Genomic DNA, 57,671 nt, shown 5'->3' with positions numbered 1-57,671 from the left:
CCCCTTGGATTGGTTCATCACAATTAAAAATAGCTCCTCCTACTGTGTTGCTTAATGATAAATAAAAAAATCTTTTTTGAAATTCCTTATTAATCCCTTCCGCATATGCTCCTGCGTTAGCATCATTAAGAAAACAGCATGGATAAGAAAAGAATTGGCTTACTTCTGTGAATGATAATGCTTGTAACCCTAACATATGGGAATATGAAATAATCTCTTTCTCTAAGTTTACAATCCCAGGAAAAGAAATTCCAATTCCAAGAATTGTTTCCCTATCTCTAAGATTCTTTCCTAAAAACTCTTCTATCTTTTTGTCTATCTCACAATAATAGAATTCTTCATTGCTATATTGATAATCGAAACGATCATATTTCAAAATTTCCCCTTTAAGATTTGTCAACAACAACCCAAAATGATTTTTTGTAATATCTAGCCCAACTGCTAATCTAGAATCAGAAATAACAGAAAATGCTTTTGCTCTTCTTCCTCCAGTAGACTGAAACTCTCCTATTTCTTCAATCAAGCCACGCTCCATTAACTCTTTAGTATTCTGTGCTACTGTAGGCAAACTCATCTTAAGTTCATAAGCAATTTCAGAATTTGAAGTCTTATCACATTTACAAAGATATCTGAAGATACGATTTCTATTATTCTTTTTTACTTCCATATTATTAACTTGTTTTTTAATCATCACACACCTCTATACTTTATAAAAGTAGTTTCTTTAGTATAGCATTTATGTCTTTAAAGTGCAATTTATATTAACTAATGTTCTTTTTTCATACCATCATATCCTTAAAAAGGAAGACTTTAATGCCACCTCCAAATTTCTAATTTTGAAAAATGGAAATGGCGGTTTTAAATCAAGTCATATCATCCCGAAGCGCGTCAATAATATTTTCTTTTTTTATCTTGCTAATGGCATACAGCATTGTAATGAACACGATAAAGAACACACTGAACACGCTGATTGCCATACTGCCCCACGGGAACACAAAATCGATATTGTCCGTCCCGCCGACCATCCATTTGTAAATCAGCCAAGAAGAGATTGCCGCTATGGGAAGCCCGAAGAGCAACGCCCTCATGCCATAAAAGGCACACTCGAAATTCATCATCTTTTGGAAATCGCGGTCAGACATCCCCACAGAGCGAAGCATGGCAAGCTCCCGTCTACGTAGTTTGATATTCGTGGAAATTGTATTGAACACATTGGCAACTGCAATTAGCGAAATCATGATGATAAAAGTATAAGCGAACACGTTCGCAATGAATACGTAATTGCGGCTCTCATCAAGCATTTTATGAAAATTGTACAGGGTATACTTGGATTTAATTTCCGCACCCTTAATCATCGCTTCCATTTTAGCCGCCGACTGTGTGGGATTCTTTGACCGAAATGTCAAGCCCTTAATAGCCACATGGGTATCGGAGGTTTCAAACTTCTCTTTGAGCGAATAGGGGACCATCACCCTAAAAAAGAACGGATTCTTCGACCCGGAGTTTTCTGGGATCGGGGGTCCATCAGGCGGCACGGTATTAACAAACTTAATGCTTACGTTTCGCCCCTGTTCCATCTTCGGATTGCCATTTGTTTCGGGAGCGATGGTAAAATTCATGGAAGAACTCTTGAACAGATCACTAATATTCTCAACCTCTTCCTCCCGATTATCTTTCATGTGGTTTGTCATTTTGGCAACGGCGATCATTTTCGCATTTTGCCCGGTATATTCCTCTGCGGGCAAGCCCAAGCCTTTGATAATATTAAGATAGGCGCTGTCATCAAGAAACTGGATTTCCATTGGCAGATTAACCGTTTCATCCGGTGAATGTAAACCTGCGTCTTCCCAGTAATAGTCTGAAAGATCGCTTGCTTTGGCAGCGCATGAATACTTCATAAGCGCTTGATACGAGCCTTCGTAAACACCGTCGGCGGTTTTTAGTTTGTCGTAAAGCTGCAACATTTTGCTATCGTCCATGTCCTGCGTGGCCAAAACGATGTCAAAGTTAGTAACCACTACTGCCCGCTCCGACACCTGCTTAAAATGCGTTACAAAAGCACTGGTCGATATAAACAGCACAACGCTTAAAACAAGGGATAGCACAATGCTGCGATAGCGTTTCTTGTTTCTTTTAAAATTCTTTAGTGCAAGAGTTCCCTCCAAACCGTAAATGCGCTGTGCCAGTTTTGACATTTTTACGGCTTTGGATTCAACCTTGACCTCGTTAGTCTGGCGGATACACTCCATCACTGGCGTGTTTGCAGCCTTTCTTGCCGGGATATAGGCCGAAATCAAAATCGTAACCATGCTGACCGCTGCCGCAACGACAATTACGGGGATAGACACTGTCAAGGTTAAAGGTACGTTGCTATACATAACGTTCCCGAAATTCCTGGCGACAACGGAAATCACAAGTTCGATGCTGCCTATGCCAACGATAACGCCAATCGGTATGCCGACCGCACCTATACAAAGGCCCTCAAACAGCACTGAATTTCGCAGTTGCTTTGCTGTGGCTCCCACAGATGAAAGAATCCCGAACTGGTGTGTGCGTTCGTTCAGCGATATGTTGAACGAATTATAAATCAGAAAAATCGAGCCTATCATAATAACGGCAACCAAAATGCCACCAACCGAGTACAGAAACACGTTGAACACATTATCGTCCGAAAGACCCATGAAGCGCAACACATTATCGTTAAAGACATAGCTATGGCTTCCGGCTATGCTGCTTGCGTAAGCATGTACTTGTCGCGGATTTTTAAGCGTGACAAATAGGTTTAAGCTGTCCGCTTTGTCTTGTGCATCTGCTTTCGTTATCAATGTATATCCCGGCGCGGAATGTTCCTCAAAGCTGGGTCTTTGGCAGATACCAACAACCGTGTAAGTTCTCTCGTCTTGTGGCACAAGAGTTTCGCCCCCAGAAGTGTACGGGTCGTGTTGACCAAGACTCTTGTTGCCATTCATGCGGCTTCCGACAGCAAGTGAAAGCTTGTCACCCTCCGCGAATTTAACACCACCGTTTGCTTCAACGCTCATCGAAACAAGAATCTCCCCACTGTTTTTCGGCAATCTACCTGAAACCAGGGTTATGGGCAAGGTACCAAAAGCCTCCTTGCTAAATCCGGCTATAGAAAGATATGGCTTGTTGGGGTTTTTCCCTCCGTCAAGTTTTGCGTAGCCGATATTTTCAAATGTTACAGTGTTTGCAACTCGATTGTCGAGAGTTCGTTCCTGTGCGAAAGAGGAATCAACGTTCAAAAACTCGACGTGCCAACCGCCGTATTTCTTGGCCGCTCCGTTTGCCAAATAGTTCAGCAGGGAAACGCCAAAGGTAGCGACTGCAGTAATCATGGCGGCGGACAGAATAACTCCGATAACCGTTACAATTGTTCTGGTGCGGCTTTTTTTCATTCCTTGCAAGGCAACTTTATTTAAAATATTCATGTTCTCACCCTCTCATCCCGAACTACTTTTCCGTCTGCAATACAGATAATGCGGTCTGCTTGCAAGGCTATGTTTTCATCATGTGTAACTATTATAAGAGTCTGGTGATATTTGTTATGACTTTCTTTCAGTAGCTGAATAATCTCATGTCCATTACGGCTATCTAAACTACCAGTTGGTTCGTCTGCAAGCATGACCGCTGGTGCATTCATCAATGCGCGACCGATTGCAACACGTTGCTGCTGGCCACCCGAAAGCTGATTCGGCAAATGTATTTTTCGTTCTTTTAATCCAAGCAGCTCCAACAGGTCATTCAGTCTCTCCTTGTTGACCTTCCGCTTGTCCATCAGTATAGGTAATGTGATGTTTTCCACCACATTCAGAGTAGGAATAAGGTTGTGAAACTGATAAATCAGTCCTACCTGACGTCTACGAAAAATAGCAAGTTTTTCATTACTCTGGGCATATACATCCTGACCCTCTAAGTATATCTTTCCGCTTGTCGGTACATCCACACCAGCTATGGTGTGCAGCAAAGTTGATTTACCAGAACCAGAGGAACCGATAATTGCGGTAAATTCACCCTTTTCGATTGTAAGCGAAACATGATCAAGGGCAGTAACTTGGTTTTCGCAATTGCCGTAGACCTTACATAGATTTTCAACTTTTAAAAATTCCATTATGTGAGTCTCCTTTCTTATGGTTTATCTATATAATATAACCTTCAACTTACATCTGTGTGACTTTCAGGTGAGAGATTCGTCACTTTGGGAAACGAATGGAAAATATCGCACCACCATGCGGGTGATTTTTTGTGGTAATCGTCCCACCCTGCTGTGTTATAATCATCTTACAAAGAGCCAATCCAATCCCATATCCTGTAGCATTTGGTACTTTCCCTCGATAAAATCTGTCAAACAGGAATGGTAAATCTTCTTTTTCAAAACCCGCACCGCTGTCGTGGATGGCAATCTCGGTAAACAATGAATTGTCCGTGCAGACAATCTCAATCTTCCCATTCTCTCCTGCGCTTTCCATGCAATTTTTTAGAATGTTTTGAATTGCTTCCGAAAGCCAAGCAGAATCACCCTGAATAATTATCTTTTTCGGCACATCTATTTGCACAACAATATCGTGCAACTCCATTCGGATTAGAAACGGACGAAGTGCAGCGCATATCAAGTTATTTACATCTATCTGCTCACTTTGGAACACCACAATGCCAGCATCCAGGCGGGATAATTTCAACAATGAAGTAAGCAGCCAATCCATCTGTACAAACAATTCCTTTGTTTCCCGTATCAATGCTTTTCGTTCATTTTCGTCAGAGTTATTCTCTAACAATGACAGAATAAGGCTTACGGATGTAAGAGGGGTGCGGAGTTGGTGGGCTATGTCAGCCAGCGAATCGGCAAGATGTTCTTTTTCTTTTTTCAATGCGTCATTTTGTTCCCGAATACGCAACATCATTTTTGTTATCTCGCTTTGCAGAATGGAAAGTTCACCCTCGTCTGATTCACCAATATACAGATGATCAGCGTTATGAAGCACAAGATCAATTTGATCTGAAATCTTCGCAATACTTTTATATCTAGCTTTGGTAAAAGCAAAAAATACTGTTCCAAAGGTAACTGAAGAAGCAATGGCAAGGATTCCAGCCAACCTATTGATTGCAAATCCCAGCGTTACAGTGGCAACAACTATTAAGAAGAACAAAATGGCAAGCTGCCTAAACTCTCTATTCCGAAGCATACCCGTCCCCCAATCTATATCCTGTCCCACGAACTGTTATAATGATTTGCGGGCTTGCTGGATCATTCTCTATCTTCTCCCGTAAGCGTTTGATGTATACTGTCAATGTATTGTCATTGACAAACTCGCCCGCTGCGTCCCACAATTCGTCAAGCAGCCTGACCCTCGTGATAATACTTTTAGGGTTACTAATAAATATCAACAACAAACGATATTCTAAGGCTGAAAGAAAAACTTCACTGCCATCCTTTTTCACAACTCCACTTGCCATATCAACATGAAGCCCGCAGATTTCAAAAGCCGATGGAGAACGTCCGCTTTTTCGCAAGGCTGTTCTGATTCGTGCAATCAGTTCACGCGGACGAAAAGGCTTAGTGATATAGTCGTCTGCTCCAATGTTCAGCCCAGTAACAACACTTGATTCATCGCCGGAAGCTGTCAAAAAGATGACTGGGATATCTTGCTTTTCTTTGATTTCCGTACAAACCGTAAAGCCATTTCCATCAGGTAAAGAAATATCAATCAACGCCAAGTCAAATTTATTCCCAGCAAGCGTTGTAATGGCTTCACTCCTCGTAGTGGCGTGAGTAACTGTAAATCCCTCCGAGCGGAGCAGAAGCACAAGGTTTCTGGCAATTGCCTTATCATCCTCAACTAAAAATATCTGTTTCATTTATTTTCACCACCTTTACTTTACTGCTCTTGTATCGTCCGTCAGCCGGTTTTTCAGTGTCAATCAGAACAATCCATGTATTTCCTATTTTTTTATCTCCATTAATACGTCCAGCAGAACAATGGTACACTACCATTCTGTCTGTGATTCCCCAATTTTTCGCTGCTTCTTTTGTAGTTATATAATCCACGCATAACACCTCTATAATTTTATTATATTTCTTTCGACGGAAATATACAAACCGAGGTATAAAAATAGCAAGAAAAAAGACGCTCATTTCTGAACATCTAAACAAGAGAAGAATAGGTATCATTTTAACGGTACCCCTTTGATTCTTGACCTTTATTTTATTGTATCCCCACACTCTATATCAACTACCACAGAAACATTGATATAGTTCTTAATGACCTTATTTCTGATTTTATCCCATCACCAGTGAAAATAATATATTTGAAAAAGTTCCTAAAACAAAGGATTTCTACGTATCTGCTCGTTGTAACAACACACAGCACTCCACATGACTAGTTTGTGGGAACATATCTACCGGCTGAATTTCAATAATCTTGTATCCTTTTTCATCTAAGATTTTTAAATCTCTAGATAATGTACTTGGATCACATGAAACATAAACCACTCTTTCTGGTTTAACTTCTCCAATTGCCTCTAATAATTTAATGTCACAACCCTTTCTTGGTGGATCTACAACTATTATATCAGCTTTTATTCCTTCATTTATAAGATTTGGAATTACTTCCTCAGACTTACCCACAAAAAATTCTGCATTATCCACATTATTAAGTTTAGCATTTTCTTTAGCGTTAATAATTGCAGGTTCTATTATCTCAACACCGTACACTTTTTTTGCTTTTTTAGATAAAAATAAAGTTATTGTTCCAGTTCCACAATATGCATCAAAAACAGTTTCATTGCCTGTTAACCCTGCATATTCTAATGCTTTATTATACAATATCTCAGTTTGAATTGGGTTAACCTGAAAAAATGATAATGGAGATATATTAAATTTAAATTCTCCTATGTAATCTTTAATAGTATCTTCACCATATAATGTTATACATTCTTCACCTAAAATAACATTTGTATTTTTAGAGTTTATACTTAATATTATACTTTTTATTCCTTTTATATTTTCTAATATTATATTTTTAAATTCATCTAATTTAGGAATGTTTGAAGTAGTAGCAACAAGAACAACCATTACTTCATCTGTTTTAAATCCTCTTCTTATCATTAAATGTTTTAAAATTCCGTTAGGATTAAATTCACCATCAATTGTTGAAGGTTCAATGTTATTTCTTTTAATCCATTCTTTAGTAAGCTTTGCCACTTCATCTGCAACTTTATCTTGAATTAAACAATAATCTAAATCTATTATGTTATGGCTTCTTGGAGCATAAAATCCAATTACAACTTCACCATTTACTTTTCCAATTGGAAGTTGAACTTTATTTCTATATCTATACGGATCAGCTTCCATTCCAATAGGATACTTAACTAAATCTTTAGATAATCCACCAATCTTCTCTATACAGTCTTTTACTCTTTCCCATTTAAAATCTAATTGTTTTTTATAAGTCATATGTTGAATTGAACATCCACCACATCTTTTATAATTTGAACATTTAGGTTCTTCTCTATCTTCTGATGAATTAAGTATTTTTTCTATCTTACCATATGCATAATTTTTCTTAACTTTTATAATTTTTGTTTTAACTTTTTCACCTTGTAAGGCTCCTTGAATAAATACAGGATACCCCTCTATTTTAGCTACTCCTTCGCCTTCATATCCTTGTGATAATATATCTAAAATGTATTCTTTATTTTTTTCTATCAACTTAAAATCCACCTTTATTTAATTATAACTTCTATAAATTATATCACATTATAAGTTTTATATAATAGCTTAATTAACAAACCTTTGAGTTTTATATTTCCTTACTAATTATATATTTAATTATTCATCCATAGTAAACAAATATTCATTAGTAGAAAAATCTCTAAGGCTAATATGAATTAGTAGATTTATATATAATCATATATATGCTAGAAAAAACTTTATAAAAAATATTATTTTACAAAAGTTTCACACATAGCCTTAAACTGATCATTTTTATCAACAGAAATAGCTACATTTCTTGATTCACATTTTCCTGAAGAATTAAAAAAACAATTTACTGCCTGACAATTAATTTGAGGATTCATCTTTACTTCATCCATAGAAGAAAATAATTGCATTACTTCTCCAACATAATTAGTATTAGCAAGTGCCTTTACTTGGTTAATGAATTTATTTGATTTATAACTGGAACATTTTGTTTCTAAAGTCGTTGTTGAATCATTTCCTTCAATTAATATATATCCTGCTTGACACATTCCTGCTTCATTATGTACGCAACTCATGGCTGCACAATTTAACATAGTCATAATTATCACTCTTTCTTATATTTTCCTTATGACTTATTTTGCTCCATTATAATAAAACTTATTCTTTGCTCAGTCCACTTTACTTATTCACATGTCAACACACTAAAAAACCATAAAAAAAGGCACCCCTAAGGGTGCAAATAGAGAATCAGTTGCCAATTAATTCCTTATTATAATTATTGTCTAATACAATAAATAATATACATTCTATCATAGCATAATATAATTATTTTGTAAATTATTTGTAAATGATTTTTACATTTAATTATTTAACTAAAATTATTTGTAAAATAATTAATAAAAAGAATAAAAAAGCTCTCGAATAAAATCGAAAGCTTTTTTATTATAAATTTATTATTCGCCTACTACGCTAACTTTTAATAGGTTAGTTGTTCCTGTTTTATCAACTGGAACTCCAGCAGCTAAAACTACTGTATCACCATTTTTAACATAGTTATGTTCTTTTGCTATTTCAACTGATTTTACCATCATTTCGTCAGTTGAAGACATTTTATCAGCAACTATTGGATAAACTCCCCATGAGAATGCTAATTGTTTTGCTACTACTTCATCTGGAGTAACAGCTATGATTGTACAATCTGGTCTAGATTTAGATATTCTCTTAGCAGTAGCTCCTGTTTGAGTTGAAGAAATTATAGCAGTTGCTTCTAATTCATTAGCTGCATTACATGCTGCTCTTGAAATTACTTCTGACATAGAAGATTTGTTGTTAGAGTAAGCAACTTTATGAGCTAATTGTTTTTCAGTTTCTTCAGCAATTTTAGCCATAGTTCTAACAGCTTCTACTGGGTAAGTTCCGTTAGCACTTTCTCCTGATAACATTATAGCATCTGTACCATCTAAGATAGCATTAGCTACGTCTGAAACTTCAGCTCTTGTTGGTCTTGGATTTCTGATCATAGAATCTAACATTTGAGTTGCAGTAACAACTGGCTTTCCAGCTGCATTACATTTTTGGATGATCATTTTTTGAACTGCTGGTACTTGTTCTATTGGAATTTCAACACCAAGATCTCCTCTAGCTACCATTACAGCATCAGAGATTTCTAAGATTGAATCGATGTTATCAACACCTTCTTGGTTTTCAATTTTAGGGCAGATTAAGATGTTCTTTCCACCATTTTCATCAAGAACTTTTCTTATAGCTACTACGTCAGCTGCTTTTCTTACGAATGAAGCTGCTATCATAGTAACTCCCATTTCACAACCAAATATTAAATCTGATTTATCTTTTTCTGTAAGAGCTGGTAATTGAATTGAAACTCCTGGTACATTTACACCTTTATGAGTTCCAACTAATCCAGTATTTTGAACTTCACAGATAACTGCGTTTCCTTTTACTGATTTAACAGTTAATCCTACTAAACCGTCATCTATTAAGATTGTGTTTCCTGGCTTAACATCATTAGCTAATCCTTCATAAGTAACTGCACATTTTGTAGTGTCTCCAACTACTGACATGTCTCCTGCATATACTGTAAATTCTGTACCCTTAACTAATTCAACTTTGTTTGGTTCGAATTTTCCAGTTCTTATTTCTGGTCCTTTTGTATCAAGAATGATAGCTATTTCTTTATCAAGTTTCTTTGATAATTCTTTAACTTTTTCTATTCTTCCTCTATGTTCTTCGTGATCACCATGTGAAAAGTTATGTCTTGAAGCATTCATTCCTGCTAACATTACTTGTTCTAATATTTCTCTGTCTTCACTTGCTGGTCCAATAGTACAAATCATTTTAGTCTTTCTCATGTAAGTACACTCCTCTTTATTCTAATTAGTTTATAAAAATTTATATAAATAAAAATTTATTAGCGTGATAATACTTCTGCTACATTATATAGATCTATATCGAATTTGCTTTCCATAGCTAATGCTTCATCTATATCTTGGTCTATAATTTGATTATCTCTAATTCCTATTACTCTTGAAGTTTCTCCTTGTAGAAGAACATCTACTGCTCTAGCTCCTAATCTTGAAGCTAAAACTCTATCGGAAGCTGATGGTGCTCCACCTCTTTGAATATGACCTAAAATTGTAGCTCTTGCTTCTATTCCTGTTAATTCTTGAACATATTTTGATAGTTCTTCTGCTCCACCAATTCCTTCTGCAAGAATAACTATACTATGAGTTTTTCCATGGTTTTTACCTTCTAATATAGTTCTGCAAAGAGCATCTCTATCGAAGTCACCCATTTCTGGAACTATTATAGCTTCTGCTCCACTTGATATACCAGCATGAAGAGCTAAATCTCCACAATCTCTTCCCATAACTTCAATTATTGAAACTCTTTCATGAGAAGTTGATGTATCTCTTATTTTATTTATTGCATCAACAATAGTATTTAATGCTGTATCAAATCCTATTGTGAAATCAGTATAAGCTAAATCATTATCTATTGTTCCTGGTAATCCTATAGTCTTGATTCCTAGTTTTGATAGTAACTTGGCTCCCATGAAAGATCCATCTCCACCAATAACAACTAAAGCATCTACACCATAAGCATTTAGTATTTTAACTGCTCTTTTTCTTACCTCTTCATCTTTGAACTCTGGGCATCTAGCAGTTCTTAGGATTGTTCCACCTCTTTGAATAATATCAGATACTGATGTTCTATTCATTGCAAATAGCTCACCATTAAGTAATCCACTGTAGCCTCTTTGAACTCCCATAACTTCAAGTCCTTTATCAATGGCTGTTCTTACTACTGCTCTTATAGCGGCATTCATTCCTGGGGCATCTCCACCACTTGTTAAAATAGCTATTTTCTTCATAATATATTCCTCCTTAAAAAACAACTAGGACACCCAAAGTCCTACCTGCGCATAGTTTATGCATATCTTATTAACCACTAACAATTGTACATAAAAATGTAATATTTATCAATCATATTTAGATAAGTTTTGATATTAATATATTTTTATCTAAAAAATCCATAACATATTTAGTGATTTTTTAGACAATATTATATATAATTCTTTATTTATCATGATAATTATTAAATAAAATAGTGTTAACATATTAGATTATATACTAATTTTATATATTTTTAAATAACACTCAACTTATATTATAACCAAGTAAAATTAAAATCATATACTATTATGATTATTTTTTATTTTACACTATTAGATATTATACCCTTAATAACTATAATTCTATCACTTTTACATTTTCATCTCCAACAAATTTTCTTAGTAAATCTAAAGATTCTTCATTCATATCTATCCATCTATCTCTTGGAACTCTAAACTGCTGTCTTTGCTCTGCTGCAAAAATATAAATAGGTGTATCACCTTTATAATTTTTTATTAAGTCCTTTAAATTTAAACTTAATTCTTTTGCTTTAATAGTATTTTGTACTCTTAAATATATTTTAGAAGCATTTATTTTTTCCAAAGGTTCTATACTTTCACATATTAATTTAGGCAACTCATCTGTTTTTAGACTTATTCTACCTTTAATTATTACTAGATCGTCCTCATTGCATAGTTCTCTAACTCTATCTAATACTTTTGGAAAAACTATAACCTCTATGGTTCCAGTTAAATCTTCTAATTGTAAAAATGCCATAATTGTGTTATTTCTTGTAACTTTTTTATTCACTTGTGTTAATATTCCACCAAGAATCACTCTATCATTATCATTAATTCCAGATTCATTATTAATAATAACATCATCTAGCATTGGAATTTCTAAAGTATCATCTAATAACTCATGATGTGAAAATATTTTTCCTATTTCATTTGAAGTTTGAAATTTTAAACTTTGTGCATAATCATCTAATGGATGACCTGATATATATAATCCCGTCATCTCTTTTTCCATTGTTAATAATGAACGTTTATCAAATTCATTTATATTTGGATATTCTATTTCTGGTACATAAATATCATCTGATGCAAACAAACTTATTTGTCCATCTATATTTCTTTTTCTATCACTTGAAATACTATCAACCATTTTTTCATATACAGCCAATAATTTTGATCTATATATCTTAAAGCTATCAAATGTTCCTGATTTTATTAAACTTTCAATAGTTCTTTTGTTTATAGCAGATAAATCTATCTTACTAATGAAATCAAATAATGAATCAAATTTACCTTTATTCTCTCTTGTTTTCACAACACTATTTATTAAATTCATACCAACATTTTTTATAGCTGCCAAACCGAATCTGATAGTTTCTCCTTTAACAGTAAATTTAGCAAAACTTTCATTTATATCTGGTGGAAGTACTTGTATACCCAATTCTTCAGCTTTCGAAATATAATATACTACTTTTTCACTACTTCCCATAAATGAATTTAACATGGCTGCTATCATTTCTACAGGATAATATTTCATTAAATATGCAGTTTGATATCCAACTACTGCATATGCTGCTGCATGGGATTTATTAAATGCATACGAAGCAAAATCCATCATATTATCAAAGATCTTATTTGCTGCTTCTTCACTAATTCCATTTCTAATACATCCTGGAACTACCACTTCATCATTTTCTATAATTCCATGAATGAAATTCTTTCTTTCTTCTTCCATGACTTTATGTTTCTTCTTTGACATGGCTCTTCTAACCATATCACTTCGTCCCATAGAATATCCTGCTAGCTTTCTAACTATCTCCATAACTTGCTCTTGATATACCATTACTCCATACGTTACATCTAGTATTTCCTCTAGTTCTGGTGCATCATATTTGACTTTCTCAGGATTTCTCTTACATTCTATATATCTTGGTATTTCAGCCATTGGACCTGGTCTATATAATGAAATTCCGGCAATTATATCTTCTAAAGAATCAGGCTTTAATTCTTTCATGAATGATACCATTCCAGGAGATTCTAATTGGAATACTCCCGCAGTCTTCCCTTCCCCTATCATCTTATAAACTTCTTTATCGTCAAAATCGATTTTATCTAAATCTATATCTATATTTCTATTTTCTTTTATAATTTTAAGTGCCTCATTCATTACAGTTAATGTTCTAAGACCTAAGAAATCCATTTTCAATAATCCTAGTTCTTCTAATGTAGTCATTCCAAATTGAGTTACTATCATTTCATCATTTTTTTGTAAAGGTACGTATTGAACCAATGGCGTTGATGCAATAACTACACCAGCTGCATGAGTTGATGAATGTCTTGGAAGTCCTTCTAAGTCCTTTGACATATCTATTAATGACTTAACTCTTTCGTCTTTATCATATATCTCTTTAAGTTCAGGATTAAAATCAAGTGCCTTTTCTATAGTTATACCAAGCATTGTAGGTATCATTTTACATATCTTATCAACTTCACTATAGCTATAATTCATAGCTCTACCTACATCCCTAATACATGCTCTAGCTGCCATTGTTCCAAAGGTTATAATTTGAGATACATTATCTTCTCCATACTTTTCTACTACATAATCTATTACTTCCTGTCTTCTCTCATAGCAAAAGTCACTATCTATATCAGGCATAGATACTCTTTCGGGATTTAAGAATCTTTCAAATATTAGACTATACTTTATTGGATCTATCTTCGTTATTCCTAATGTATATGCAATTATTGAGCCAGCGGCGCTACCACGCCCAGGTCCTGTTGGTATTCCATTATCATTAGCAAATTTAATAAAATCCCAAACAATTAGGAAATAATCAATATATCCCATTTGTTTTATTATCTGAAGCTCATATTCAAGCCTATCTATAAGATCTTTTGCAGAATCATTTTTAGATTTTAAGTCATCTAATTTAGCATAATCTAGATCCTTCCCCCTAAACTCTTTAAATTCCTCATATCTCTCTATTAATCCCATATAACAAGTATTCTTCAAATAATTATAAGGTTCTTCACCTTCTGGTAATGGAAATTTAGGTAACTTAGATTCATGGAATTTATATTCATAATTACACTGCTTAGAAATTTTCACAGTATTCTCTAATGCTTCAGGTATGTAAGAAAACATTTCCCACATTTCTTCAGGAGATTTTAAATAGAACTGGTCTGAAGGATATCTTCTTCTATTAACATCATCCACAGTTTTTCCTGTTTGAATACACATTAATATGTCATGTGATTTATAACCATCTTTTTTTATGTAATGAACATCATTAGTTGCTACTAATGGTATTCCTAATTCTTTAGATAACTTTATATTTTCTTCATTTACTTTTCTTTGTTCATCCATGCCATGATTTTGAATTTCTAAATAGAAATCCTCTTTAAATATTTCTTTATATAAAAGTGCTGTTTCTTTAGCCTTTTCATAGTTACCTTTCAACTCATAAGATTGCACTTCTCCGCCTAAACAAGCGCTAAGAGCTATTAGCCCTTCACTATGTGCCTTTAAATACTCGTGATCCACTCTAGGCTTATAATAGAACCCTTCTATTGATGCTGTAGATACTATCTTCATTAAATTTCTATAGCCAATCTCATTTTTTACTAACAAAACCAAATGATATGTTGAATTATCTTTATCAGGTTGCTTTATTTTCATAGATTTTCCTGCAACATATACTTCACATCCAAGTATTGGTTTAATCCCATATTCAATGGCTGCTTTATAAAAATCTACAAGTCCATATAAAACTCCATGATCAGTTATAGCTATACTATTCATTCCAAGTTCTTTTGTTTTTGCCATGATTTCTTTTATTTTTCCCGATCCATCTAATAAACTATATCCAGTGTGAAGATGAAGATGAACAAAGTCTTTTCTTTCCTTATCAGCTATCCCTATTTCTTTCTCATTTTTAGTTGACATCATCTCAGTAATGTACCTCCTTTCCATAAAAATTAAATATATCTAATTATTTTTACTATTATCCTTATATTTTAATATCACATGCTCTTTACTTTCCTCTAAAAATATTTCTAAGTAAGCTAATTTTTGAAAGCAAAAATCTTCAATTTGCTTTTCACTAGATTCTCTCTGATAATAATCATGAGTGTATCTATTTCTTAACTTCACTGCCATAGATAAACAGTTCTTTAGATTTTTATCAAAAAATCCCTCATTAAAAGCTTGTTCTATTAATTTTAATGAAGTTGTAGTACTATTCACTCTTCCATCGTTAATGATTATATAACTTTCGCACATATCAATAATATATTCACAGAAATCTTGAAAAAATGCAAACATAGCTCTTCTAATTATTTTACTATTAGTGTTTTTATATTGATTAATAGATTCCTTTAAATCACTTAAGTTATTATAAGCAGCCTTATATTTTTCTAAGAACTTTTCTTTTTTATACTTATAGTAAGGACTCATCTATCACACCTCCAAAATAACTATACTGTTCATCTATCTTTAAAATCTTCTCCAATCGTTCATTATTTCTAACAAATTTTAAAACATAGTGTTGAAAATCATACCATGCTTCTTCATCAACTATATATTTATTATTACTATCTACTGCAATCCTTGCATACTTGCTTTCGAATTCCTTAAATAATATAAATGTAAGATGAATTTTATCATAATTATAGTATTCCATTGCTAATTCTACAAGTTCCTCTTCAATATCTAATGTATCAAGAAAACTAATGTTTGATTTTACAATCACAGCTAAATCAATATCACTTCTATCCCTTATCCAATATTCAGTTCCGTAACTACCAAATTGAGCTATACACACAATACTATTAAATTCTCTAAGCTTATTTAAAAATTCAACTTTTTCCAAAAAGTAATCACCACCTATATATAATTATAGACTAACAATATTAATTCTTAAACCAAAACACTAACTTTAGTAAAATTCTTTTATAATACAATATGCGTAAAATAAGTGTATTGTATAATTAATTTAAGAGGTGTTAAATATGCGTAAATTAATTCCTATTAGTATTATAGCCATACTACTAATTTCATATATCAATTATAACAATATTAATAGATTTCCTAACGAAATTCCTACCGTAAAATTAATTATAAATGAAAAAAACTACAATACTAAGATGGAGAAAGCTACGTTAGATACAAAGCATCTAACGTAGCTTTTATTAAATTCATTCTAAAAATCTAATGACTTACTACATTCTACATAAGGTCCAACAACCTTTTTAACTTTTTCCACATGATATTCATTAATATCATAAGCTAAACAGTCTTCCTTAGAGTCGAATCTAGTTATAATTCCAATATCAAAGCTTCTTTCACTTCTTATAACATCAACACCAACTTCTAATTCCTTAAGTTCTTCAATCTTTCCATTCATACTTAATAAAGCTTCCTCAACAAACTTTATATTTTCCTTAGTTGGGTCCTTTAATTTAAAAAATACTATATGTGTAAACATAAATTCACCATCCCTTTTAGTATATATTTTTATATTTAGCTATATTTTAAGTGAATTTGATATTTTAGCATAATGGCGTAGTGGCATTGGAATTTGCTTTTTAGAACTCTTAATAGATATTTGTTGAATTAATTGCTTGTCACAATTTTACATTGGGAGCATGCATTAATTGGACTAGTATCTATTTTAGAGTTCTTAAAGTAAATTCCTCAGTCCACGAGCTTTATACTAAAATATCAGCACCCCTTTAAAACATAGCATTTCTTTTAGTTTCCGGTTCTTAATTCTTCTGCTATTTTCTCAATTTTTCTTAGTCTATGATTTATTCCAGACTTCCCAACTTTTGGATCAAGCATTTGTCCTAATTCCTTTAATGACTCATCTGGATAATTTAATCTTAATTCTGCTACTTCTCTAAGATTTTGTGGTAATCTTTGTAATCCTATTTTATTTTGAATTAATCTAATACTTTCAACTTGTCTAACTGCAGCGTTAACTGTTTTAGATAAATTAGCAGTTTCACAATTAACGAGTCTATTGACATTATTTCTCATTTCCTTCATTATACGTATATTTTCAAGTTCTAATAGAGATGCATGAGCACCAATTATATTAAGTAAGTCTACAATTTGTTCTCCTTCTTTAATATAAATTATATGACTACTTTTTCTTTGGATAACTTTAGAATTCAATCCAAAAGTATTTATAATATCCTTTAAATCTATAGCATATTCTTCACTATGAGTAACAAATTCTAAGTGATATGTTCTTTCTGGATTACTTATACTTCCACCACCAATAAAAGCACCTCTTATATAGGCTCTTCTGTTCTCTTCTGTTTCAATCATACTCTTATTAATTCGGTAATTTAAGTTCATTATGCCATCAATATCTTGTAGTATTCCAGTCTCGTATAATAGCTCTCTAACACCCATATCTTCTGAAATAACAACCATATAAATATTATTCTTTTTTAGAGAATTACTTTTTTTAACCATAAGCTTTGAGTGTATATTAAAATGTTCTTTTAAGAGAGTAAATATTAGTCTTGCACTTGCTGGATTTTCTGTGGTCATTTTGAAGCTTAAACCACTTCCACTAAAAGCTATGGTTCCACTCACTTTCATTATTGCAGATATTTCTGCTAATGCATCTTCTTTACACATATCCACATATCTACATATTTCGCCTTTAACTTTAGATGAAAATGACATCCTATTTCCCCTTATCTATAATTTTTTTAGAATTGATTTAGTTTTCTCTTCTTTTACTCTTTCTTTAATACGCTGAGATAAATACATATATTCTATTATCTTTTTCTTATCATATAGCAATTTCTTTTCCATAATAGTATCAACTAAAACTTGAGCTAATTTATCAGCATCATGCTTTATAAATCCCTTACTTATTTTAACTAAATTGTCACCAATTATTTTTATTCCTAAGTTATCTACAGCTTCACTATCTAGTTTAACTAATTCAGCATCTTCTAATTTATACTTTTCTTTTAATTCATTTTCCACTTCACCAACATTAGCAATAACATAATTCACTATATCTTTACCACCATATTTTTGTAACACCTTTAAGTGATCTGATACTTTAAACTTTGTAGTTTCACCTGGCTGTGTCATTATATTAGATATATAAAACTTTAATGCCTCGCTTTTTCTTACTTCTTTTGCTATATCTTTTACTAATAAATTAGGTATTATACTTGTATAAAGGCTTCCTGGTCCCATAACGATGGCATCAGCTTCTCTTATAGCTTCTATAGCTTCTTTTAATGGCTTTGCATTTTCAGGTATAATTCTAAAATTTCTTATTTTTGAATTTTGTTTTATAGCTTCTTCCGGTATTTGAGATTCTCCCCTAATCACTTTTCCATTTTTAAGGGTTGCTTCAAGTTCCATATTATCTAAAGTTACTGGAACAACTTTTCCTGTAACTGCTAATACAGAACTCATTTTTTGTACCGCTTCTTCAAAATTATCAGAAATTCCATCCATTGCTGCTAAAAATAAATTACCAAAGCTTTGGTTTTTCAGTTTTCCTTCTTTAAATCTATATTGAAGTAAATTCTCCATTATAGGCTCTGTATCTGCTAAAGCTAATATACAGTTTCTTATATCTCCTGGTGGAAGCATTCCTAAGTCTTCTCTTAAATCTCCGGATCCACCACCATCATCAGCAACTGTTACTATTGCAGTTATATTAGATGTATAGTACTTAAGTCCCCTAAGCATAGTAGAAAGGCCTGTTCCGCCTCCTATAACTACTATCTTAGGTCCCTTTATTAATAATCTCTTTTCCTCTATAAAACTTTCTATCTTTTTACTGTCAAAAGATACTTTTATATATCCTCTATTTACTAATGCTATTATTGATTTCATACTTTCAGTTACCGAAATATACAAAACAAAAATTCCTGTAATATTTAAAAATACATAAAATATTTTATAATATAAATCATATACTCTATGAGTTACTAATTCTGTAAATCCAAATGCAATTAATAATATCCCAAATATACCAAAGAAGAGCCACCTCTTAACTTTGATTCCCGGTTTAATTAATTCCTTTATCCTCATAGTTTCTTTTCTCCTCTATGAAGATCTTCACCAACATCTCTATGCTCTATCTTTGCTTTGTAATTTCCTTTATTTAATCTTTCATGAATCTCATTAGCAATTGCTACAGAACGATGTCTTCCCCCTGTGCATCCTATAGAGATTATAAGTTGTCTTTTTCCTTCTTTTATATAATTAGGTACTAAATATTCAAGCATATCTTGTAACTTTTCTATAAAAGTAATAGTTTCTTCCTGCTTTAATACATAGTCCTTTACTGATTTATCATTGCCTGAATATTGTTTAAGTTCAGGTATATAAAATGGATTTGGTATAAACCTTACATCAAATACTAAATCTGAATCCACTGGTATACCATATTTGAATCCAAAGCTTAATACAGTAATTGATAATTGCTTTTCTGATTCAATATTATCCCCATAATGTTCATTCATCTTTTCTCTTAAATCTCTTATAGCATATTTTGATGTATCAATTATTATATCTGCTCTGTCTTTAATTTCTCTTAATTTGCTTCTTTCTTGAATTATTCCATTTAAAACTCTACCATCTGGTGATAATGGATGACTTCTTCTTGATTCTTTAAACCTCTTTATAAGAACTTCATCTGAGGCATCTAAAAATAATATTTCATATTTAAATTCATTTTCCTTTAAGTAATTTAAAGTTTCAAATAAATCATCAAAGAAGACTCCTCCTCTTATATCAATTACTAATGCAACTTTATCAATTTTCCCATCGCTTTGAGAACATAACTCTGCAAATTTATTTATTAATTTAGGTGGCAAATTATCAACACAAAAATATCCTAAGTCTTCTAAACTTCTAGTTGCTTGTGTTTTACCTGCACCTGATAATCCTGTAACTATCACAAATCTCATCTAATAAGACCTCCTTATCTATAAACGATAACTTATTTAATAACTATCATCTTAAAATTATAACATATTATAGAGTATACATTGTAATAAAAAAAGTTCTATGACTATTTTTAATTAAATGTTTTATCAATATTATAAGAACAAAGTAGTTGTATCACGCCTTTTAGTTTAAAATAAAAAGATTAGAATTGAAAACTTGGGTTTAAAATCCTAAAAATTTTCTACTAAATATCTACTTTAAAAATTCCAATATAGAGTTTTTTTAGGCTCTGTTTTAAATGCATGTTGATATATGCAATAGGTAAAGTGGCATATATCAACACTCTGCTAAAACATAGCCTTTTTTAAAAATAAAGAACTCAAAAGNNNNCTTTTGAGTTCTTTATTTTTTTAAATATTATATGATTAATCTTCACCTATTATTCTAACTTCTGGATATAAATCTACATCAAATTGTTTCTTTACTTCTTTTTGAACATATTCTATTAAATCTAGAATATCCTTAGCTGTAGCATTCCCTTTGTTTATTATAAAACCACAATGTTTGCCTGATACAGCAGCTCCACCTAAAGTAAAACCTTTTAATCCTGCATCTTGAATTAACTTACCAGCAAAATGACCTTCAGGTCTTTTAAATGTGCTACCTGCAGATGGGAATTCTAAAGGTTGCTTTTCTTCTCTTTTGTTTGTTAATTCAGATACTCGTCCTTCAATCTTGTCTTTTTCTCCAGATTCAAAGCAGAAAGTCGCACTTATTACTATATAATTTTTTTTCATTATTATTGATGTTCTATAGCCTAATTTTAATTCCTCTTTTGACAGAGTTATTATATTTCCCTCTTCATCCATAACTTCTGCTTCTTTAATTACAAAAGAAACCTCTCCATCGTAAGCACCTGCATTCATAAATACAGCTCCACCTACACTACCTGGGATTCCACATGCAAATTCAAATCCAGTTAATGATGCTTTCAAAGCTTCAGCTGATACATCTTTTAATAACGCACCACTTTCTGCTTTTATTATATTTCCATCTCTAACTATATTATTAAATTCAGATAACTTTATAACAACTCCTCTTATTCCAGAATCTTTAACTAAAACATTAGATCCATTTCCTAGAACATAAAAAGGTATCTTATTTTCTTTACATATCTTTATTGTTTCTACTATTTGTTCTTTAGTATTTGGAGTTAAAAGTATATCTACTGGTCCCCCAACTCTAAAATTTATATGCTCACTCATTTTTGCATTTTCTTGCATTTGTGTATCTCTGTATAAATTGCTAAATAAAACTCTATAGTTTTTATTTTGATTCATGATAAAACTCCTCAAATACTTATATTGATTTTTTAAGTAAATATTATTATTTCCGTATTATTATAGCATAAATTATGAATTATGTTCATGTTTTTTAAAATAAGATATAATACTATCTGCAGCCTTATTATCTATTGATTCTGTAGATAATAATTCTTCTAATTTAGCATTTTTTATATTCTCAACACTTCCAAATTTCATAAGTAACGCTCTTCTTCTTTTTGCACCAATATTAGGTATATCTTCTAATATTGAATGTAGTGTTCTCTTATCTCTCAAACTTCTATGATATGTTATTGCGAATCTATGAACTTCATCTTGTACTCTTCTTATAAATTGCATAAGATTTGAGCTTCTATTTATAATAATCTCTTCGTTATTATAAATAATCCCTCTAGTTGAATGGTGATCATCTTTAACTAATCCGCATACAGGTATCTTTATATCCAACTTATTTAATACCTCTTTAGCTACATTAACTTGACCTTTTCCACCATCCATCATAATTAGATCTGGAAAATTAGAGAACTTTCCATTTGAAAACTTAAGATTTCTCTCTTGTATTTCTTTTACTTCTTTTAATCCATGAGTAAATCTTCTTTCTAAAATTTCTCTCATGCTATCATATTCATTACCATTTTTAACATATTTTATACTAAACCTTCTATAATCACTATTCTTGGCTTTTCCATTTTCAAAGACTATCATAGAACCAACTGAATCTACGCCTTGTATATTAGATATATCAAAAGACTCTATTCTATTTGGTATATCATCTAAATTCAAAAGTTCCTTCAGTTCTTCTAAACACCCTCTATTTATTTCCTTGTCCATTAATAACTTTTCTTTAAATTGTTCTAAAGTAAGCTTTGCATTATTTTTTACTAATTCTAACATTTCTTTTTTACTTCCCTTTTTAGGCACTTTAACATTAACTTTAGAACCTCTTTTTATTTTTAAAAATTCTTCTAAAATTTCAGTATCTTGTTCTTTAGGGATATAAATATGTTTAGGTACTTTAGGCGTTCCCCCATAAAAGGAAATCATAAACTGAGATAGAATACTACTTTCCTCTTGATATGTACTATTTTCCAATATAAAATGTTCTCTGCCAGTAACTTTTCCACCTCTAAGAAAGAATACTTGAACACAACAATCTTTTTCATCTTTATATAAATTAATAAAATCTTCGTCTCCTTCTTGAGATTTAAAGATTTTTTGTTTTTCTACTATATTATCTATAGCTATTATTTTATCCCTCAATGAAGCTGCCTTTTCAAATTCTAAGTTTTGTGAAGCATTCTCCATATCTTTTTGAAGTTTATTCACTAAATCTTTATTCTTTCCACTTAAAAGTTCCATTACTTCACTTATCATATTTCTATATTCTTCTTTAGATATGTATCCTGCACAAGGTGCATTGCATTTTTTTATATGATAATTTAAACATGGTCTAGTTGGATTACCACCTTCTGTTATAGCTTTCTTACATGTTCTTATTGGAAATATTTTTTTTATTAAGTTCATAGTTTCATAAACAGAAGCTATATTAGTGTATGGTCCAAAATATTTATTACCATCTTTTGCATATTTTCTAGTAATAAAAATTTTAGGAAATTCTTCGTTTATAGTAACTTTTATAAACGGGTAAAACTTATCATCCTTTAAAAGTATGTTATATCTTGGACTATATTTTTTTATTAGATTACATTCTAATATTAATGCTTCCATTTCTGAGTCAGTGATTATATATTCAAATTCTGCAATATTCTTTACCATAGCTTTTACTTTTTCAGAATGATTTTTTGAATTTTGAAAGTATTGTCTTACTCTATTTTTAAGTATTTTTGCTTTTCCAACATAAATAACTTCACCAAGAGAATTCTTCATTAAATATACCCCAGGCTTATCTGGTAAAATTTTAAGTTGATTTTTAAAGTCAAATATTATCATCACCTCCGCAAATTATATTTTTCTGTATTCTAATAATGTTGATATTATAATATACTATCGATATTACAATATCAACATTTAGTTAACGCTATGTCTAGATAGTGTTACATTATACACACCATCTAGACATAGCGTTAGTTAAATATATTTAATTTTAGCTTTGTTTTAAATATGTGTTAATTATGTAATAGATAAAATTGGACTATACTTATTCATATATAAACATAAATTTAAAACAGAACTTATTCTTTTATTTTTGATTTGATAATGCAGATTGTATAACTTCACCTGCAACTTGGGCTGCGACTCCTGATCCATATCCACCATTTTCAACAATAACAGCTATTGCAACTTTAGGATTATTCTCTGGTGCAAAACCTATGAACCATGAATGAGGTTTAGCATCTTGGCCATTTGGTAATTGATAATCTGCTGTTCCTGTTTTACCACAAGTTTCTGTACCTCTAAATATACTCCAACTACTATTTAATTTAGAATCAACTAAATTTTTCATATAATCTGTTATTATAGCAGCTTCATTTGCATCCATAACTTGTTTTAATTTTTCAGGATTTACTGTTTTTACTGTATTTCCATCCTTATCAATAACTTTATTAACTAATTTAGGTTTCATCATAGCTCCATCATTAGCTATTGTGCTAGATACTAAAGCCATTTGCATAGGCGTAGATAATATACTACTTTGACCTATTCCTGTTTGTGCTATACTTCCAACTTCATAACTTTTTAGTGTTGGAAATTGACTTTTTTGTATTGTAAATCCATCAGCTTCTATAGAATTATTAAATCCAAATTTTTCTGCTGTAGATTTCAATTTATCATTGCCTAATTCCATTGCTAAACCACCAAAGACAACGTTACTTGACACTCTAAATGCATTTTTTAAATCCAAGCTTCCATAAGCTGCTCCACCTGCATTGCTTAATGAATGACTATCATTGAATACAAGCTTACCATCATCTTGGAATTGTCTATTAGTTATTCCTGCTATATTTTCTAAAGCACTTGTAAGAGTCACTGTTTTAAATGTTGAGCCTGGTGGATATAATCCCCCAGTCGCTCTATTTATAAGTGGACTATCATCCGCACTTCCTTCATTAGCTGCTTTCATTGCTGCCTCTAAATTATTGGGATCATATGTTGGCTTTGATACCATTGCAAGAACTTCCCCTGTTTTAGGGTCTAATGCAACTACTGCACCTTTATTCTTTCCAAGAGCATCATAAGCTACCTTTTGAATATTGGTATTTAAAGTAGTTATTATACTATTACCTATTTTATTTTCTTCTTTTTTTCTCTGCTTAAAAGCATCCTTTAAATTATCCATTGAAAAATCTTTAGTTAAGTTTAAAAATGTATTACCAATAGAGCTATACTCTGATAATTCTTTATCATATGCTGCTTCTAGGCCTGTAGCTCTATATATTGGATCTACGTATCCTAAAGCATGAGTATATAAATCACCATATATATATTCTCTTTTCTGAGTAAGAGCATTATTCTTTTCACTTTTAGTTAAAGCATTGTCATTTCTATCATATATAGTTCCTCTAAGTACTTCATTTCTTCTTGCACTTAATCTTTTATTTCCTTGTTGCTCTGCTATTTTCGGAGCATTAAAAACTTGAAAATATGCTATATAAGAAATAAGAGCTACGAAACAAAATAGAAAAACTATCATCACTTTTTTTACACTATCTGAAATATCCTTCATAGTTAGTCCTCCTCTGATATTTTTTGCAGTATTGAAAGCGCAAAAAACATGGTTATAACTGAGGAACCACCATAACTAACAAGGGGTAAGGTTATACCTGTTAATGGTATTACCGCAAAAACCCCACCTATGATAACTAATACTTGACAAGCTATCATGGCACTAAAACCAACTGCAGTTAATTGAGAAAATCTATCTTTTATAAAAACAGCACTTCTCATTCCTCTATAGAACATTAAGAAATATATAATCATAACTCCAAGACCTATTATTATTCCAAGTTCTTCACAAATTACTGCAAATATAAAATCCGAAGTATTAACTGGAACAAATCCTGGATATCCTTGACCAAGACCACTGCCAAATAATCCTCCTGATGCTATAGCATACATTCCTTCAACTATCTGATATCCTTGACCAGTTGTATCACTCCAAGGATCTCTCCAAATTTCTACTCTTTGTCTCACATGACCAAATAACTTATAAGCAATAAAAGCACCTACTAAAAATAGAATTAAACTTATTATTACATATTTCTTTTTTCCTGTTCCAACATAAAGCATTGTAATTGCTATTCCAAAGAATATTAAAGCTGATCCTAAATCTTTTTGAAGAACCATACACCCTAATGAAAACATAACTACCAAAGCCGGTTCCCAAAGTTGTTTAAAATCCTCTTTTATATTATTTTTATCTTCATAGTTTTGAAGTGCTGCAGCAAGATACAGTACAAATGCTACCTTTCCAAATTCCGACGGTTGAAAGCCCATTCCTCCAATAAATACCCAGTTAGTAGCTCCATATATTTTCGAACCAAACATTAATGCTAATGGCATTAACATTAATGTTATAATTAAGAATACATTTTTATATTTTACAAACTCCCGTATATCAGGTATTGAAAGTACTATAAACATATATATTACAATCCCTGCTATAACCCATATTAATTGTTTTATAGCCACTGTAACATCTAATCTATATAATACAGCTATACCTATAACTGACAATATACATGAAAATATAAATAAAAATTTATCTCCATTAGGATAAAACTTATTCATTAAAATCTTAGCTACTGTTATTAACACACATATTATTGCACCCATATATATGGCACCCTTATCTATAGGATCTTTTAAAATTGCTAAATTCACAAAAAGAGCCATGCACAATATATAAGTTAATATCATTAACTTAGTATCACCTTTTCGTCTCACTATCTCACCTCATCCGCTAAATCTCTAGCTTAGAACTTTAAATGTAGAAGTACCTATTCTTATTTCATCTTTGTTAGATAACTTTTGTTTACCTTTTATTTTATTTCCGTTAACATAAGTCCCATTTGTACTATTTAAATCTTCAATAAACAATCCAGTATTTCTTACAAATACTCTCGCATGATTACCTGAAACGTGCTGATCCGAAAGGGAAATAGAATTTTCTTCTTTTCTTCCAACAGTTAAATCGTTTCTTATTGGAATTACCGAACCTTCTTTTAAATCAGTAGACTCGCCCGGTTTTAATACCTCTAAACCAAAATTACCTCTAGAATTAGTCGGTCTTCTTCTTCTTCCTCCACCTTTTATATCTTTATACATTATTTTTAATGCATAATAAATTATAAAATATAAAACCACAATGAAAATTGCTGCAAATATTCCTGCGGATATTTTTGAAAAATCCATAACTTCACCTCAATACATATTTACTACATCATAATAATGATTATACAACAAAAAGAGTAATTATGACATTATAAACATATCATTTTGTTTTTATCAGTAAAACGTACTATTTTATAATATTCCTATGTTTTCTATAATTATCAATTTATTTTCACATTATATTTAATATCATATTTATATTGTAAAATTTATCGTATACAAATGTCTATATTATAAAAGCTCGTAGATGATATCTTAATAAAAAATTAATAACTTAAAACCAAATTACAATAATTTCTTTAAATACTTACCAGTATATGATTTATCACATTTACTTATTTGTTCTGGAGTTCCTGTTTTTACAATAGTTCCTCCTTTATCTCCACCCTCTGGACCTAAATCTATTAGATAATCAGCACATTTTATCATATCTATATTATGTTCAATAACAACAACTGTATTACCCGCATCAACTAATCTTTGTAATATTTCTATAAGTCTGTTAACATCATCTATATGTAAACCAGTTGTTGGTTCATCTAGAATATATAATGTTTTTCCTGTGCTTCTTTTTGAAAGTTCTGATGCAAGTTTAATTCTTTGCGCTTCTCCACCTGATAATTGAGTAGATGGTTGACCTAATCTAATATATCCTAATCCAACATCATTTAATGTTTTTAATTTATTTTTTATTCTTGGTATATTTTCAAAGAACTCTAATGCTTCTTCTACAGTCATATTTAAAACGTCATCTATATTTTTACCTTTGTATTTTACCTCTAAAGTTTCTCTATTATATCTTTTTCCTTTACATACTTCACAAGGTACATAAACATCTGATAAAAATTGCATTTCAATTTTTATTATTCCATCACCAGAACAAGCTTCACATCTTCCACCTTTAACATTAAAACTAAATCTTCCTTGCTTATAACCTCTCATTTTAGCTTCATTAGTTTGAGAAAATAATTCTCTTATTACATCAAAAGTTCCTGTATAAGTTGCAGGATTTGATCTTGGAGTTCTCCCTATTGGGCTTTGATCTATATCTATGATTTTATCTATATTTTCATAACCTAATATCTCTTTGTGGTTTCCTATTGGATTTTTGCTTTTATTTATTAATCTGTTTAATCCTTTATATAAGATTTCATTAACAAATGTACTTTTTCCTGACCCTGAAACTCCAGTTACTATTGTTAAAGTTTCTAAAGGAATTGATGCAGTTATATTCTTTAAATTATTTTCCTTTGCACCTATTACCTTTATTTCTTTTCCATTTCCTTTTCTTCTTTCCTTAGGAATTTCAACATACTTTTCACCTCTTAAATATTGACCTGTTATTGATTCTTTACATGATTTAATTTCATCTACAGTTCCTACTGCAACGACTTCTCCACCATGTTCTCCTGCTCTTGGTCCAATATCAACAATACAATCAGCTTCTATTATTGTATCTTCATCATGTTCAACTACAATAACTGTATTTCCTACATCTCTTAAATTTTTCAAGGTACTTATAAGTCTATCATTGTCTCTTTGATGCAAACCGATACTTGGTTCATCTAATATATATAAAACGCCCATAAGTGATGATCCAATTTGTGTTGCTAATCTTATTCTTTGAGATTCTCCGCCTGATAAAGTACCAGCTTTTCTTGATAAATTTAAATAATCTAATCCTACATCAAGTAAAAACTGAAGTCTATTTCTAATTTCTTTTACGACTTGTTCACTTATTATCTTATTTTTAGGTGAAAATTCTAAACTATTTAAAAATTCCAACTCTTCATTTATTGGCATTGTAGTAAATTCATATATATTTTTTTCACCTACCTTAACAGATAAGGCTTCTTTCTTCAACCTTGCTCCCTTACATTTAGGACAATAACTATCACTCATGTATTGTTCTATTTCATTCTTTATGTAATCTGAGTTAGTCTCTCTATATCTTCTTTTTAAAGAATTTATCTCTCCATCATAAGAATAATTATAAGTAGCTTTTACACCTTCTTTTACATAATCAACTTTGATTCTCTTTCCATCTGTACCATACAATAATAAATTCAATTCTTCTTTACTTAAATCTTTTATTGGTACATTAAGTCGTAAATCATATTCTCTTTCTAATGCCTTTAATATAGCAAATGTCCACGATTCTTCTTTTAGTCTACCTGCACCCCAACTTGCTACTGCGCCATCCATAATACTTAACTCTTTATTAGGTATAACTAAATCTTCATCAAATTCAAATAAAGTTCCTAAACCATCACAACAATCACATTTTCCAAAAGGTGAGTTAAAAGAAAATAGTCTTGGTGCTAATTCATCTATACTAATACTACAATCTGGACAAGCAAAATTTTCACTAAATAATATATCCTCTTTACCAACTACATTAGCTATAACTAAACCATCAGCAAGCTTTAATGCCATTTCTATAGAATCAGTAATTCTTTTTTCAATATCTTCCTTTATTACTATTCTATCTATAATAGCTTCGATATTATGTTTTTTATTTTTATCTAGTTTAACCTCTTCTTCAGTTAAATCATACATTTCTCCATCAATTCTAGCTCTTATAAAACCATTCTTTTTAATATTTTCTAATATCTTTTCATGAGTTCCTTTTCTTCCACGAACTATTGGAGCTAAAATTTGAATTTTAGTTTTATCCCCATAAGATATTATTTTATCCACTATTTGATCCACAGATTGTTTAGAAATTTCCTTACCACACTTAGGACAATGCGGAATGCCTACTCTTGCATATAGTAATCTTAAATAGTCATATATTTCTGTTATAGTTCCAACAGTAGATCTTGGATTTTTACTTGTAGTTTTTTGATCTATTGATATAGCTGGAGATAATCCTTCTATATATTCAACATCTGGCTTATCCATCTGTCCTAAAAATTGCCTAGCATAAGAAGATAGTGATTCAACATACCTTCTTTGCCCTTCTGCATATAATGTATCAAAAGCTAAAGAGGATTTCCCAGAGCCTGATAATCCTGTAAATACTATTAATTTATCTCTTGGTATCTCTAAACTCACATTTTTTAAATTATTAACTTTTGCACCTTTAATTATTATCTTATCATTCATCTTATCCCTCTTTTCTTTTTAATTCTTCTATCTTATCTCTTAACTGTGCTGCTCTTTCAAATTGAAGATTTTTAGCTGCAAGCTTCATTTCGTCTGTATATTCTTTTATAAGTTTCTTTATTTCTTTCTTAGTTAAAGATTTTGTTTCTTCAACGCCATATTCTGTTGATTCTTCTGCTACTTTAGTAGCCTCTATTACATCTCTAACCTCTTTATTAATTGTTTGTGGTATTATTCCGTGCTCTTCATTATACTGTGTTTGTATTTTTCTTCTTCTTTCAGTTTCACTAATGGCCTTTTTCATTGATTTTGTAATATTGTCTGCATACATTATTACTTTACTTTCTGAGTTTCTAGCGGCTCTTCCTATTGTTTGAATTAAAGAAGTTTCAGATCTTAAAAATCCTTCTTTATCGGCATCTAAAATTGCAACTAGTGCAACTTCTGGTATATCTAATCCTTCTCTTAAAAGATTTATTCCAACTAAAACATCGTATTCACCAAGTCTTAAGTCTCTAATAATTTTCATTCTTTCAATAGTGTCAATATCTGAATGCATATAAGTGGCTTTTACACCTAGTTCAATCATATATTTAGTTAAATCTTCTGCCATTCTTTTAGTTAATGTTGTAATTAATATTCTATATCCTCTTGATATTGTTTCCTGAATTTCTGTATATAAATCATCAATTTGACCTTTTACTGGTTTTATAACAATTTCAGGATCTAACAATCCAGTTGGTCTTATAACTTGCTCCGCTATAGACTGTGAATGATCTAACTCATATTGTGCTGGTGTTGCACTAACAAACATGACTTGATTTATCTTTTTTTCAAATTCTTCAAACTTTAGTGGTCTATTATCATAAGCGCATGGTAATCTAAATCCATAATCAACTAACGTATTTTTTCTTGACCTATCTCCAGCATACATTGCTCTTACCTGAGGTAATGTAACATGACTTTCATCTATAAATAATAAAAAATCTTCTGGAAAATAATCTATTAATGTCTTTGGCGGTGTACCTGGTGCTCTTCCATCTAAAATTCTAGAATAATTTTCTATTCCGCTACAATAACCCATTTCTCTTATCATTTCTATATCAAAGTTTGTTCTTTGTCTTAATCTTTGAGCTTCTAATAACTTTTCTTGTGAATTCAATTCTCTAAGTCTATTTTCTAATTCATTCTCTATTTCACCTAATGATCTCTCTACAGTTTCTTTTGAAGTTGCAAAGTGAGATGCTGGGAAAATCGAAACATGATTTCTTTCCCCTATTATTGTTCCCGTTAACACATCAAATTCTCTTATCCTATCAATTTCATCACCAAAAAATTCTATTCTTATACCTTTACTAGAAGTTGATGATGGAATGATATCCAATAAGTCTCCTCTTACTCTAAATGTTCCTCTTGAAAAATCTATATCATTTCTTTCATATTGAATCTCTATGAGTTTTTTTATTATCTCATCTCTTTCTTTTTGCATTCCTTTTCTTAAACTTATAGTTAATTTTTTATATTCATCAGGATTACCAAGTCCATATATACAAGAAACTGATGCCACTATAATTACATCTCTTCTTTCAAAAAGTGCTGATGTAGCTGAATGCCTAAGCTTATCTATCTCATCATTTATAGATGCATCTTTTTCAATGAAAGTATCAGTTTGTGGTACATATGCTTCTGGTTGATAGTAGTCATAATAAGATACAAAGTACTCAACTATGTTTTCTGGAAAAAACTCTTTAAATTCAGAACATAATTGAGCTGCAAGAGTCTTATTATGAGCCAAAATTAGAGTTGGTCTTTGTAAATTTTCTATTATATTAGCCATAGTAAATGTCTTACCAGATCCAGTTACTCCTAATAAAGTTTGAAACTCATTACCTTGCTTTATTGACTTTAATATAGTATCAATAGCTTGTGGCTGATCCCCCATAGGTTTAAATTTTGAATGTATTTTAAATTCTCCCATAATTAACACCTCTTTTTTGCGAACAAACATTCGTATGCATTTTATTATATTTTACTTTTCATTATAACCTAAGTCAACATAAACTCATTCAATAATTCATCAACAAAGTTAATTCTCTACTTCTAATACTTGATTTTTAATTCTAAATTAAAGTATTCTAAATTATTAGTTTTTTCAATTTTCAAAGATTTTATAAATTATTAGGCTATGTTTTAAATATGTGTTGATATATGCAATAGGTAAAGTGGTATATATCAACACACTGCTAAAATACAGCCAATTATTAAAGAAAAAAGCCAGTAAATTCAATAAGAATTACTGACTTTATATTATATAGTTGCTATTTTACATTAATGTTGATATTTTAATATAATTGCGATCTGACATTGGAATTACACTAAAATATCAACTGTTTTTCAACTTATAAAATAAAACTACTAGTGTTTTTCTTTTACATTTTTTAATATCTTAGAAAACTTATTTTCTTTTATACATATTTTATCTTTCTCTTTTATTGTTCTTGGAACTAAGAGCATACCAAGTCTCTTACCTTTACTAGTTTTAACTGGTATTTCTTTTATTATTCCACTTAAGTCTTTAATTTTAAAAGTAACATTGTAAAAATTTTCTTTTAAAATAATAAGTACATCTGCTTCAGAATTTACAACACTATTATTCACTGAGATTAACTTATTTCCTGGCTTTATTCCTAAATTATATGCTATACCTCTAGGAACAACCTCCAATACAACTAGTCCTTCTTCATCGCTAATGAATTTAGGCTTTTGTTTATTTTCGTTATCTCTTTGGATTTTTAACATCACTTCATGTGCAAGTGGAGCAAATATTATTGCTACTATTTCAAAACCAAGTCCAAATCTTGCAATTTGAGCTATTAAAGTTAAACATATTCCATAAAATAATATAGAAAGTCCTGAGTGAACAGCTTTTTCTTTTTTACTTTTTGTAAATGTAATTGATGAATAACCTATTACAGCATAAAATGGCATTATTGATATTGTGCTTAATGCTAATAATTTATTTGTTAAATTTCCACTTATAAATGGCCATCCTTTAGGTGTTGATATAGTTGTTGTTATGTAATTGCTTGTATCATTATTAGACAACGCTAATATTAATATTGCTATAGATAAAACCCAATATCTATTAAGAGAAAATCCACCTATTATCTTTCCATTTTTGTTACTAAAAATAGGAATAGAACCTCTATCTCCATCTATCATTACTAAAAAACCTTCAACAATATGTAATACACCTATAAATGTCATAAGATATATTATATCAATATTGAAAATTGTAGTACTCTTTAATGACGGAAATACATTTGATAATAGACTAATTGTTATACTTATAATTCCTAATATAGCTCCAGAATAAGAAAAACATATAAATCTTGGTTTTACAAACATTAAAATTATTGAAATCATAAATAAATATATTATACCTGAGTTTTCCCAAAATCTTATTCCTAATATGCTAAGTATAACACTGCCTATTGCACCTGCTATTATTCCTAATACAATTTGTGATAAAGTTAGTTCTAGAGGAGTGTTTATATTGTCCCCTAGAATTAATCTTTGCATCATAACCAAATTTCTATTTTTAAAATATAATATTATCCCTAAAAAGATTAGTACAATCATTAATCCTGGATTTACTATTGCACCAGCGACCCCTCTTAATGTATAAAATGTTAATTCCATATTAATCCCCCTAATTAAGCTTCTCAGTTATAAGCTGTAAAGCTTTATTAAATTGTGGATCTATATCTCTAGAATATTTTTCTTTAAATAAATCTTTAGGTATCTCCACATCATAATCAGGCGCTATGCCTTTTTTATGAATATTTTCTCCATTAGGGGTATAATATTTTGAAACTGTTACTTTAAGTCCACCTATATCATTTGAAAATCTAATAGGTTGTTGAACTATTCCTTTTCCAAATGTAGTTGTTCCAACAATTGTTGCTACTTTATAATCTCTTAACGCTCCTGTAACAACCTCTGAAGCACTAGCACTTCCTCCATCAACAAGTAATACTAATGGAAATCCTTCTGCTATTCCTCCAATAGATGGTGATTCAGCTTTATTATTATATTTATCAATAGTATATGTTATTATTTTTCCCTCTGGTATAAATTGAGATGCTACTCCAACAGCTTGTGAAAGCAATCCACCTGGATTTCCTCTTAAGTCCAATATTAAACCTTTCATCCCAGAATTCTTTAATTCATTTATCTTGTTTTTAAAATCGTCAGTAATATTTTCATCCATGAAAGATGTTAATTGTATATAACCAATAGATGAATCAATCATTTCTCCTTTTATTGATTCAACTTTTATAACATCCCTTGTTACATTTACATCAAATGGACTATTTTGACCTCTAGCAATAGTTAATTTTACTTCTGCTTTTTCTTTTCCACTAATCATAGATATTGCTTTATCAAGATCTGTTCCATCTAATTCAACATCATTTACTTTTTGTATTACATCACCAGATTGTAATCCTGCTGAAGCTGCTGGTGAGCCTTCAATAGGAGATATTATTGTTATTTGATCATTCTTTACCCCAACTTGAACTCCTATCCCCATAAAACTACCAGTAGTTTGTTCCATAAACTTACTAAACTCTTCTTTATTCATAAATACTGTATATGGATCTTCTAACGATGCTGTCATACCTTTAATAGCACCCTCTAGCAATGTATTATCATCTATCTCACCATCAAATTTTGATATTAAAGCTTCCCTTACTTGAAATAGCGCTGAATATTTATCTACATCTTTCATTTGTTTTAATTCACTTGAAACCTTTTGTGAAGCTGTAGTTAATAATATACCTTTAGTTGCTAAATAATTTCCTACAAATATGCATCCAGTTCCAATCACTAGTAACATAGCAGTACTTATGATTATTCGCCACGCCTTACTTATTCTAGACTTTTCTTCGTCTCTTCTTAAATCACTCACAGTTCTAGACTTCCTTTCGTATTCTGTGTTATAAAAATATTTCTAATATTTATATGTATTTTGTTTTTTTATTCTTAAAGGTTGTTAAATTTTAATTTTAACTACTATCTAAAACTTAGAAATCGTTATCCAACAATGTACAACCACAATATATTAAATCAATACCTATTTAATTATTTATATAGTTATTTGGGCTTATAGATATAATATAAAACATTTAAAAAAAATAATAAACCATTACTCTTTAATTATTTTACTTATTTATATTATTAGAATAAACAAAGTATTAATACTCTATTTATTCTAATAATTAAAAATATTTAAAGAATATTTGGTCCATTATTTTTATTTATAAGTTAATTTTATTCTTATTTATAAGAAATTATACTATTAAGAATTTTCTTAAAGCTGATGCACTAGCTATTCCACCAACTAAAATTCCACCAATTACAAATTCCAATAACATTACTTTTAAAACATATATAGGAGGAACAAGAGCGACAAACATCATCATTGATGCTATCCAACTAAACACTCCCTTATAAGCAAAGAATAACACTATACATGATAATGTAGAACCTAAAACTCCAATTACCATACCTTCTATTATAAAAGGCCATCTTATAAACCAATCAGTGGCTCCTACAAATTTCATTATTCCAACTTCTCTTCTTCTTGAATAAACTGTTAATTTAGTTGTATTCATTATTAAGAAAATAGATACTCCAACTAGAACTATAAATAATGCTCCACCAACTACATTTATACCTTTTACCAATTTTACAATTCCGTCAACAACCTTTTTTTGATTATCTATCTTTTCAATTCCTGTAAATCCATCTAAAGCTTGGCTTATATTTTCCGCATCTTCTGGTGATTCTAATTTTACGGTAAATGATGCTGGAAATGGATTATGTTCTAAAGTATATCCTTGTAATAATCCTTCATTTTCACTTGTTGTTTTTTGAACTTTCTTATATGCTTCTTCTTTTGATTGATATATAACATCTTTTACGCCATCTACTTCTCTTAATTTTAATTCTATTTCTCTTTGATCAATAAGTTTTATATCATCTTTAAGAAATATTTCAAGATCAACTTTATCTTTAACGCTACTAATAGCTTGGTTTACATTACCTGCTAATAATATAAATATTCCTAAAACAAAGAAAGTTATAAGTACTGTAAGTATTGAGGCAAAACTTATAGTTCTATTTCTTTTTAAACTAGTAAATGCATCTTTTATAAAATATGTAATTGTATTAATTCTCATCTTCGTACTTACCTCTCTTTTCGTCTCTTACTATTTCTCCTCTATCAATTGCTATAACTCTCTTTTTCATATAATCAACTATATCCTTTGCATGTGTTGCCATTAAGACAGTTGTTCCTGATTTATTTATATCATCTAATAATTCCATTATTTCTCTAGCTGTTTCTGGATCTAAGTTACCTGTTGGTTCGTCAGCTATTAAAACAGATGGATTATTTACTAATGCTCTTGCAAGTGAAACTCTTTGTTGCTCTCCACCAGATAATTCATTAGGAAACATTTTATATTTATGAGATAAACCTACTAATGATAATACCATAGGTACTCTTCTTCTTATTTCTCTTGGTGATGCTTCTACTACTCTCATAGCAAATGCAACATTTTCATATACATTTAAATTAGGTATAAGTCTAAAATCTTGAAACACCATACCTATTTTTCTTCTATAATAAGGTATTTGCTTTCTAGTTATAGCTGATAAATCCTTATTTCCTATTGTTATTTTCCCATTAGTTGGTTCTACTTCTTTTAATATCATCTTAATAAATGTTGACTTTCCTGATCCACTTGGTCCTACCAAGAAAACGAATTCGCCTGAATTTATTTCTATATTTACATCACTTAACGCTTTTACATTATTATCATAAATTTTCGATATATTTTTAAACTCAATCATATTAACTCTCCTTTGGATGAAATTATACAATTTCTCTGTAAAACTTACAAAATAATTATATCATAGAAGAGTTTTTAATGTTATACAAATTTCTTAAATATAAAAATTCTATTATATTTAATCCATTTGTATATCTTTAAAGCCTTCTCCCAAGACTTCATGCACTTCTCCAACTGCTATAAATGCCTTTGAATCTGTCTCCTGTATAAATCTTTTTAATTTTATAAACTGATTTCTACTTAATACAGCATACAAAACTGTTGAATTATCTCCAGTAAAACCGCCTATTCCTTTTAAAAAAGTACAGCCTCTACCTAATACATCCATTATATATTTGCTAATTTCATCATTTTTTTGACTAATAATTATTACTTGTTTACATATATTGAATCCTTCTATAAAGTTATCTACAAGAATTCCTAATATTATTACACTAAGCATTGAATATAGACCTATATCTATTCCAAATACTAAAGCTGCTGCAAACGTAATAATAAAATCTACTATAAGCAATGACTTTCCTATATCTAAATTTAAAAATTTATTTAACATTTTAGCTAATATATCAGTTCCTCCAGTAGATGAGTTTTGATTAAAAACTAATGCCATACCGAAAGCTGCTATTATTGTTCCAAATATTGTTGCTATTATAAGATCGTTTGTTATAGCAACTGGACTAAAGAATTTCTCTACAATCCACATTATTATTGATAATCCTAAACTTGCATATATTGTTTTAACCCCAAAATCACCATTTATAAATATAAATGACAAAACTAATAATATAGTATTTAATATAAAAGTTATTCCTCCAACTGAAATATTAGGTGCAAATTCATTTATTATAATACCTATTCCAGTTATTCCACCACCAGCAAGTTTATTAGGTATAAAAAAATACTCATTTCCTAATGCAACTAGTATTATACCTATTGTCATTATTCCATATTCTCTTATTAAACTTCTCATAATCATTCCCCCTATTTATAAATATATATCTATATTTCCACTATTGCCTTTTATTATTCAAAGTATGTAATAACTCCTCTATATTTTCCCATTATTTTTTTACAATATCAATATTCTTTTTGCTAAATAAATTTCTACTTTACTATTTTAAATCTAATTTTACTATATCTAAAATTTTATACTTATTATTAAACATTTTTAGCCTAAAAAATCACATAATTTACTTATATCAAAGAAATAAAAATAAGGTAGCAATAAATAAAAATATTGCTACCTTAATAATTAAAATTAATTATCTCTTAATTGATACTGCTTTTTTAACTTTTTCAACTATTTTCTCAGTTGTTAATCCATATGCTTTTAATAATTGTTCTGGCTTTCCACTTTCACCAAATGTATCTTCAATTCCAACTTTTAATACTGGAACTGGCATTTCTTCACATAATACTTCTGATACAGCAGAACCTAATCCACCAATTATGCTATGTTCTTCAGCAGTAACAATAGCACCTGTTTCTTTTGCTGCTTTTATTAATAATTCTGAATCTATAGGTTTTATAGTATGAATATTAATAACTCTTGCATCTATTCCATCTTTAGCTAATTCTTCTTTAGCTTCTAATGCTAATTTAACCATTATTCCTGTTGCTACTATAGTAACATCATTTCCATTTGCTAATGTTACACCTTTTCCTATTTCAAACTTATAGTCAGCATTGTCATTTACATTTTCAACTGCTAATCTACCAAGTCTTACATAACAAGGTCCCTTATATTCTGATACAGCTAAAATAGCTGCTTCAGTTTCAATTGCATCTGCTGGATTTATTACTGTCATATTAGGGATACTTCTCATTAATGAAATATCTTCAACTGATTGATGAGATGCTCCATCTTCTCCTACTGTTAATCCTGCATGTGTTGCACAAACTTTAACATTAAGTTTTGGATAACAAATTGAATTTCTAATTTGTTCAAATGCTCTACCTGCTGCAAACATTGCAAATGTACTAACAAATGGAACTTTTCCACAAGTTGAAAGACCTGATGCAACTCCCATCATATTAGCTTCTGCTATTCCCATATTTATAAATCTTTCTGGTGCAGCTGCTTTAAAATCTGCTGTTTTAGTTGACTTTGATAAATCTGCATCTAATACTACAACATCTTTATTCATGTTTGAAAGTTTTACTAATGCTTTACCATAAGCTTCTCTAGTTGCTATTTTATTACCCATTAGTTTTCCCCTCCAATTTCTTTTAATGCTTGATCACGTTGTTCTACGCTTGGTGCTGCTCCATGCCATCCTGCTTGGTTTTCCATGAATGAAACACCCTTACCTTTTACTGTTTTACATACTATAACTGTTGGTTGTCCTTTTGTGTTTTTAGCTTTTTCGATTGCAGCTAAAATTTGATCATAATCATGACCATCTATTATTAAAGTATTCCATCCAAAAGCTTCAAATTTCTTATCAATTGGAGCTGGATTCATTACATCTGAAATATTTCCATCTATTTGTAGTCCATTATAATCTACAAATGCAGTTAAATTATCTAATTTATAGTGAGCTGCTGACATTGATGCTTCCCAAACTTGACCTTCTTCAAGTTCTCCATCACCTAATATAGTGTAAACTCTATAATTTTTATTATCTAATTTACCTGCTAATGCCATTCCAACAGCTGCTGAAATTCCTTGTCCTAATGAACCTGTTGACATATCAATTCCTGGTAAATCATTCATATTAGGATGTCCTTGTAATCTAGATCCTATCTTTCTTAAAGTATTTAATTCTTCTACATCAAAATAACCTTTTCTTGCTAATGCACTATATAAAGCTGGTGCAGCATGTCCTTTTGATAATACAAATCTATCTCTATCAGGATTCTTAGGATTTTTAGGATCTATGTTCATTTCATTAAAAAATAATACACTCATTATATCCGCTATTGATAAAGATCCACCCGGATGTCCTGATGCTGATTCAGTAAGCATAGTTACTATATCTTTTCTTATAAGCTTTGATATTTCTTGAAGCTTTTCTTTGTTATTATTCATACTATAATCCTCCTATGATTAAATTCCTCACCTAGAACATATTCTTTTCATTTTTCAACAGTTTTATTCTATCATGATTTATTATATTTGTATATATTAATAATTATATTGTATACGTTATTTTCTTATATTGTATACACTATTTATTAATATGCTATACTTTTTCCACTTCGATAACCCATAATAATTAATATATGCCATGAAATTTGTTTTTCATGGCATATACAACTTAAGGATTATCTTAAAAACAATATTTAAATTTGAAATTTTTTTATTGGCTCTGTTTTAAATATGTGTTGATATATACAGTAGGTAAAGTTCAATTACTCTATCCACTTTGCATATGCAGATATCAACACCCTACCTTAAAATATAATTTATGTATTTTAGATAATCGATTTATTATATAATGAGTTAAATGGTTATTAATTTAAATAGTGTTTAAAAATTTTATTAATTAGAATATACCTAAAGCTCCTAAAATAGCACCAGCACCTATAAGTATTCCCATTATTTTAATTGGAGAAACTCCTTTTTTAACCATTTGTAATACTATTAATGTCAAAGCAAACGGTATTAATCCTGGCATTAATTTATCTAAAAGATCTGTTTGTAAACTGAAATCAACTTCTCCCATATTAAAACTTATATTAGTTTTTAAATCAACAAATCTACCAACAAGACCACCCATTACAAGAGTACCAAGTACAGATGCAGTTTCAATTACTTTATTTATTTTTCCACCTTGTAATATTTGTTCCACAGCTTTTTTACCAAGGTTGTACCCACTCATCCATAAGCTAAATGATATACCACCCATTATAGCAAATTGTGATATTAAAAATATTATTGGTCCAGCAATATTTCCTGTATTAGTAATACCTATACATATTGCAAGCAAAATAGGTGTAATAATCCCTTGTGTTAATGTATCACCAACGCCTGCTAAAGGTCCCATCAATCCTGTTTTTATAGCATTAAATCCTTCATCACTTATTGGCTTACCATTAGATTTTTCTTCTTCCATAGCTATAGTTATACCATGAATTACAGATCCACAAATAGGTTCAGTATTAAAAAATGCTAAATGTCTTTGTACTGCTGATTTTCTATCCTCTTTATCTTTATATAACTTCTTTACTATTGGTAACATTGAATGTGCAAAGGATGTAGCTTGCATTCTTTCATAGTTATAATTTGATTGTGCAAACATAAACCATCTAATCCAAGATTTTATTACATCTCTTTTAGTTAAAGTTTTAATTTCATCATTTTCAACCGGCTTATTTGTAGGCATAACATTTAATTCTGACATATATAGTTCCTCCTCTCAAATTCCTTTTATGCATTAGAAGTAGAATTACTATTCTTTATAGCAGTTACAGTTAATGCGATTACCATTCCTATTATTGATATAATAACTATATCAAGCTTAAAGCAAACTGACATTATGATTCCTAATACAAAGAATGGCATTGTAAATGAGTTTCCTATTAATTTTAAGTTCATTGCAATACCTAATGCTGGTAACATTGCACCTATTACATTAAATACATGTAATACATTAGGACTTAGAACTTCTAATAGTCCTGATACTGCATTAGGTCCATAATATACAACTAATGCTGCAGGTATGAAGCTTAGTAAAAAAAGTGCTATTTGTGGCGGTATTACATTTATAAATCCGACGGCATCAATATTTCCTTTTTCAACTTCTTTATCTGCCCAGTGAACAAAGAATGAGTTGATTGTCATTTTTCCTATCCATAGAATTGTTGCAATAGTGCCAAGAGGAACTGCTATTGCCATTGCAGTTTCAATATCTAAATCTGAAATTATTGCAAGTGCAGTACCAACATATCCAGCAAAAGCAGGATCTCCCATTTGAGCTCCTCCTGCTGATATAAATCCTAAATAAATAACATTTATACCAGCTCCTATTAATGCACCTTCTAAAGGATGTCCTAATATTATTCCTGTTATAAATCCAGCTACTAAAGGTCTGTTAAATGTAAAGAATCCTGCATAAGTAAACCAAGGACTCCATGATATATAATAGAAAAATCCTATTAATACAGCTTGTAAAATTGTAACATTCATACTGATCCCTCCTATGTATAGTTAAAGTTTATTTGTTATATTTTATCTAATTGAATTTGCTTTGCATCAGGAACAATTTGCACAAAAACGTTTACACCTAATTCCTTAAGCTCTTTAAATGCTTCTTTTTCTTCATCTGAAACTGAAATATTCTTATAGAATTGTTTTCTACCTTGTTTTGCACCCATTCCTCCAAGATTCAATTCTTTTATTGCTACTCCAGCTTTTACAAGACTAAGAACAGGCATTGGAGTCTTAATTAAAACTATTACTCTTTCTCCGTCATCATCTTTATTTAAAGCATTAATAGCATCATTTACTCCGTATATTTCAACTTTAATTGAAGATGGTGCCGCTGATTTTAAAACCATTTCCATAAATGGATCTTGAGCTACTGCATCATCTACTACTATTATTTTAGTTGCCTTTGTAATTTTAGACCAAGCTGTTGCTACTTGACCATGTATTAATCTATCATCTATTCTTGTTAAAACAATATTTAACATATTTATCCTCTCCTTTTTAATTAATTACTCCTTTTTAATAATTCCATTTCTTTAAATAATTCTTTAATTCCTTTTGTTCCTGTTTCCACGCAATGATCAGTTAAATCATCTAAGTTATAAACTTCTCTCATTGTAATTGCTTCAAGTAATATTGGTAAATTAACACCTGTTATACATCTAAAATTAATACTTGATAATTTACTTGAATTTAGAGCAACTACATTATAAGGGCTCCCTCCCATAAGGTCTACTAATACTAAAACTCCATCACCATCTTCTAAAGATTGAACTGACTCCTTAACCTTATCACCTAACATTTCAACACTATCTCCATGTTGAAGTCCTAATGTTAATATTTTTTCTTGTTTTCCTACAATAAGTTCCGCACTCTTTACTATTTCTTCTGAAAATTTTCCATGAGTCACCAATAAAATTCCTATCATCTTGCCTTGACACCTCCTTAGTTTTTCTTATACTTATTTATTAAGCAAGTCCCTTGCCAAAAAATTAATATAATGTGTATCAAAAATAGTATTTTATAATAGATATCCCTTTAACCCCAGTATTGTTAACGTTTAAATAAACAAAAATCATATAATATTTCATAAAATAATTTTATTTAATGCTAAATAAATTAATTATATACATTTTAATTTAGTATCACCCTATGTGTATTAAATGTGTATTAAACGTGTATTAAAAAAAACTAAATGTAAATACACATTTAGTTTTTTATTTATATAAATACACATTTTTTTTACATTTCAGCTCTGTTTTAAATGTGTGTTGATATATGCAATAGGCCAAGTGGCATTGTAATTGGATTTTTAGAACACTTAATAAGTATTGTCAAATTTACTGCTTGTCTCAATTTTATATTGGGAACAAGCTAAAATGGGACTATACTTATTTTAGTGTTGTTAAGTGAGAGTCGGAATTTTATATTTCGCTCCTCGAACTTACTCAGCGACTATCAGAAGTCGAGTTTCCTTTTTTTACATTTTGTCCACTTTGCTTATGCATATATCAACACTTTGCTAAAACATAACTTTAATTTTTTGTTATATTAAAACTAATATCAACCATCTCAACTATGTATGCTAATTCTGAGTCCGGAATAGAAATCCCAAATATCTCTTCAACTAATTCAAAATTGTTTTTTATAATATTAAAAAGTTTATTCTTACTATTTTTTATTGTTAAAAATTTTTTATATGGTAAAGACTCATTTCTTATAACTCGTTCTATCATACAAGAACAATGAAATAAAAATTTTATATACAAGCTATCATCAATTTTATTACCACAATCTGTAGCTATTTTTTCTAAAACTTGATTTAATATTTCTGATGCTTTTTCAACATTTAAGAATGTAAGTGCCTCATCTAATAACTTTATAATATGTTTTTTCCAATTTATATTTTCATAATTACTTCCTATTTCCAAATTTCTTGAATCTATATTTTCTGTGTTTACTTTTACTCTACCTCCAATTAATGAGCTAACATTCTCTATATTATTCACTAATATATCCATATTTATATTTGAAGTCATAGCTTTTCTTGCTGCTTCAATAACCATAGGTGTACTAACCATTTTTATAGTTCTTGTTTCTATTCCTGTTTTTTCCGTAATCACATCTCCAAATGTTGCTAAAGATCCCATATCAACTAGTAGTAAAACTCCACTTCCTTTATTTATTTTACTAACTGTATTTATAGCTTTCTTTAAAGTGACCTCAACTTTTTCTTCTAATGGCATATCTAATGCATGTATACAATCATATCCTAAAAGCGTCTTTGCAACATCAACCATATTAGTTGCAGTTCCATGACCATGCGCAATTACTAAAACTTGAATATTTCCATGTTCTTTTTTAGTATTTACAGAACGCAAGAACATAGTTATAAATGCTAATTCATCATTAGGTATTTTAACAAAAAATTTTTCTTCTATTTTAGATTTTATTAATGTTGCAAGATTGTATTCTTGTTTATAATTTTTATAATTATCTTCAGATTTAGGGTATATAACTATGTTTCCTATTCTTAATCGTTCCAAAAGAGTTTCTATATGTAATGCCAAACTATACATTAATTTAGTATCTATATTCTTAATACAGTCATGTGAATCTTCTACAAATGATTCTTTAATAATCTCAACAATCTCTGGTGTTACTATTTTGGATAATACTTCTTTATCAAGTTCTAAGTCTTCAGATTTTTCTATAGATGCTGTATTATTAAATCTATATTGGATTTGATTAACTATATTTTCCCTAATCTGTTTTATAGATAATCCGTCTACATAAAACTTCTGAGCTTTTTGTAGCATTAAATCATAAAAATCTCCTTCAGTATTATAGTTGTCATACAATAATAATCCATTTAAATTGTCGTCTGATTCTTCGCTTGAACCATTAAATATTATAGATTCAAAATCATTTAAATCAAAATATTTAATTAGTTCTTGTCTTTTATCTTCAATTGTAAATAAACCTTCTTTAAATCTTTGAGAAATTTGAGATAACTTTACATATACATATTCATATTCTTCTGTAATATATTCAACAAATGCATTAGCACAAATAAGTTGAATATCATTCTTTAACTGACCGATATTACCAGGACATTTATAAAGTAGTAATACTTTTAATACTTCTTTAGATACTTTTAATGGAGCCTTAATTTTTACAGATTCATTTTTAAAAAATTGGCAAATAAGCTCCATTCGTTCCTTTAGTGAACGTTTACTTAAACTAGGCAGCTTGATTGTTACAGGAATTCTTCTTAAAAATGTTCCTAAAATAGCTGATTTAGGATTTTCTGTTGTTGCTGCTATAAATAATATGTTAGCTTTTCTTGCATTCTCAGATTCTCCTAATCTCCTATAACTTCCCCTATCCATTAATGAAAATAGCATTTCCTGTCCTTCCGGAGATAGACGATGTACCTCATCTAAAAATAATATTCCACCATTAGCTTGATCTACCAATCCTTTTTTTTCACAACTTGCACCAGTAAATGCTCCTTTTACATGTCCAAATAAATGTGAAAGTAAAAGCTGAGAATTTTCTGCATAATCTGCACAATTAAATATAATATATGGAGAATCCTTCGTAAGTTTTCCTGATTCTATTGCATATATATACATAGCTTCAGCAAATGTAGTTTTCCCAACACCTGTAGGTCCGATTAATAAAGTATGTAATCCATTAGGTGGATATAATATTGTTGCTTTTGCTTGCTTAATTTGTGATTTTAATGAATCTTCACTACCAATTATGCTTTTAAAAATAGTTTTTTTATATTTAGGTAGTTTTTCTTTATCTAATTCTCTAATATCTTTTATATTTTTAAACTCTTCATCTTTTTTCAAACTTATTTCATTTGTTAATATTTTACTTAATGAACTATATTGGGCTATTACTGATTCTTTTATAGTTATACCAAATTTTAGTTCTAAATAAATCTTATCTAGATATAATACTGGTTTGCCCTGAATTTTAACTGCCAGCTCTTCATTTACAAGACAATTTAATTCTTTACTCACATTATTTCTAGATATATTTAATTCTTTAGCTATGTAACTAGCTTCAAATCCTATTTTTTCTTCTAACGTTTCACTAAAATTTATAGTTTTAGTAAGATCTTTTAACTTTTTATATACTCGTTCTTTTCTACTAAATTTATCTTTTGGTTTATAATCATCAAACACTGAAACATCTCCTTTTTTATAAATTAGATATGTTTTAAATAAAAGAATCTTTAGCTAAAGTAAAAATTTAATTTATTATATAATAAAAGACACTTTCCTTAGTTTATATGCTATTACTATAGAAAGTGTCTCTGTATGCTTTAAAAGGATAGATTCACTCTATCCTTTTTTTTAATTAAGATTTAGACTTATAATCAAAGATTTATTGACTTTCTTCATATCACAATCAGTCATATGTCCAATTTTTTCCTTTAATCTTCGTTTATCTAAAGTCCTTATTTGTTCTAATAATACAACTGAATCCCTATTTAAACCATACTCCTCTGAAGATATTTCAACATGAGTAGGTAGTTTAGCCTTGTTTATTTGTGATGTTATTGCTGCTACAATAACAGTAGGACTATATCTATTTCCTATATCGTTTTGTATTATAATAACGGGACGTATTCCGCCTTGTTCAGATCCTATAACAGGACTTAAATCAGCATAAAATATATCTCCTCTTTTTACTACCATAGTTGCCATTTCAAATAATCACTCTCCGCAAAGCCATATCTCATATTCATTAATATCACTTAATAGCTTTTCAACCCCATCTCTAGAAAGTTCCAAATTTAATTCTGCCATATCTTGATAACCCTTTATCATTGAGTATTCAAAATCGACTAAACTCATATCTTCAATCGTATCATCAATATATAATATTATTGAGTCGCTCATAAATTCACTCTTTTTTTTATTTGTACAAAATATATCGTAATTTTTTTTATTATCCTTAAAATGTGACATAATTTCTCCTCCATAGTAGTAAAAATCCTATGTATATATCTATTATATTGCAAATTATGTCAATTTGTCAAAAGAATTGTCCTTTTTTTGTTATATATTTTTTATTAAACTAAGAGTTTTATTTATTTATATTATTTGTAACAATTATTTACTTAAAACGTATGTATCTTTATGATACTTTCTATAAAATAATTTTAAGCTAATGTTATTTTGATATTAATATGGCTTAATTTTATTTAATTCCAATGTTTTTTACTTATTTAATTCTTAGGAAGAACATTAACTACAAAGATAATATAAAAATTTCAATTTTTATGTGGTTTCCATTCTTCCTTATCATCATAGGTTATCTTAAAAAACATATATTGATTAAAACAACTCATCACTTAAATTCTTTTCAATTTTAAAATCTTTATAAGTTATAATAACTCTTTCAATTCCGTTAATATCAAATATTTTTAATAATATAGGTGACTTTGTTTTTTTATCTATATAAAATTTTCCTTTTTCAAAATGTTTATTATTCATATCATACTTCAAATCAATTTCCAGGTAGTTTCCATCACCCCATTCTTTAACGTTTTCTTTTATTTCACCTAACATCTTATTAGATAAAATATTGTTTATTGATGCTAGTGGATAAATAACGTCCATATTCCCATCAAGTTTAAATTCATCACCTTGATAGTCCTTAACTTGTATTTCTCCGCTGTTATATACTTTTATTGTTTTGTTATCTTGTCCAAATTCAATTCTCAATCCTTTATTATCGCTATAATATTGTGTAGTTAATTCTTTAATTTCACCTCTTGAATTTTTAAATATATATTCTACGCCTGTACTATATTCTTTTATGTTCTTAACATAATTTAAAATGTCTTCATTAGTCGGAAGTAAAATATGTCTAAATAAAACTATCAATAGAATAGTGATAATTGGTATAAGTAATAAAGTAGATAAAAGCATTTTACTTTTAATTGTCTTTTTTTTCTTTTCCATTAATCCTCCAAAGCTTTATTAATACTTTATTACTATTATGAAAAGTTTTTTTATTTTATTCTTAATTAATTAAGAATGTTATTAATTTTTGTTGGTAAATTATTAATAATATCTCTTGCATTAACTATAAAAGAGTTTTGCGAAATTTCATCAGCCAATTTTCCATGTATATAAGTTCCTAAAACAGTTGCTTCTTCAATGTTTACTCCTTGAGATATTAGTCCAGTTATTATTCCTGTTAAGGCATCACCCATTCCACCTGATGCCATTTTGCTATTACCCGTTTCATTTATGTAAGTTTTATTATGAACACAAATTACTGTCTTATAACCCTTTAACAATAAATTTATTCTGTAATCCTTAAAAAATTTCTTTACTACGCTAATTCTATCATCTTCAACTTCACTAATTTTTATATCTAAAAATCTAGCTAATTCTCCTGGATGTGGTGTCATAATTGCTCTATTTTCTAAATATTTTAGTAATGACTTATTTTTTGACAATAATGTTATTGCGTCTGCATCAATGATTATTGGACAAGTTGTTTGCTTTACAACCTTTTCAAATAGTTGTTTCTCTTTTTCTCCAGTTCCAAGTCCTGGTCCAATGGCAATGACTTGAGCTCCTTTTAATAGCTCATTTAATTTTTCATCTTCTGTATTTAAAGTCATAGCCTCTATCAATTTATTAGATAATATAGGTTGTATTTCTTTAGGACAAACTAAAGTTACTAATCCAGCACCACTTCTAACTGTACATTCAGTAGTTATAAATGCTGCCCCTGTAAACCCACTGCTACCTGCAATTATAATTGCTCTACCATAGTTTCCTTTATGTCCATAAATATTTCTTTTTGGGATTAACTTTTTATATTCAGGATCATCTAATATACAAATTCCATCATTATTTTGTTTTTTAATTTTTTGGGGAATACCTATATTTACAACTTTAATATTTCCTAAATATTCAATTGCTTTATAACTTAAGAATCCTTTTTTTATAACTTCAAATGTATACGTATAATTTGCTCTTATTGAAATTCCTTTTGGTACTCCCTCATCACAATCTAAGCCAGATGGAACATCTACTGATACAATTATATTTGAGTTAACATTAATTTCATCTATAATAGTTTTAAACAAACCTTTAAGATCCCTATTTAATCCAATACCAAAAATAGCATCAACTACGACATCAAATTTTTTAATATCGTTAACTAAATTAATATCTATATCTTCCTCTGATCTTATCTTTTTAATTTCTATGTTCTCTAGATTGGTTAATATTTTTAGATTTAATTTAAAATCATCACTATAATTTTCATTAACTCCAACAATATAAACTTTTACCTTCTTACCATTATTGAATAAATGTCTAGAAATCGCTAAACCATCTCCACCATTATTTCCTTGACCACATATTACAAGAAAACTATCACCCATATTATATATTTCCTTATATATTGATATAGCTGCATTTTCCATTAAAACAATACTAGGAATTCCTATTTCATTAATTGTTAGCTCATCAATTAGTTTACACTTTTTAGAAGACATAATTTCCATGTTATATCACCTCTATTATTGCATATGCTATAGCGTCAGTATTACTATGAGATATACTTATAAAAATATTATAATTATCTAAATTAAACATTTTATATAATTTATCACTTAAATTCACTATTGGCTTTCCTAGTTCATCTCTTAATACCTCTATATCCTTCAATCCAAATCCTCTAAAACCGCTACCTAATGCTTTACTTACAGCTTCTTTTGCTGCAAAATTTCCTGATATAGTATTAGCATTAAATCTTCTTAATTTAAAGTATTCAATCTCTTTTTGCGTAAAAAATCTATTTATAAAATTTGGATTACTTTCAATAGCTTTTTTTATTCTTTCAATTTCTATTATATCTGTTCCAATTCCTCTTATCAAAATATTACCCCTTTCTCAGAAAGTTACTTTATTTAGTATATACTAAATAAAGTATTTAAGTAATATTTAACAATTAATTTGCAACTTCCTTTGAAGTAAAATTGTCAAATTCACATACATGCTCGTCTACATACTCACCAATAATGTCTATAAGATGTAGTGGTGAAACTCTGTTTTCATATAATTTAGTAAGTAAAGCTTTAACATTGTGTCTATTTATAGAAATTAAATTTACTGAATCCTTTTCATAAAATACCTCATTAGTGGTATTTGAGTTTTGGCTTTGTACTTCTATGCCATATCCTGTTATTCCTTTATACAGTGATTTGGTTAACCTATATTTATACTCAAAATTGTTTTCAGTATCTATAGATGTATATTCTTCTATAATATCCATATAATTACTCAACCCCTTTTAAATTTGTAACACATGTTAATATTATCACATTAACCTTTTATAAAATGTCAAAGCATGTCCCGATAATTAGTTATTTATATATTTTTTATTGACAATAAATTTTCAAACTTGCTATTTATCACCGTATAAATAAATATATTTAAAATTAAATTTAAAGTATTTGTCGAATATTAATCTAATTGCAATAATTTAATTTTAATTTTAATATATATCTTATATTTATATATGTTTATACATTGTTATAGAATAAAAATAAACCACCTTAAATAGCCTAAATCTATTTTAAGATGGTTTATTTTTTCCCATTTTAACCCCATAAATTTCATTGTAACCATAATTGAAAATTGAAAACTGAAAACTTTTTAGTTATCGTTTACATTATTTATTATATCACATTTATTTATTAATTCAATATTTGGTATATTATTTCTTAAATTTTTCTAATATTTTAAAACTTTATAAATAAAATAAAGTCCTAAAGAATAAAAATAACTCCGTCAAGTAGGTTTTACAACAGTATTTTTTACTGTATCTACTTAACAGAGTTCACTTCAATTTTATTCACTTGCAGAAAATTAAAATTATATATTATTTTAATTTTCTGCAATAACTTTTTCCGGCCTTTTGTTTCCTAAGAACTTAAAGTCTTCACCAACAACTTCTGCTATGTATTTCTTATTTCCGTCTTTATCTTCATAACTTCCAGTTCTTAATCTACCACTTAAACTTATACTATCGCCCTTTTTCATATAGCGACATATAACTTCTGCTTTTTTGCCCCATACTACTACGGGAATTAAATCAGCTTTTCTAGTACCATCTAAACTTTTAAATGGTCTATCTACAGCTATTATAAATTTACTGTATGTTTTACTATCTTTTTCAGTATACATAAGTTCAGGGTCCTTTATAAAATTTCCTACTAATACTATTTTATTCATTATATTACACCTCCTGAATATTTCTTTATTGATTCTATCCAGTTAATGTAATTATATTCAGTAAAATACAATATTCTTATAATTGGTTTTTAAATTCATCTAACACACAATTTATTTCTACTCCTAAAATAAATAAAATTGAAACTAAAAACAACCAAGTCATCAATATAAAAACAGCTCCAAGACTTCCATAAAATCTAGAAAAATTCCTAAAATTATCTATATAAAAAGAAAATCCATAAGATGTTATTATCCATCCTATTGTACTAAATATAGATCCTGGTATTACTTCTCTCCATTTTAATCTTTTTGACGGAGTAAATCTATATATTGACGCAAATATAAATATCATCATAATCACAACAAAAGCATATCTACATATATTCCATAAAATCATAATTATTTTTGTAAAAGGAATCATTTTTACCAAATAACTTCCTATTACATTTCCAAATACAAGCATAGACAATGATAATATTATAATTACTGCCAATGCTACTACACTAAGCATAGAAATTATTAGTCTTTTTATAAATGATCTCTTTTCTTTAAAACCATAAGCTTTATTAACACCTTTAATTACAGCTCTAAAACCTGATGATGAAGTCCATAAAGCTAATAAAATTGAGATTCCTAATAAACCTGTATATTGTTTATCAAAAACCTCAACTATTATAGATGAAGTTAATTCAAATACCGCTTCTGGAACTATAGCTTTTATTCCATTTAATACTTGTATAGAATCCATATTACTAAATCCTATTAACGTTATTAAGAAAATAATAAATGGAAAGAATGATAAAAGTAAATAATATGCTAATTGAGATGCTAATGCAAAAATATCATCATTTTTTACTTTTACAATCAAGTGTAATAATAATCTTAATTTTTCTCTTAAACTCATCTTCGTATGACTCATTAAATCACCATTTCCTATCTTTAGATATTATCATCTCATTTAATTCTTATATAAAATTATATTTATACCACATTCCCTTTATCCCTTTAAATGAATTAATTATGATAACAAGCCATAAACAGATTTCATAATTTCCTACAAAGCTTACTAATTAAAATATTTAAAATCTTTACCCATTAAACATTATATCTCTATTCTCATATTTTATAGATAAAATTTATAAAATATTCATAATATAAAAATAAAGTTTATTTTAAATAAATATTCATGTTTTCAACAAAATTATAGGACTTAATGCTTACTGAGCACTAAATCCTATAATAAACTAAACTTTAAATATTTTTACTATGTTTTAGAACAATATTGACATTTTCTCAAAACATAGATTAGTATCTAAATCAATATAATTCTATAATTTATAAATCTTATCTCTATTGTTAACTACATTCTTAGTTGCATTTCTTGTATCATAAACAACTTTAGCCTTACTTACTATATCTTCATAATCATAACAGCTATGGTTAGTTGTTACTATAACAATATCGCTGTCATCAATTACTTCTTTCCAATCTACAGAATTATAGACTTTATTCTTATATTTGGAAACTTCACAATATGGATCATTTACAATAACATCTGCTCCATTTTTTTCTAAAAGTTCAATAACTTTAAATGCTGGTGATTCTCTATAATCATCGATATCATTCTTATATGCAACTCCTAATACTAGAACTTTTGATCCATTAAGTGCTTTTTTATGTTTGTTTAATATTTTCATTACATTATCTAATACAAATTCAGGCATTGAATCATTTATTTCTCCTGAAGTTTCTATTAATCTTGTATGATAATCATATTCCTTTGCTTTCCATTCTAAGTAAAATGGGTCAAGCGGTATACAGTGTCCTCCAAGACCTGGACCTGGATAAAATGGCATAAATCCATATGGTTTAGTTTTAGCTGCATCTATAACTTCCCATACATCAATTCCCATTCTGTTACATAGTATAGCCATTTCATTAGCTAATCCAATGTTAATATTTCTAAATGTATTTTCTAATATTTTTTCCATTTCAGCTACTGCTGGTGATGAAACAGTATGTATTTCACCTTCTAAAATATTTCTATATAATGCTGCTGCAACTTCTGTACAATCTGCACTACATCCTCCAACAACCTTAGGTGTATTCTTAGTGTTAAAGTTTTTATTACCTGGGTCAACTCTTTCTGGTGAGAATGCTAAGAAAAAGTCTTCTCCACATTTTAATCCACTTTCTTCTAATATAGGTTTAAGAACTTCTTCTGTTGTTCCTGGATAAGTAGTACTTTCAAGTACTATTAACATACCTTTATGCATATATTGTGCAACACTTTTAGTTGATTCTACTACATATGATAAATCTGGTTGCTTATATAAATCAAGTGGTGTAGGTACACATATACAAATAGTATCTACATTTTTTACAAAGCTAAAATCTGTAGTAGCTCTTAGTATTTTATCATCAACTAACATTTTTAACTTTTCATCTACTACATCACCTATGTAATTACTACCTTCATTCACCATTTTAACTTTTTGGTCTTGAACATCAAATCCAATAGTTTCATATCCTGCACTTGCTTTTTCTACAGCTAATGGTAAACCAACATATCCTAATCCAACTACGCCTACTTTAGCAGTTCTATTATTTATTTTTTCTAATAATTGTTGCTTTAATCTTGACATCTATTTTATACCTCCTAAATCTACACACTCAACTTTTTCATCAGATTTTAGATATTCTTCATTACAACTTTCACAAATTGCTTTGTTATTTTTAAAATCTAACTTTGAGCCACATTTACATACATATCCTTTAACTATTGCTGGATTTCCAACAACTAAAGCATAATCTGGTATATTTTTAGTAACTACAGCTCCTGCTCCAATCAAAGCATACTTTCCTATGTTATGACCACATACTATTGTTACATTTGCTCCAATTGATGAACCTTTTCCTATAATAGTCTTTTTATATTCACTTTTTCTTTCTATAAAACTTCTAGGATTTATTACATTAGTAAATACACAAGATGGTCCTAAGAATACATCATCTTCACAAATAACGCCAGTATACACAGATACATTATTTTGTATTTTAACTCCATTACCTAGTTTTACTCCAGGAGATATAACTACATTTTGACCTATATTACATTTTTCACCCATTATAGAATTACTCATAATATGAGAAAAATGCCATATTTTTGTTCCTTCTCCTATTTCAACATTATCATCTATATAACTGGACTCATGTACAAAATACTTCTTATCCATAAATTATACCTCTCTATTCCTTTATAGAATCAATTATATATCTTATTTGCTCTTCTGTTAATTCTGGATAAACAGGAATTGCAAATGTTCTATGTGAAAGATATTCTGCAACTGGCATATCCCCTTCTTTATATCCAAGATCTTGATATACTTTTTGTAAATGTAATGGAACTGGATAATATACCCCTGCTGCCACACCTTTATCTTTAAGTTTATTCAACATTTTTTCTCTATCTTCTGTTTGTAATACATATTGATGATATACTGATTCATTTTCTTGTCTAACACTTGGTGTAACGACTTTTGAATCTTTAAAGTTTTCATCATATATTTTTGCTATTTCTTTTCTCTTTGAATTCCATTTATCTAAATGAGGCAATTTCACCTTTAATATTGCTGCTTGAATAGCATCTAATCTAGAGTTATATCCTATTAAATAATTGTAGTACTTTAATGGATTATATACTGTATCATCCCCAGTATTAGATCTATCTATATCTTCATTTATATTATTTAATAAATTATATGCTTTTTGTCCTGTTTCTCCACTTCCATGAGTTCTTAATGCTCTAGCTATAGTTGCTATATTATCATCAGATGTTACTATCATACCACCATCACCAGCACATGAAAGGTTCTTTGTTGGGAAGAATGAAAAACAAGCTATGTCACTTAATGCCCCTATCATTTTTCCTTTATATTTAGCCCCAACTGCTTGACAAGCATCTTCAATAACTTTTAAGTTATATTTTTTAGCTATTTTATTTATTTCATCCATATCAGCACTTTGTCCAAAGATATGAACAGGTATAATTGCTTTTGTTTTTTCAGTAATTTTTTCTTCTATTTTGCTTGGATCTATATTAAAAGTATCTTTTTCTGCATCTACAAAAACTGGCTTTGCTCCTACAGCAGATATACATTCAGCTGAAGCAAAGTAAGTAAATGTTGAAGTTATTACTTCATCACCTGCTCCAATTCCTAAAGATTTTAATGCAATAACTAATGCATCTGTTCCATTTCCTACTGAAATAGCATGCTTAACGCCTATATAATCTGCAAAATCCTTTTCAAAATCAGATACATTTTTTCCCATAATATAATTTGCAGAAGATAATACTTCCTTAGTTACTCTATCTAAATCTTCAGAAATAGACTTATATTGAGCTTTTAAATCAATTAATGGAATATTCATTTTCCTCGCTCCTTTGATTTTACTTATATTACCAATTTATTGTTTTGATAATTCATTTCTACTAAATTATAACAAATATTTAAATTCTAAATATTAATTATTTATAAAAATTATCTTATCTCATTAAATTAGTTATCATAAAGCTACTTCTTTTGATAAACTAACATGAATATTTTAACATACTTAAATAGATAAATAAACTTTTTATTTTATATGAACAAAAAACAAAAAGTGTATACTAATACTACTTTAAAATAACATATATAAGAGTATTTTTTGTATAAATATAATAAAATATTACAAAACTTATTATATTTCTTTAAAAAACACTTACTCAAATAAATTATAATTTATTTGAGTAAGTGTTTAATTAATCTCTTCATACTCTTATTCCTCTTATTTAATTAAGGCACATTCAAATATTTTACTTGTTATTTATTTTCATATGCCTAATCTGCATGATATTCATTTACTATTTTTTGCACTAATTTCTTAATTACACTTGCTTCTGCTATTAATGATAAAACTAATAGAAAGACTGTTATTCTTTCTTCTTCTGATTCTTTTAAATTTAAGCATTTAACTCTTTCTTTTAATTTTTTTTCATTTTCTAAGGATGCTTTTAAATATTCATCTAAACTTTCATCTTGTATTTCTGAAAATATTTTATAAGCATCTTGCCAACAAATTATATCATCATCTCGTTCATTTATTTCGTTAAATGCTAAACTAAATACTTTTTTTATTTCATCAGTAGTTAGCACTGGTCTCATATAACTTAATAATACAAGCTGAACTAAATGTATTTTAGTGTATCCTCGTTTTTTACCATCTTCTGGTTTTGTGATAACTTCACTTTTTATATAATTTTGAACTATGTTATTAGTGAATTTTTCATCCATAAATTTATCATTTAAGTAGTCTATAACTTGAGATAAAAATAAATCATACTTTGGTAGATCTTCACATGAAACTAAACTATTTTCAGATATTTTTTCAACTATTTCTTTTATATAAGACGACTCCATATGATTATTCATATAATATCCCACACTTTCTTAGTATATTTAAATAAATTATATAGTAAAAATAAACTTATTACAAGTTATTTTTACCATTATAATAATCTGAATATGTTTTTATTATATATGATAATTCAAAAATTTAGTATATAAATTATAATTTCTATTTTTTAATTGTTTTATATTTTCTGTTTTATTTATAATTGTTTTAAATTATTATATGGAAAAATAATATTTTTTGTCTGTTTAAGACAATATGCATTGTTTTTTTATATATTTTTAAATTTTTTTGTGTTTTTTAATATTTATATGACAAATTGGTAATTATCCATATTTTCTAATTTTTACTAATTGTTTTTACTTTTTTTATTTTAATATAGGCTTATCCCATTTAACCTCAGTAGTAATGCAATTTTTTATATTAAAATCATCTTATATTGTATAGTAAAAAATTCTAAAAATTCTATTGACATTTCTAAAATATGGTAGTATATTTTATATATAATGTTTATTAAAGTTGAAATTTGTAACTTATTATACAAAAAACATAAAATATATATTGACTTTATATTACATACTTGGTAATATGTCAGAGTAGAATGTCGAACATTGTAATTAGGAGGAATTTTTATGAAATCAACAGGTGTAGTTAGAAGAGTAGATGAATTAGGTAGAATTGTTATTCCAATAGAATTAAGAAGAACTTTAGATATTGCTGAAAAAGACGCTTTAGAAATTTATGTAGACGGTGAACAAATAATCCTTAAAAAATATGAACCAGCTTGTATATTCTGCGGAGATGCAAGAGACGTTATAAACTATAAAGGAAAAAATGTTTGTACTAATTGTTTAGATGAAATAAAAAACAATAGATAATATCTATTAATTATACTTAATAACAATATTAGCACCTCTAAAATTTTAGAGGTGCTGTTTATTTTATATTTAGCTCTGTTTTAAATGCGTGT

The 57,671-nt window shown here is 29.1% G+C and carries 49 protein-coding genes (1 of these 49 cut by a window edge); 1 reads left to right on the top strand and 48 read right to left on the bottom strand.

Translation table 11 applies throughout. The annotated features are described in order from the left end of the window. The 48 genes from NG918_RS00785 to NG918_RS00550 all read right to left on the bottom strand — a co-directional run. Positions 1–691, bottom strand: the 5' portion of a protein-coding gene (locus NG918_RS00785; RefSeq protein WP_252211649.1) for an ROK family transcriptional regulator. Its footprint begins 437 nt before the window's first position; only the first 691 of its 1,128 coding nucleotides appear in the window; it begins with the start codon at positions 689–691; the stop codon falls past the left edge of the window. Positions 692–863: 172 nt separating this feature from the next. Continuing rightward, the gene (locus NG918_RS00780) at positions 864–3,449 is read right to left on the bottom strand and encodes an ABC transporter permease (protein ID WP_252211648.1); all 2,586 of its coding nucleotides are present in this window, start codon (positions 3,447–3,449) and stop codon (positions 864–866) included. After that, a complete protein-coding gene (locus NG918_RS00775; protein WP_252223999.1) occupies positions 3,446–4,129 on the bottom strand; it encodes an ABC transporter ATP-binding protein in 684 nt (227 codons plus the stop codon). The genes NG918_RS00780 and NG918_RS00775 overlap by 4 nt, the downstream gene beginning before the upstream one ends. An 82-nt stretch (positions 4,130–4,211) precedes the next feature. Further along, positions 4,212–5,201 carry a sensor histidine kinase gene (locus tag NG918_RS00770; RefSeq protein ID WP_252211646.1) on the bottom strand — a complete coding sequence of 330 codons (990 nt, stop codon included), beginning with the start codon at positions 5,199–5,201 and terminating at the stop codon, positions 4,212–4,214. Beyond that, positions 5,188–5,874, bottom strand: a complete 687-nt coding sequence (locus NG918_RS00765; RefSeq protein WP_252211645.1) for a response regulator transcription factor — start codon at positions 5,872–5,874, stop codon at positions 5,188–5,190. The genes NG918_RS00770 and NG918_RS00765 overlap by 14 nt, the downstream gene beginning before the upstream one ends. Then, positions 5,852–6,151 (bottom strand): helix-turn-helix domain-containing protein, encoded by a 300-nt coding sequence (locus NG918_RS00760; protein ID WP_502801301.1) that lies wholly within the window; start codon positions 6,149–6,151, stop codon positions 5,852–5,854. The genes NG918_RS00765 and NG918_RS00760 overlap by 23 nt, the downstream gene beginning before the upstream one ends. Before the next feature lie 201 nt (positions 6,152–6,352). Further along, positions 6,353–7,726 carry a 23S rRNA (uracil(1939)-C(5))-methyltransferase RlmD gene (rlmD, locus tag NG918_RS00755; protein WP_252211644.1) on the bottom strand — a complete coding sequence of 458 codons (1,374 nt, stop codon included), beginning with the start codon at positions 7,724–7,726 and terminating at the stop codon, positions 6,353–6,355. A 233-nt stretch (positions 7,727–7,959) separates the two neighbouring features. Beyond that, positions 7,960–8,316 (bottom strand): DUF1540 domain-containing protein, encoded by a 357-nt coding sequence (locus tag NG918_RS00750; protein WP_252211643.1) that lies wholly within the window; start codon positions 8,314–8,316, stop codon positions 7,960–7,962. A 354-nt stretch (positions 8,317–8,670) separates the two neighbouring features. Then, positions 8,671–10,086 (bottom strand): pyruvate kinase, encoded by a 1,416-nt coding sequence (gene pyk / locus NG918_RS00745; RefSeq protein WP_252211642.1) that lies wholly within the window; start codon positions 10,084–10,086, stop codon positions 8,671–8,673. Positions 10,087–10,145: 59 nt separating this feature from the next. Further along, entirely contained in the window at positions 10,146–11,108 is a 963-nt protein-coding gene (gene pfkA, locus NG918_RS00740) for a 6-phosphofructokinase (RefSeq protein WP_252211641.1), read from the bottom strand. Between the two features lie 376 nt (positions 11,109–11,484). Next, the gene (locus NG918_RS00735) at positions 11,485–15,099 is read right to left on the bottom strand and encodes a DNA polymerase III subunit alpha (RefSeq protein WP_252223995.1); all 3,615 of its coding nucleotides are present in this window, start codon (positions 15,097–15,099) and stop codon (positions 11,485–11,487) included. A gap of 39 nt (positions 15,100–15,138) precedes the next feature. Next, positions 15,139–15,606: a HepT-like ribonuclease domain-containing protein gene (locus NG918_RS00730; protein ID WP_252223993.1), complete on the bottom strand. Its 468-nt coding sequence runs from the start codon at positions 15,604–15,606 to the stop codon at positions 15,139–15,141. Then, on the bottom strand, positions 15,590–16,021 hold the full coding sequence (locus NG918_RS00725) for a nucleotidyltransferase domain-containing protein (RefSeq protein ID WP_252223991.1): 432 nt from the start codon (positions 16,019–16,021) through the stop codon (positions 15,590–15,592). Before NG918_RS00725 ends, NG918_RS00730 begins: the two co-directional genes overlap by 17 nt. 330 nt (positions 16,022–16,351) lie before the next feature. Beyond that, complete coding sequence (locus NG918_RS00720) at positions 16,352–16,636, bottom strand: Dabb family protein (RefSeq protein WP_252211638.1); 285 nt, start codon at positions 16,634–16,636, stop codon at positions 16,352–16,354. Positions 16,637–16,902: 266 nt separating this feature from the next. Beyond that, positions 16,903–17,850, bottom strand: coding sequence for a DNA-binding protein WhiA (gene whiA / locus NG918_RS00715; RefSeq protein ID WP_252223989.1), 948 nt, complete (start codon positions 17,848–17,850; stop codon positions 16,903–16,905). A gap of 15 nt (positions 17,851–17,865) precedes the next feature. Then, positions 17,866–19,227 (bottom strand): gluconeogenesis morphogenetic factor MgfK, encoded by a 1,362-nt coding sequence (gene mgfK / locus NG918_RS00710; protein WP_252211636.1) that lies wholly within the window; start codon positions 19,225–19,227, stop codon positions 17,866–17,868. After that, on the bottom strand, positions 19,224–20,108 hold the full coding sequence (rapZ, locus tag NG918_RS00705; protein WP_252211635.1) for an RNase adapter RapZ: 885 nt from the start codon (positions 20,106–20,108) through the stop codon (positions 19,224–19,226). The genes mgfK and rapZ overlap by 4 nt, the downstream gene beginning before the upstream one ends. A 405-nt stretch (positions 20,109–20,513) precedes the next feature. Further along, positions 20,514–21,428, bottom strand: a complete 915-nt coding sequence (gene murB / locus NG918_RS00700; protein WP_252211634.1) for a UDP-N-acetylmuramate dehydrogenase — start codon at positions 21,426–21,428, stop codon at positions 20,514–20,516. A 72-nt stretch (positions 21,429–21,500) separates the two neighbouring features. After that, complete coding sequence (gene uvrC / locus NG918_RS00695) at positions 21,501–23,375, bottom strand: excinuclease ABC subunit UvrC (RefSeq protein WP_252212088.1); 1,875 nt, start codon at positions 23,373–23,375, stop codon at positions 21,501–21,503. A gap of 256 nt (positions 23,376–23,631) precedes the next feature. Further along, the gene (locus NG918_RS00690) at positions 23,632–25,116 is read right to left on the bottom strand and encodes a peptidoglycan D,D-transpeptidase FtsI family protein (protein ID WP_252211633.1); all 1,485 of its coding nucleotides are present in this window, start codon (positions 25,114–25,116) and stop codon (positions 23,632–23,634) included. A 2-nt stretch (positions 25,117–25,118) separates the two neighbouring features. Then, complete coding sequence (locus tag NG918_RS00685) at positions 25,119–26,309, bottom strand: FtsW/RodA/SpoVE family cell cycle protein (RefSeq protein WP_252212086.1); 1,191 nt, start codon at positions 26,307–26,309, stop codon at positions 25,119–25,121. A 51-nt stretch (positions 26,310–26,360) separates the two neighbouring features. After that, on the bottom strand, positions 26,361–26,804 hold the full coding sequence (locus NG918_RS00680; protein WP_252211632.1) for an FHA domain-containing protein: 444 nt from the start codon (positions 26,802–26,804) through the stop codon (positions 26,361–26,363). A gap of 264 nt (positions 26,805–27,068) precedes the next feature. Continuing rightward, positions 27,069–29,891, bottom strand: a complete 2,823-nt coding sequence (uvrA, locus tag NG918_RS00675; protein WP_252223986.1) for an excinuclease ABC subunit UvrA — start codon at positions 29,889–29,891, stop codon at positions 27,069–27,071. 1 nt (position 29,892) lies between these two features. Continuing rightward, positions 29,893–31,869, bottom strand: coding sequence for an excinuclease ABC subunit UvrB (uvrB, locus tag NG918_RS00670; protein ID WP_252223984.1), 1,977 nt, complete (start codon positions 31,867–31,869; stop codon positions 29,893–29,895). 437 nt (positions 31,870–32,306) lie between these two features. Further along, positions 32,307–33,593: a PDZ domain-containing protein gene (locus NG918_RS00665; RefSeq protein WP_252223981.1), complete on the bottom strand. Its 1,287-nt coding sequence runs from the start codon at positions 33,591–33,593 to the stop codon at positions 32,307–32,309. A 10-nt stretch (positions 33,594–33,603) separates the two neighbouring features. Beyond that, positions 33,604–34,863: a S41 family peptidase gene (locus tag NG918_RS00660; RefSeq protein WP_252223979.1), complete on the bottom strand. Its 1,260-nt coding sequence runs from the start codon at positions 34,861–34,863 to the stop codon at positions 33,604–33,606. Positions 34,864–35,245: 382 nt separating this feature from the next. Continuing rightward, on the bottom strand, positions 35,246–36,136 hold the full coding sequence (gene ftsX, locus NG918_RS00655) for a permease-like cell division protein FtsX (protein ID WP_252211627.1): 891 nt from the start codon (positions 36,134–36,136) through the stop codon (positions 35,246–35,248). Further along, positions 36,126–36,812, bottom strand: coding sequence for a cell division ATP-binding protein FtsE (gene ftsE / locus NG918_RS00650; protein WP_252211626.1), 687 nt, complete (start codon positions 36,810–36,812; stop codon positions 36,126–36,128). Before ftsE ends, ftsX begins: the two co-directional genes overlap by 11 nt. Positions 36,813–36,929: 117 nt before the next feature. Further along, on the bottom strand, positions 36,930–37,781 hold the full coding sequence (locus tag NG918_RS00645) for a YitT family protein (protein ID WP_252211625.1): 852 nt from the start codon (positions 37,779–37,781) through the stop codon (positions 36,930–36,932). 292 nt (positions 37,782–38,073) lie between these two features. Next, positions 38,074–39,018 (bottom strand): transketolase family protein, encoded by a 945-nt coding sequence (locus NG918_RS00640; protein WP_252211624.1) that lies wholly within the window; start codon positions 39,016–39,018, stop codon positions 38,074–38,076. Further along, a complete protein-coding gene (locus tag NG918_RS00635; protein ID WP_252211623.1) occupies positions 39,018–39,842 on the bottom strand; it encodes a transketolase in 825 nt (274 codons plus the stop codon). Before NG918_RS00635 ends, NG918_RS00640 begins: the two co-directional genes overlap by 1 nt. Before the next feature lie 457 nt (positions 39,843–40,299). After that, a complete protein-coding gene (locus tag NG918_RS00630) occupies positions 40,300–41,157 on the bottom strand; it encodes a PTS system mannose/fructose/sorbose family transporter subunit IID (protein ID WP_252211622.1) in 858 nt (285 codons plus the stop codon). A gap of 26 nt (positions 41,158–41,183) precedes the next feature. Further along, positions 41,184–41,942, bottom strand: a complete 759-nt coding sequence (locus NG918_RS00625; RefSeq protein ID WP_252211621.1) for a PTS mannose/fructose/sorbose/N-acetylgalactosamine transporter subunit IIC — start codon at positions 41,940–41,942, stop codon at positions 41,184–41,186. A 35-nt stretch (positions 41,943–41,977) separates the two neighbouring features. Beyond that, complete coding sequence (locus tag NG918_RS00620) at positions 41,978–42,448, bottom strand: PTS sugar transporter subunit IIB (RefSeq protein WP_252211620.1); 471 nt, start codon at positions 42,446–42,448, stop codon at positions 41,978–41,980. Between the two features lie 20 nt (positions 42,449–42,468). Beyond that, positions 42,469–42,891 carry a PTS sugar transporter subunit IIA gene (locus NG918_RS00615; RefSeq protein ID WP_252223976.1) on the bottom strand — a complete coding sequence of 141 codons (423 nt, stop codon included), beginning with the start codon at positions 42,889–42,891 and terminating at the stop codon, positions 42,469–42,471. Positions 42,892–43,498: 607 nt separating this feature from the next. Next, positions 43,499–46,165: a sigma-54-dependent transcriptional regulator gene (locus NG918_RS00610; RefSeq protein WP_252211618.1), complete on the bottom strand. Its 2,667-nt coding sequence runs from the start codon at positions 46,163–46,165 to the stop codon at positions 43,499–43,501. Between the two features lie 171 nt (positions 46,166–46,336). Next, positions 46,337–46,690 carry a type II toxin-antitoxin system PemK/MazF family toxin gene (locus NG918_RS00605; RefSeq protein ID WP_286673916.1) on the bottom strand — a complete coding sequence of 118 codons (354 nt, stop codon included), beginning with the start codon at positions 46,688–46,690 and terminating at the stop codon, positions 46,337–46,339. 9 nt (positions 46,691–46,699) lie between these two features. After that, positions 46,700–46,954 (bottom strand): hypothetical protein, encoded by a 255-nt coding sequence (locus NG918_RS00600; RefSeq protein WP_252211617.1) that lies wholly within the window; start codon positions 46,952–46,954, stop codon positions 46,700–46,702. Between the two features lie 369 nt (positions 46,955–47,323). Next, entirely contained in the window at positions 47,324–47,953 is a 630-nt protein-coding gene (locus tag NG918_RS00595) for a germination lipoprotein GerS-related protein (protein ID WP_252211616.1), read from the bottom strand. A gap of 65 nt (positions 47,954–48,018) precedes the next feature. Then, positions 48,019–49,518 (bottom strand): NAD(P)H-hydrate dehydratase, encoded by a 1,500-nt coding sequence (locus tag NG918_RS00590; protein ID WP_252223973.1) that lies wholly within the window; start codon positions 49,516–49,518, stop codon positions 48,019–48,021. Between the two features lies 1 nt (position 49,519). Beyond that, a complete protein-coding gene (acpS, locus tag NG918_RS00585; protein WP_252211614.1) occupies positions 49,520–49,891 on the bottom strand; it encodes a holo-ACP synthase in 372 nt (123 codons plus the stop codon). 73 nt (positions 49,892–49,964) lie between these two features. After that, positions 49,965–50,288 carry a DUF6514 family protein gene (locus NG918_RS00580; RefSeq protein ID WP_252211613.1) on the bottom strand — a complete coding sequence of 108 codons (324 nt, stop codon included), beginning with the start codon at positions 50,286–50,288 and terminating at the stop codon, positions 49,965–49,967. Between the two features lie 614 nt (positions 50,289–50,902). Further along, complete coding sequence (locus NG918_RS00575; RefSeq protein WP_252223969.1) at positions 50,903–51,250, bottom strand: single-stranded DNA-binding protein; 348 nt, start codon at positions 51,248–51,250, stop codon at positions 50,903–50,905. 76 nt (positions 51,251–51,326) lie between these two features. Then, on the bottom strand, positions 51,327–52,169 hold the full coding sequence (locus NG918_RS00570) for a YihY/virulence factor BrkB family protein (RefSeq protein ID WP_252211611.1): 843 nt from the start codon (positions 52,167–52,169) through the stop codon (positions 51,327–51,329). A gap of 409 nt (positions 52,170–52,578) precedes the next feature. Further along, positions 52,579–53,895: a nucleotide sugar dehydrogenase gene (locus NG918_RS00565; protein WP_252223966.1), complete on the bottom strand. Its 1,317-nt coding sequence runs from the start codon at positions 53,893–53,895 to the stop codon at positions 52,579–52,581. Further along, on the bottom strand, positions 53,896–54,486 hold the full coding sequence (locus NG918_RS00560; protein WP_252211609.1) for an acyltransferase: 591 nt from the start codon (positions 54,484–54,486) through the stop codon (positions 53,896–53,898). A gap of 13 nt (positions 54,487–54,499) precedes the next feature. Then, entirely contained in the window at positions 54,500–55,681 is a 1,182-nt protein-coding gene (locus NG918_RS00555; RefSeq protein WP_252223963.1) for a DegT/DnrJ/EryC1/StrS family aminotransferase, read from the bottom strand. Positions 55,682–56,130: 449 nt separating this feature from the next. Further along, on the bottom strand, positions 56,131–56,721 hold the full coding sequence (locus NG918_RS00550; protein ID WP_252211607.1) for a DUF1836 domain-containing protein: 591 nt from the start codon (positions 56,719–56,721) through the stop codon (positions 56,131–56,133). A gap of 612 nt (positions 56,722–57,333) precedes the next feature. Here NG918_RS00550 and NG918_RS00545 point away from each other — a divergent pair. Next, positions 57,334–57,579 carry an AbrB/MazE/SpoVT family DNA-binding domain-containing protein gene (locus tag NG918_RS00545; protein ID WP_003369321.1) on the top strand — a complete coding sequence of 82 codons (246 nt, stop codon included), beginning with the start codon at positions 57,334–57,336 and terminating at the stop codon, positions 57,577–57,579. Positions 57,580–57,671: the final 92 nt, after the last annotated feature.

This window comes from Clostridium sp. ZBS2 (assembly GCF_023845855.1).
In the GTDB taxonomy this organism is placed as follows: domain Bacteria; phylum Bacillota; class Clostridia; order Clostridiales; family Clostridiaceae; genus Clostridium; species Clostridium aquiflavi.
Note: the sequence above shows the minus strand (reverse complement) of the source record. Positions and strands in the feature narration are given on the sequence as shown.

What these genes read in the sequence shown, in the direction of transcription:
- NG918_RS00780 (WP_252211648.1), bottom strand. Translation starts at nt 3,449, where the DNA reads ATGAATATTTTAAATAAAGTTGCCTTGCAAGGAATGAAAAAAAGCCGC.
- NG918_RS00775 (WP_252223999.1), bottom strand. Translation starts at nt 4,129, where the DNA reads ATGGAATTTTTAAAAGTTGAAAATCTATGTAAGGTCTACGGCAATTGC.
- NG918_RS00770 (WP_252211646.1), bottom strand. Translation starts at nt 5,201, where the DNA reads ATGCTTCGGAATAGAGAGTTTAGGCAGCTTGCCATTTTGTTCTTCTTA.
- NG918_RS00765 (WP_252211645.1), bottom strand. Translation starts at nt 5,874, where the DNA reads ATGAAACAGATATTTTTAGTTGAGGATGATAAGGCAATTGCCAGAAAC.
- NG918_RS00760 (WP_502801301.1), bottom strand. Translation starts at nt 6,151, where the DNA reads ATGAGCGTCTTTTTTCTTGCTATTTTTATACCTCGGTTTGTATATTTC.
- NG918_RS00750 (WP_252211643.1), bottom strand. Translation starts at nt 8,316, where the DNA reads ATGACTATGTTAAATTGTGCAGCCATGAGTTGCGTACATAATGAAGCA.
- pyk (WP_252211642.1), bottom strand. Translation starts at nt 10,086, where the DNA reads ATGAGAAAGACTAAAATGATTTGTACTATTGGACCAGCAAGTGAAGAC.
- pfkA (WP_252211641.1), bottom strand. Translation starts at nt 11,108, where the DNA reads ATGAAGAAAATAGCTATTTTAACAAGTGGTGGAGATGCCCCAGGAATG.
- NG918_RS00735 (WP_252223995.1), bottom strand. Translation starts at nt 15,099, where the DNA reads ATGATGTCAACTAAAAATGAGAAAGAAATAGGGATAGCTGATAAGGAA.
- NG918_RS00730 (WP_252223993.1), bottom strand. Translation starts at nt 15,606, where the DNA reads ATGAGTCCTTACTATAAGTATAAAAAAGAAAAGTTCTTAGAAAAATAT.
- NG918_RS00720 (WP_252211638.1), bottom strand. Translation starts at nt 16,636, where the DNA reads ATGTTTACACATATAGTATTTTTTAAATTAAAGGACCCAACTAAGGAA.
- whiA (WP_252223989.1), bottom strand. Translation starts at nt 17,850, where the DNA reads ATGTCATTTTCATCTAAAGTTAAAGGCGAAATATGTAGATATGTGGAT.
- mgfK (WP_252211636.1), bottom strand. Translation starts at nt 19,227, where the DNA reads ATGAGGATAAAGGAATTAATTAAACCGGGAATCAAAGTTAAGAGGTGG.
- rapZ (WP_252211635.1), bottom strand. Translation starts at nt 20,108, where the DNA reads ATGAGATTTGTGATAGTTACAGGATTATCAGGTGCAGGTAAAACACAA.
- murB (WP_252211634.1), bottom strand. Translation starts at nt 21,428, where the DNA reads ATGAATCAAAATAAAAACTATAGAGTTTTATTTAGCAATTTATACAGA.
- NG918_RS00690 (WP_252211633.1), bottom strand. Translation starts at nt 25,116, where the DNA reads ATGAAGGATATTTCAGATAGTGTAAAAAAAGTGATGATAGTTTTTCTA.
- NG918_RS00685 (WP_252212086.1), bottom strand. Translation starts at nt 26,309, where the DNA reads ATGATATTAACTTATATATTGTGCATGGCTCTTTTTGTGAATTTAGCA.
- NG918_RS00680 (WP_252211632.1), bottom strand. Translation starts at nt 26,804, where the DNA reads ATGGATTTTTCAAAAATATCCGCAGGAATATTTGCAGCAATTTTCATT.
- uvrA (WP_252223986.1), bottom strand. Translation starts at nt 29,891, where the DNA reads ATGAATGATAAGATAATAATTAAAGGTGCAAAAGTTAATAATTTAAAA.
- uvrB (WP_252223984.1), bottom strand. Translation starts at nt 31,869, where the DNA reads ATGGGAGAATTTAAAATACATTCAAAATTTAAACCTATGGGGGATCAG.
- NG918_RS00665 (WP_252223981.1), bottom strand. Translation starts at nt 33,593, where the DNA reads ATGGAATTAACATTTTATACATTAAGAGGGGTCGCTGGTGCAATAGTA.
- ftsX (WP_252211627.1), bottom strand. Translation starts at nt 36,136, where the DNA reads ATGAGAATTAATACAATTACATATTTTATAAAAGATGCATTTACTAGT.
- ftsE (WP_252211626.1), bottom strand. Translation starts at nt 36,812, where the DNA reads ATGATTGAGTTTAAAAATATATCGAAAATTTATGATAATAATGTAAAA.
- NG918_RS00645 (WP_252211625.1), bottom strand. Translation starts at nt 37,781, where the DNA reads ATGAGAAGTTTAATAAGAGAATATGGAATAATGACAATAGGTATAATA.
- NG918_RS00640 (WP_252211624.1), bottom strand. Translation starts at nt 39,018, where the DNA reads ATGGGTAATAAAATAGCAACTAGAGAAGCTTATGGTAAAGCATTAGTA.
- NG918_RS00635 (WP_252211623.1), bottom strand. Translation starts at nt 39,842, where the DNA reads ATGAATAATAACAAAGAAAAGCTTCAAGAAATATCAAAGCTTATAAGA.
- NG918_RS00630 (WP_252211622.1), bottom strand. Translation starts at nt 41,157, where the DNA reads ATGTCAGAATTAAATGTTATGCCTACAAATAAGCCGGTTGAAAATGAT.
- NG918_RS00625 (WP_252211621.1), bottom strand. Translation starts at nt 41,942, where the DNA reads ATGAATGTTACAATTTTACAAGCTGTATTAATAGGATTTTTCTATTAT.
- NG918_RS00620 (WP_252211620.1), bottom strand. Translation starts at nt 42,448, where the DNA reads ATGTTAAATATTGTTTTAACAAGAATAGATGATAGATTAATACATGGT.
- NG918_RS00615 (WP_252223976.1), bottom strand. Translation starts at nt 42,891, where the DNA reads ATGATAGGAATTTTATTGGTGACTCATGGAAAATTTTCAGAAGAAATA.
- NG918_RS00605 (WP_286673916.1), bottom strand. Translation starts at nt 46,690, where the DNA reads ATGGCAACTATGGTAGTAAAAAGAGGAGATATATTTTATGCTGATTTA.
- NG918_RS00600 (WP_252211617.1), bottom strand. Translation starts at nt 46,954, where the DNA reads ATGTCACATTTTAAGGATAATAAAAAAAATTACGATATATTTTGTACA.
- NG918_RS00595 (WP_252211616.1), bottom strand. Translation starts at nt 47,953, where the DNA reads ATGGAAAAGAAAAAAAAGACAATTAAAAGTAAAATGCTTTTATCTACT.
- NG918_RS00590 (WP_252223973.1), bottom strand. Translation starts at nt 49,518, where the DNA reads ATGGAAATTATGTCTTCTAAAAAGTGTAAACTAATTGATGAGCTAACA.
- NG918_RS00580 (WP_252211613.1), bottom strand. Translation starts at nt 50,288, where the DNA reads ATGGATATTATAGAAGAATATACATCTATAGATACTGAAAACAATTTT.
- NG918_RS00575 (WP_252223969.1), bottom strand. Translation starts at nt 51,250, where the DNA reads ATGAATAAAATAGTATTAGTAGGAAATTTTATAAAGGACCCTGAACTT.
- NG918_RS00570 (WP_252211611.1), bottom strand. Translation starts at nt 52,169, where the DNA reads ATGAGTCATACGAAGATGAGTTTAAGAGAAAAATTAAGATTATTATTA.
- NG918_RS00565 (WP_252223966.1), bottom strand. Translation starts at nt 53,895, where the DNA reads ATGTCAAGATTAAAGCAACAATTATTAGAAAAAATAAATAATAGAACT.
- NG918_RS00560 (WP_252211609.1), bottom strand. Translation starts at nt 54,486, where the DNA reads ATGGATAAGAAGTATTTTGTACATGAGTCCAGTTATATAGATGATAAT.
- NG918_RS00555 (WP_252223963.1), bottom strand. Translation starts at nt 55,681, where the DNA reads ATGAATATTCCATTAATTGATTTAAAAGCTCAATATAAGTCTATTTCT.
- NG918_RS00550 (WP_252211607.1), bottom strand. Translation starts at nt 56,721, where the DNA reads ATGAATAATCATATGGAGTCGTCTTATATAAAAGAAATAGTTGAAAAA.
- NG918_RS00545 (WP_003369321.1), top strand. Translation starts at nt 57,334, where the DNA reads ATGAAATCAACAGGTGTAGTTAGAAGAGTAGATGAATTAGGTAGAATT.